Annotated in this window: 51 protein-coding genes and 3 pseudogenes (1 of these 54 only partly in view); 32 read left to right on the forward strand and 22 right to left on the reverse strand. The window is 59.6% G+C overall.

Translation table 11 applies throughout. The features are described 5' to 3' along the window. The 5 genes and pseudogenes from UIA24_RS18250 to def form a co-directional block, all read left to right on the forward strand. A pseudogene (locus UIA24_RS18250) lies at positions 1 to 1,165 on the forward strand (T6SS effector BTH_I2691 family protein); the annotation flags it as partial. Continuing rightward, the gene (locus tag UIA24_RS18255) at positions 1,162 to 1,941 is read left to right on the forward strand and encodes a hypothetical protein (RefSeq protein WP_330523495.1); all 780 of its coding nucleotides are present in this window, start codon (positions 1,162 to 1,164) and stop codon (positions 1,939 to 1,941) included. The pseudogene UIA24_RS18250 and the gene UIA24_RS18255, both read left to right, overlap by 4 nt. A gap of 27 nt (positions 1,942 to 1,968) precedes the next feature. Next, a complete protein-coding gene (locus UIA24_RS18260; RefSeq protein WP_330523497.1) occupies positions 1,969 to 2,751 on the forward strand; it encodes a hypothetical protein in 783 nt (260 codons plus the stop codon). Positions 2,752 to 3,043: 292 nt separating this feature from the next. Further along, positions 3,044 to 4,000 (forward strand): YihY/virulence factor BrkB family protein, encoded by a 957-nt coding sequence (locus tag UIA24_RS18265; RefSeq protein ID WP_065761767.1) that lies wholly within the window; start codon positions 3,044 to 3,046, stop codon positions 3,998 to 4,000. 12 nt (positions 4,001 to 4,012) lie between these two features. Beyond that, entirely contained in the window at positions 4,013 to 4,549 is a 537-nt protein-coding gene (def, locus tag UIA24_RS18270; protein ID WP_099773844.1) for a peptide deformylase, read from the forward strand. Here the strand turns inward: def and UIA24_RS18275 are convergent. Then, positions 4,537 to 4,953: a GNAT family N-acetyltransferase gene (locus UIA24_RS18275; protein ID WP_442963047.1), complete on the reverse strand. Its 417-nt coding sequence runs from the start codon at positions 4,951 to 4,953 to the stop codon at positions 4,537 to 4,539. The two genes, def and UIA24_RS18275, sit on opposite strands and share 13 nt — an antisense overlap. A gap of 282 nt (positions 4,954 to 5,235) precedes the next feature. Between UIA24_RS18275 and UIA24_RS18280 the strand changes: the two genes are divergently transcribed. Further along, positions 5,236 to 5,493, forward strand: a complete 258-nt coding sequence (locus tag UIA24_RS18280) for a DUF2790 domain-containing protein (RefSeq protein WP_065761764.1) — start codon at positions 5,236 to 5,238, stop codon at positions 5,491 to 5,493. Between the two features lie 75 nt (positions 5,494 to 5,568). Here UIA24_RS18280 and UIA24_RS18285 read toward each other — a convergent pair whose 3' ends face one another. After that, positions 5,569 to 6,933 (reverse strand): aminotransferase-like domain-containing protein, encoded by a 1,365-nt coding sequence (locus UIA24_RS18285; RefSeq protein ID WP_330523498.1) that lies wholly within the window; start codon positions 6,931 to 6,933, stop codon positions 5,569 to 5,571. An 89-nt stretch (positions 6,934 to 7,022) separates the two neighbouring features. Between UIA24_RS18285 and UIA24_RS18290 the strand changes: the two genes are divergently transcribed. The 3 genes from UIA24_RS18290 to UIA24_RS18300 all read left to right on the forward strand — a co-directional run bounded on the left by UIA24_RS18290 (position 7,023) and on the right by UIA24_RS18300 (position 9,491). Beyond that, positions 7,023 to 7,976 (forward strand): threonine dehydratase, encoded by a 954-nt coding sequence (locus UIA24_RS18290; RefSeq protein WP_330523499.1) that lies wholly within the window; start codon positions 7,023 to 7,025, stop codon positions 7,974 to 7,976. A 105-nt stretch (positions 7,977 to 8,081) separates the two neighbouring features. After that, entirely contained in the window at positions 8,082 to 8,735 is a 654-nt protein-coding gene (locus tag UIA24_RS18295) for a LysE family translocator (protein WP_330523500.1), read from the forward strand. Positions 8,736 to 8,999: 264 nt separating this feature from the next. Beyond that, positions 9,000 to 9,491, forward strand: a complete 492-nt coding sequence (locus UIA24_RS18300) for an SRPBCC family protein (protein ID WP_330523501.1) — start codon at positions 9,000 to 9,002, stop codon at positions 9,489 to 9,491. Between the two features lie 55 nt (positions 9,492 to 9,546). On the opposite strand, the gene UIA24_RS18305 is transcribed toward UIA24_RS18300, so the two are convergent. After that, positions 9,547 to 10,017, reverse strand: coding sequence for a MaoC family dehydratase (locus UIA24_RS18305; RefSeq protein WP_099773846.1), 471 nt, complete (start codon positions 10,015 to 10,017; stop codon positions 9,547 to 9,549). A 36-nt stretch (positions 10,018 to 10,053) separates the two neighbouring features. Next, complete coding sequence (locus UIA24_RS18310; protein ID WP_330523502.1) at positions 10,054 to 10,998, reverse strand: alpha/beta hydrolase; 945 nt, start codon at positions 10,996 to 10,998, stop codon at positions 10,054 to 10,056. A gap of 222 nt (positions 10,999 to 11,220) precedes the next feature. Between UIA24_RS18310 and fadD2 the strand changes: the two genes are divergently transcribed. Both fadD2 and fadD1 read left to right on the forward strand, forming a co-directional pair. Continuing rightward, a complete protein-coding gene (fadD2, locus tag UIA24_RS18315) occupies positions 11,221 to 12,909 on the forward strand; it encodes a long-chain-fatty-acid--CoA ligase FadD2 (RefSeq protein ID WP_330523503.1) in 1,689 nt (562 codons plus the stop codon). A gap of 288 nt (positions 12,910 to 13,197) precedes the next feature. After that, positions 13,198 to 14,895: a long-chain-fatty-acid--CoA ligase FadD1 gene (gene fadD1, locus UIA24_RS18320; RefSeq protein WP_330523504.1), complete on the forward strand. Its 1,698-nt coding sequence runs from the start codon at positions 13,198 to 13,200 to the stop codon at positions 14,893 to 14,895. A 47-nt stretch (positions 14,896 to 14,942) separates the two neighbouring features. On the opposite strand, the gene UIA24_RS18325 is transcribed toward fadD1, so the two are convergent. Both UIA24_RS18325 and UIA24_RS18330 read right to left on the reverse strand, forming a co-directional pair. Then, positions 14,943 to 16,250 carry an NAD(P)/FAD-dependent oxidoreductase gene (locus UIA24_RS18325; RefSeq protein ID WP_330523505.1) on the reverse strand — a complete coding sequence of 436 codons (1,308 nt, stop codon included), beginning with the start codon at positions 16,248 to 16,250 and terminating at the stop codon, positions 14,943 to 14,945. A 29-nt stretch (positions 16,251 to 16,279) separates the two neighbouring features. Then, complete coding sequence (locus UIA24_RS18330; RefSeq protein ID WP_330523506.1) at positions 16,280 to 17,644, reverse strand: glutamine synthetase family protein; 1,365 nt, start codon at positions 17,642 to 17,644, stop codon at positions 16,280 to 16,282. A 436-nt stretch (positions 17,645 to 18,080) separates the two neighbouring features. On the opposite strand from UIA24_RS18330, the gene hrpA reads away from it, so the two are divergent. From hrpA to UIA24_RS18350, 4 genes are all read left to right on the forward strand, one after another. Continuing rightward, positions 18,081 to 21,992, forward strand: coding sequence for an ATP-dependent RNA helicase HrpA (hrpA, locus tag UIA24_RS18335; protein ID WP_065760695.1), 3,912 nt, complete (start codon positions 18,081 to 18,083; stop codon positions 21,990 to 21,992). Between the two features lie 204 nt (positions 21,993 to 22,196). Further along, positions 22,197 to 23,318, forward strand: a complete 1,122-nt coding sequence (locus UIA24_RS18340; RefSeq protein ID WP_330523507.1) for a beta-ketoacyl-ACP synthase III — start codon at positions 22,197 to 22,199, stop codon at positions 23,316 to 23,318. A 155-nt stretch (positions 23,319 to 23,473) separates the two neighbouring features. Then, a complete protein-coding gene (locus tag UIA24_RS18345; RefSeq protein WP_330523508.1) occupies positions 23,474 to 24,085 on the forward strand; it encodes an RNA polymerase sigma factor in 612 nt (203 codons plus the stop codon). Beyond that, positions 24,079 to 24,318 (forward strand): anti-sigma factor family protein, encoded by a 240-nt coding sequence (locus tag UIA24_RS18350; protein WP_330523509.1) that lies wholly within the window; start codon positions 24,079 to 24,081, stop codon positions 24,316 to 24,318. Before UIA24_RS18345 ends, UIA24_RS18350 begins: the two co-directional genes overlap by 7 nt. Before the next feature lie 118 nt (positions 24,319 to 24,436). Here UIA24_RS18350 and UIA24_RS18355 read toward each other — a convergent pair whose 3' ends face one another. Further along, complete coding sequence (locus UIA24_RS18355) at positions 24,437 to 25,684, reverse strand: putative porin (protein ID WP_065760691.1); 1,248 nt, start codon at positions 25,682 to 25,684, stop codon at positions 24,437 to 24,439. A 241-nt stretch (positions 25,685 to 25,925) separates the two neighbouring features. Here UIA24_RS18355 and UIA24_RS18360 point away from each other — a divergent pair, with 241 nt between their 5' ends. Beyond that, complete coding sequence (locus UIA24_RS18360) at positions 25,926 to 27,050, forward strand: GNAT family N-acetyltransferase (RefSeq protein ID WP_330523510.1); 1,125 nt, start codon at positions 25,926 to 25,928, stop codon at positions 27,048 to 27,050. Positions 27,051 to 27,062: 12 nt separating this feature from the next. Here UIA24_RS18360 and UIA24_RS18365 read toward each other — a convergent pair whose 3' ends face one another. The 4 genes from UIA24_RS18365 to UIA24_RS18380 all read right to left on the reverse strand — a co-directional run bounded on the left by UIA24_RS18365 (position 27,063) and on the right by UIA24_RS18380 (position 31,267). Further along, positions 27,063 to 28,895: an ABC transporter ATP-binding protein gene (locus UIA24_RS18365; RefSeq protein ID WP_330523511.1), complete on the reverse strand. Its 1,833-nt coding sequence runs from the start codon at positions 28,893 to 28,895 to the stop codon at positions 27,063 to 27,065. Positions 28,896 to 28,959: 64 nt separating this feature from the next. Next, positions 28,960 to 29,520, reverse strand: coding sequence for a peptidylprolyl isomerase (locus UIA24_RS18370; RefSeq protein WP_099773849.1), 561 nt, complete (start codon positions 29,518 to 29,520; stop codon positions 28,960 to 28,962). Beyond that, on the reverse strand, positions 29,514 to 30,329 hold the full coding sequence (locus UIA24_RS18375) for an alpha/beta fold hydrolase (RefSeq protein ID WP_330523512.1): 816 nt from the start codon (positions 30,327 to 30,329) through the stop codon (positions 29,514 to 29,516). The genes UIA24_RS18370 and UIA24_RS18375 overlap by 7 nt, the downstream gene beginning before the upstream one ends. Positions 30,330 to 30,343: 14 nt before the next feature. Further along, positions 30,344 to 31,267: a LysR family transcriptional regulator gene (locus tag UIA24_RS18380; protein WP_065760686.1), complete on the reverse strand. Its 924-nt coding sequence runs from the start codon at positions 31,265 to 31,267 to the stop codon at positions 30,344 to 30,346. A gap of 49 nt (positions 31,268 to 31,316) precedes the next feature. Here UIA24_RS18380 and UIA24_RS18385 point away from each other — a divergent pair, with 49 nt between their 5' ends. From UIA24_RS18385 to UIA24_RS18395, 3 genes are all read left to right on the forward strand, one after another. Beyond that, positions 31,317 to 31,631 (forward strand): 3-phosphoglycerate kinase, encoded by a 315-nt coding sequence (locus UIA24_RS18385; RefSeq protein ID WP_065760685.1) that lies wholly within the window; start codon positions 31,317 to 31,319, stop codon positions 31,629 to 31,631. A 150-nt stretch (positions 31,632 to 31,781) separates the two neighbouring features. Then, positions 31,782 to 32,381, forward strand: a complete 600-nt coding sequence (locus UIA24_RS18390; protein WP_330523513.1) for an FMN-dependent NADH-azoreductase — start codon at positions 31,782 to 31,784, stop codon at positions 32,379 to 32,381. Positions 32,382 to 32,585: 204 nt separating this feature from the next. After that, positions 32,586 to 33,464, forward strand: coding sequence for a carboxylate/amino acid/amine transporter (locus UIA24_RS18395; RefSeq protein WP_330523514.1), 879 nt, complete (start codon positions 32,586 to 32,588; stop codon positions 33,462 to 33,464). Here UIA24_RS18395 and UIA24_RS18400 read toward each other — a convergent pair. Continuing rightward, on the reverse strand, positions 33,405 to 34,706 hold the full coding sequence (locus UIA24_RS18400; protein ID WP_330523515.1) for a mechanosensitive ion channel family protein: 1,302 nt from the start codon (positions 34,704 to 34,706) through the stop codon (positions 33,405 to 33,407). The genes UIA24_RS18395 and UIA24_RS18400 overlap by 60 nt on opposite strands. A gap of 139 nt (positions 34,707 to 34,845) precedes the next feature. Between UIA24_RS18400 and UIA24_RS18405 the strand changes: the two genes are divergently transcribed. Next, a complete protein-coding gene (locus UIA24_RS18405) occupies positions 34,846 to 36,171 on the forward strand; it encodes a DEAD/DEAH box helicase (RefSeq protein ID WP_330523516.1) in 1,326 nt (441 codons plus the stop codon). A 208-nt stretch (positions 36,172 to 36,379) separates the two neighbouring features. Further along, on the forward strand, positions 36,380 to 37,309 hold the full coding sequence (locus UIA24_RS18410) for a DMT family transporter (protein ID WP_330523517.1): 930 nt from the start codon (positions 36,380 to 36,382) through the stop codon (positions 37,307 to 37,309). On the opposite strand, the gene UIA24_RS18415 is transcribed toward UIA24_RS18410, so the two are convergent. Further along, a complete protein-coding gene (locus UIA24_RS18415) occupies positions 37,257 to 38,432 on the reverse strand; it encodes an MFS transporter (protein WP_330523518.1) in 1,176 nt (391 codons plus the stop codon). The two genes, UIA24_RS18410 and UIA24_RS18415, sit on opposite strands and share 53 nt — an antisense overlap. 104 nt (positions 38,433 to 38,536) lie before the next feature. Between UIA24_RS18415 and ptrR the strand changes: the two genes are divergently transcribed. Both ptrR and UIA24_RS18425 read left to right on the forward strand, forming a co-directional pair. Further along, positions 38,537 to 39,430, forward strand: coding sequence for a putrescine utilization regulator PtrR (gene ptrR, locus UIA24_RS18420; protein ID WP_330523519.1), 894 nt, complete (start codon positions 38,537 to 38,539; stop codon positions 39,428 to 39,430). A gap of 124 nt (positions 39,431 to 39,554) precedes the next feature. Continuing rightward, on the forward strand, positions 39,555 to 39,680 hold the full coding sequence (locus UIA24_RS18425) for a PA1414 family protein (protein WP_256587577.1): 126 nt from the start codon (positions 39,555 to 39,557) through the stop codon (positions 39,678 to 39,680). A gap of 60 nt (positions 39,681 to 39,740) precedes the next feature. Here UIA24_RS18425 and UIA24_RS18430 read toward each other — a convergent pair whose 3' ends face one another. Beyond that, on the reverse strand, positions 39,741 to 41,120 hold the full coding sequence (locus UIA24_RS18430; protein ID WP_330523520.1) for a sodium:solute symporter: 1,380 nt from the start codon (positions 41,118 to 41,120) through the stop codon (positions 39,741 to 39,743). Between the two features lie 144 nt (positions 41,121 to 41,264). Then, the gene (gene speB, locus UIA24_RS18435; protein WP_330523521.1) at positions 41,265 to 42,215 is read right to left on the reverse strand and encodes an agmatinase; all 951 of its coding nucleotides are present in this window, start codon (positions 42,213 to 42,215) and stop codon (positions 41,265 to 41,267) included. A gap of 220 nt (positions 42,216 to 42,435) precedes the next feature. On the opposite strand from speB, the gene UIA24_RS18440 reads away from it, so the two are divergent. The 4 genes and pseudogenes from UIA24_RS18440 to UIA24_RS18450 all read left to right on the forward strand — a co-directional run bounded on the left by UIA24_RS18440 (position 42,436) and on the right by UIA24_RS18450 (position 45,705). Further along, positions 42,436 to 43,329 (forward strand): LysR family transcriptional regulator, encoded by an 894-nt coding sequence (locus tag UIA24_RS18440; RefSeq protein ID WP_065760884.1) that lies wholly within the window; start codon positions 42,436 to 42,438, stop codon positions 43,327 to 43,329. 142 nt (positions 43,330 to 43,471) lie between these two features. Beyond that, a pseudogene (locus UIA24_RS23360) lies at positions 43,472 to 43,777 on the forward strand (PAS domain-containing protein); the annotation flags it as partial. 279 nt (positions 43,778 to 44,056) lie between these two features. Continuing rightward, positions 44,057 to 45,031, forward strand: a pseudogene (locus UIA24_RS23365) (methyl-accepting chemotaxis protein); the annotation flags it as partial. Between the two features lie 74 nt (positions 45,032 to 45,105). Next, entirely contained in the window at positions 45,106 to 45,705 is a 600-nt protein-coding gene (locus UIA24_RS18450; RefSeq protein WP_330523523.1) for a tRNA-uridine aminocarboxypropyltransferase, read from the forward strand. 44 nt (positions 45,706 to 45,749) lie between these two features. On the opposite strand, the gene UIA24_RS18455 is transcribed toward UIA24_RS18450, so the two are convergent. Both UIA24_RS18455 and UIA24_RS18460 read right to left on the reverse strand, forming a co-directional pair. Beyond that, the gene (locus UIA24_RS18455; RefSeq protein WP_330523524.1) at positions 45,750 to 46,112 is read right to left on the reverse strand and encodes a YbaN family protein; all 363 of its coding nucleotides are present in this window, start codon (positions 46,110 to 46,112) and stop codon (positions 45,750 to 45,752) included. 10 nt (positions 46,113 to 46,122) lie between these two features. After that, positions 46,123 to 46,710: a UPF0149 family protein gene (locus UIA24_RS18460; protein ID WP_065760888.1), complete on the reverse strand. Its 588-nt coding sequence runs from the start codon at positions 46,708 to 46,710 to the stop codon at positions 46,123 to 46,125. Between the two features lie 246 nt (positions 46,711 to 46,956). Here UIA24_RS18460 and recQ point away from each other — a divergent pair, with 246 nt between their 5' ends. From recQ to UIA24_RS18475, 3 genes are all read left to right on the forward strand, one after another. Continuing rightward, complete coding sequence (gene recQ, locus UIA24_RS18465; protein WP_330523525.1) at positions 46,957 to 49,089, forward strand: DNA helicase RecQ; 2,133 nt, start codon at positions 46,957 to 46,959, stop codon at positions 49,087 to 49,089. 120 nt (positions 49,090 to 49,209) lie between these two features. Beyond that, positions 49,210 to 49,644 (forward strand): MarR family transcriptional regulator, encoded by a 435-nt coding sequence (locus UIA24_RS18470; protein WP_065760890.1) that lies wholly within the window; start codon positions 49,210 to 49,212, stop codon positions 49,642 to 49,644. Positions 49,645 to 49,669: 25 nt separating this feature from the next. Further along, a complete protein-coding gene (locus UIA24_RS18475; RefSeq protein WP_099773862.1) occupies positions 49,670 to 49,954 on the forward strand; it encodes a SelT/SelW/SelH family protein in 285 nt (94 codons plus the stop codon). Here UIA24_RS18475 and UIA24_RS18480 read toward each other — a convergent pair whose 3' ends face one another. The 3 genes from UIA24_RS18480 to UIA24_RS18490 form a co-directional block, all read right to left on the reverse strand. Continuing rightward, positions 49,955 to 50,842: a DMT family transporter gene (locus UIA24_RS18480; protein WP_330523526.1), complete on the reverse strand. Its 888-nt coding sequence runs from the start codon at positions 50,840 to 50,842 to the stop codon at positions 49,955 to 49,957. Between the two features lie 79 nt (positions 50,843 to 50,921). Next, the gene (locus tag UIA24_RS18485; protein WP_330523527.1) at positions 50,922 to 51,686 is read right to left on the reverse strand and encodes a helix-turn-helix transcriptional regulator; all 765 of its coding nucleotides are present in this window, start codon (positions 51,684 to 51,686) and stop codon (positions 50,922 to 50,924) included. A gap of 93 nt (positions 51,687 to 51,779) precedes the next feature. After that, positions 51,780 to 52,091 carry a DUF962 domain-containing protein gene (locus tag UIA24_RS18490; RefSeq protein ID WP_330523528.1) on the reverse strand — a complete coding sequence of 104 codons (312 nt, stop codon included), beginning with the start codon at positions 52,089 to 52,091 and terminating at the stop codon, positions 51,780 to 51,782. Positions 52,092 to 52,251: 160 nt separating this feature from the next. Here UIA24_RS18490 and UIA24_RS18495 point away from each other — a divergent pair, with 160 nt between their 5' ends. After that, on the forward strand, positions 52,252 to 53,274 hold the full coding sequence (locus tag UIA24_RS18495; protein ID WP_099773865.1) for an AraC family transcriptional regulator: 1,023 nt from the start codon (positions 52,252 to 52,254) through the stop codon (positions 53,272 to 53,274). A gap of 4 nt (positions 53,275 to 53,278) precedes the next feature. On the opposite strand, the gene UIA24_RS18500 is transcribed toward UIA24_RS18495, so the two are convergent. Beyond that, complete coding sequence (locus UIA24_RS18500; RefSeq protein ID WP_330523529.1) at positions 53,279 to 54,733, reverse strand: TrkH family potassium uptake protein; 1,455 nt, start codon at positions 54,731 to 54,733, stop codon at positions 53,279 to 53,281. A 100-nt stretch (positions 54,734 to 54,833) separates the two neighbouring features. Between UIA24_RS18500 and UIA24_RS18505 the strand changes: the two genes are divergently transcribed. Beyond that, the gene (locus UIA24_RS18505; protein ID WP_065760896.1) at positions 54,834 to 55,397 is read left to right on the forward strand and encodes a nitroreductase family protein; all 564 of its coding nucleotides are present in this window, start codon (positions 54,834 to 54,836) and stop codon (positions 55,395 to 55,397) included. 31 nt (positions 55,398 to 55,428) lie between these two features. Here UIA24_RS18505 and UIA24_RS18510 read toward each other — a convergent pair whose 3' ends face one another. Continuing rightward, positions 55,429 to 56,418: the 3' portion of a sensor histidine kinase gene (locus tag UIA24_RS18510; protein ID WP_330523530.1), read on the reverse strand. The gene runs 342 nt beyond the window's last position; 990 of the gene's 1,332 nt are visible here — the last part of the coding sequence; the start codon falls outside the window, past its right edge; it ends in the stop codon at positions 55,429 to 55,431.

Raw genomic sequence — 56,418 nt, forward strand, 5'->3', positions numbered from 1 at the left:
CAACAGCGAACTGCGGATGATGACCGCCAATGCGGCCTATACCGGTAACGCAATGATGGCCGTGTGCGTGGGCCCGGCGTGGAATCGGGCGCAGGGGATGTCTGCACCTGTAAGAAGCAAAATCGCCAAACTTGCTGAAGCGGGCGTTAAAGCCTGGCTTGCAGAAAGCAACATGACATTTGCCCAATATGCCAAGCGATTGATTGCCCGTACCGCGACCTGGGCGGCGCTTGGTGCAATTGCTGCGGGTGTTGAGGCGTGGCAGGTGTCCAAGGATATTGCGGGTGCGAGTAGTGAGGATGAAGAGCGTTTACTCAAACTGAAGTGGGGTGCACTTATAGGAATGAGCGGTGTTGCAACCGTTCAGATCGTAGGTGCTGTTTTAGGTTACTGGTTCAACTTTGCCTGGATCATGTCCTCACCGGTTACCATGATTCTGGCCGCACTCGGTATGGCCTATTTACTGTTCTCGGCGCGTGCCAACCTCTACAAGCGCGAAGGCTTGCGCCTCTGGTTGTACCGCTGTAGCTGGGGCAAGGCACCGGAGGACAGCTGGGTTGGCATTGATGGCCATAGAACCCAACTGATGGCTTTGCTGGAGATCCTGCAGCGGCCCAGCGTCTGGGCCCGGGCGGTATACACCTACCCGGACCGAGGGCCACAACGTTGCCTGGGGTTCTGGGTGCAACTGCTGCTCCCCGCTACGCTGGCGGGCAGTATTGTCCAGCTGCAACCGGTGGTGATTGACAGTGAAGGCTCGCCGGTCTATCACACGCCGCAGCAGCAGAGCCCACTCTACGAGCACTTTCTGCGAGGCCATTGGGTTGATCCTGAGCTGGCCGGGCAACTGCCAGAGGCCGCCGGTGGCCAGCAATTACAGAGCGATTTTGCCTATCAGGCCAAGGATCAACATCGCGTATGGCAGGCCTGGGTGGCGACACCCAAGAGCAATACAGCGCTGGAGCTGGAAGTGCATTACCCGCCACCGCTCAATCAACGTGCAGACGCTCGTGGCTACATGTTCCGCGTGGCCTTGCGCGACGATTTGCGTGAGGCCGAGCGTCAAAATACGCTGTTCACCGACATGCTGCCTGAAGAACAGAAGTTGGAGAAACACAGCATCTATGGGTTGAACCTTCAGGTGCCAGAGGGGATGGCGAAATGAAGGTTTCAGAAGGGTTGTTTGGAGTGAGGTCCCTGCTGAGCTACTGGGCTACGCCACGAGAACTTCCGCCGCAACTGACGTGGAAGTATGCAAGTGAACCAGAGCTGCTGAGCTGGAGGATAAAAGCGCGAAACTACAATACCGCTGTCGCTAATGGGATGTTTGTTTTCATGCTTTTTTTTACCTTGGCATTGTGCTTCATTATGTATGACGTCTATGAAGGTACTGATCAGCCTTGGCGAACGCTGTCCTGCGTGTTTTTTTTCTGTCTCATGGCATTTACTGTTTCGTGCATGACCCATCAACGCATGAATTTTGCCTATCGCTTTACAGCATCTGGCGCAGAATTTTGTGAGTGGAAAAATTTTCCAGAGTGGGCGCTGAGGTTCTTGACGTGTCTCGCGATTGTTACGGCGATTCTCTTTGCCTGCATGGCAAGCCTCGACCGCGACGCTAGTTATCTGATTTATGCCGTGATCGGGCCAGCCAAAGTGATGCTGTTGCGTGCGTCAATGAATTCGAAAGTCTATCGTGGGGTGCACACGATATTTCATCTGAGAACCTTTGAGTGGTCTGAGTTTACAGAGGTGGAAGTTGATCGTAAGCAAAAATTGGTCGGCTTGAAGTTTGCTTGGTATGACAACTATCTGAACATCAGTAAAATCAGCACTGCGCCGCTGTATGCGCGGCGGCGAGAGTTTGACACTATCTTGGCGTTTCTTGAAAAGCAGGTTCCAGAACTGCCGCGTAGTCTCCAGTCAGTTGAAAGGGCGTAGCATTTTGATGCCCGAGGGGATGGCGAAATGAAGGTTTTAGAAGGTTTATCTGGCGTGAAGTCCCTGCTGGATCACTGGGGCACGCCACGAGAACTGCCGCCGCAACTGACGTGGATGTATGCACATGAACCAGAGCTGCTGGGATGGAGGATCAAGGCGCGAAACTATAATACGACCATAGCCAATGGCCTATTGGTTGTGATGTTGTCGATAGTTTTTGGGCTCGCACTTTACCAATATTTTACTTCAGTATTCGAACCTGGTTTTTCGAAGACATTGATCTATGTTCTATTTTTCTTTTTCATATCGACCCCTGCGGTATGCATGACCCATCAGCGCATGAATTTCGCCTACCGCTTTACAGCATCTGGCGCAGAATTTTGTGAATGGAAAAATTTTCCAGAGTGGACGCTGAGGTTCTTGACGTGTCTCGCGATTGTTACGGCGATTCTCTTTGCCTGCATGGCAAGCCTCGACCGCGACGCTAGTTATCTGATTTATGCCGTGATCGGGCCAGTCAAAGTGATGCTGTTGCGTGCGTCAATGAATTCGAAAGTCTATCGTGGGGTACACACGATATTTCATCTGAGAACCTTTGAGTGGTCTGAATTTACAGAGGTTGTTATTGATAAAAAGCAGGGGTTAGTGGGTTTGGAGTTTGCTTGGTATGACAATTATATGAAGGAGAATGCCCTTAGTGTCGCACCGTTGTTTGCCAAATGCTGCGAGCTTGATCATCTACTGGCCTTTTTCGAGGCGCGACTTCCACATCTTCCGCGTGTCGCCCGTCCCATAGACCGGGCTGCTTGAAGAGGGGCAAGCTGGCCGCTTCCAAGGCTTTAGGCGATTGCCAAGGATGCAGGCACCAGTGTACTCACTGGCATCTGCGCTGAAGCCATCGCAGGCAAGCCTGCGTCCCACAGAGAGCGCACGGCAAGAAAAATGGAACGTTGAGGGCGCAGTGTGGGTCAATGGGGCGATTGATCTCTTTGCAGTTGCGTTGTGCTGCCTGCCCGTTGCTCATTTAGACTAACGTGAGTTGATCACTGTTACCGCGCACATGGAACCTGCCGATGACTGTCGAGCAGTGACAGGAGACGCCATGATATTTCCCGACTTGCGCGGCTTGCCGCTTCACCGTGTGCTGGTGAGAACGGTCCGCGAGTTTCTCAATGATGAGATGTCCACCTATGCGTCGGCACTGGCTTACCAGATGCTGTTTTCGCTGTTCCCCTTCCTGCTGTTCCTGATTGCATTGATCGGGTTCCTGCACCTGCCGGACTTTTTCTCCTGGTTGCGTTTGCAGTCTGAGCTGGTGCTGCCGCCGCAGGCGCTGGAGCAGGTCAACCCGGTGATTGACCAGTTGCAGCAGTCCAAGGGTGGGTTGCTTTCGATTGGTATTGTTGTTGCGCTGTGGACGGCATCGGCGGGCGTACGGTTGATGATGAGTGCGATGAACGCGGCCTATGATGTGGTCGAGCAACGGCCTATCTGGAAGCGTTTTCCGCTGTCGATCATCTACACCGTGGGCATTGCCGGTATGTTGCTGGCTGCCGCAGCCTTCATGGTGCTCGGGCCGCAGGTGATGGCCTGGGTCGCGTCGCAGGTGGGCATGGAGGACTTCATCGTTACGCTCTGGATGGTGCTGCGCTGGCCGGCCATTGTCATTTTGTTGATGGTGGCGGTGGCATTGATCTATTACGTGATGCCAGATGTGAAGCAGAGATTCCGTCTGATCACACCGGGGTCGGTGTTGGCGGTAGTGGTATGGATCATTGCGTCTCTGGGCTTTGGTTATTACGTCAAGACCTTTGCCGATTACAACGCCATGTACGGCAGTATCGGTGCGATCATTGTGCTGTTGCTGTACTTCTATATCTCGGCGGCGGTGTTGCTGTTGGGCGCAGAGATGAACGCGGTGATCGACCATATGTGCGAGGAGATCAGCACCCTCGGCAAAAAGGCGTTTACCGATGACGATCATAGCCATGATAAAAAGCATGTTTCCGGACTTGGTCGCGATCATTCGCTCCAGCCTGAATCCGATCCCGAACGTTGAGTCGAATGCCCCATGATTCGTGAAATCCTGAAAATGGGCGATGAGCGCCTGTTGCGCATCGCACCACCGGTGCCAGCCTATCTGTATGGCAGCCTCGAGTTGGAGCAGTTGATTGCTGACATGTTCGAGACCATGCGCCATGTTGGCGGGGTCGGGCTGGCTGCACCTCAAATCGGTGTTGACCTGCAGTTGGTCATCTTTGGTTTCGAGCGCAGCGAGCGTTACCCGGATGCCGAGGCCGTGCCGCAGACCATCCTGCTCAACCCGGTGATCACACCGTTAGGCACTGAAGTCGAGGACGGTTGGGAAGGGTGCCTGTCGGTGCCGGGTCTGCGTGGTGTAGTACCGCGCTATACCCGTATTCGTTATGAAGGCGTTGACCCTCAGGGCATGCCGATTCAGCGAGTGGCTGAAGGCTTCCATGCCCGCGTGGTGCAGCATGAATGCGACCACCTGATCGGTCGGCTGTACCCTTCGCGCATTCACGACTTCGCCAAGTTCGGTTACACCGAGGTGTTGTTTCCAGGCTTGGTCGATCAGGACGATTGAGGCCGAACCATCGCCAGCAGGGCTTTGCTGCGTTGATAGCGCACCAGGCGGTCCGCCAGTGGGGCGGGCAACGTGTGGGCTGATGCAAAGCCCAGCCGAGCGTAGAACGCCTGCAGATCAGGATGACAGAACAACCAGACGCTGCCTTCCTCTTGGCGCGTTGCCGTTTCTATCAGGCCCCGGGCAATGCCCTGCGCACGCCATTCTTTGCCCACCAGTAATCCGGTCAACCAACTGCCACCGGGCACCGCCGTAAGGTTCAGCGCGGCGATGAGCTGTGGTGCGCGTGCAACCCAGTGTTGCCCGCCGGGAGCCGCACGCATCGATGAACCCTGGCTTTTGTAGAATTTATTCAGCAGTGGCTGCTCAAGGGCAGGCAGCAAGCAGTAGTGGATCTGAGGCACGATGGGTTTCCACGCAAGGCTCTATCTCGCGGTTTTACACCAGGGGTGTCGGCCCGTCGAGCCCTGTGCAAGGTGGTTATTGTTACTGAATCGGTAATAGTGAATGTACGGCTTCGGGATTTAACGACGGAAGTTGCGCTGTAAACTAAGCACATCCCAAACAGAATAGTTAATTGGGATCGGTACTTCGTGTTACATCAACCTGTGATGTAACAACTTCTCCCCGCCCATCCGGCGCATGAAGTGAATTTGTTTGTTTGATTGCTTTGCAGGCCAACTAACATGAAAAAATTACTTGCATTCGCCTTGATCGGTTTTTCTACATTTGCGCTGGCAGATGAAGTTGAAACGGCAGCCGCTCAACCTGTTGCCGAGCAGTATGATTACTCGCAAAACCTCGATATTGCCAAGGTAATCAGCCTGTCGACCCTGCCAAATGTGTGTGAAGTCGTGCCAGCAACCATGACTTATGAAGACCATCAGGGCCAGCGTCATACCATTGAATACCGCGCCATGGGTGACGGTTGCAGCAACGGTTAATAGGCATTGCCAGATGTTCTCAAGCCCCCGCAGCAGCGGGGGTTTTATTGTTAAGGGTATAAATAACTGCGTTGGTTATGTTGTGCAGGGTTCTTTAATCGGTTTTTGATTGAGCACATGTGCAATACGTTCCAGTGCCTGTTTGAGTACTGCCCGGTCGGTGGCCGCCGAAAGGCTCACCCGAATCGCGGGCAGATCCCCTTGTTTGACGGCAAAGACTTCTGCCGGCACCACATCCACGCCCTCGGCCCGACAGGCCGCCGCCATCACGGCACCAGGTCGCTGCCCGGTGAGCCAGAGATGGGGGGAGGGGGTGTTGCCATCCTGCAGTGCCGCGCCGAGGACCTTGCGCGCCAGGCGCCAACGCTGTGCGATTTCCTCGCGCTGCCAGGCCAGGCGCCGCTCGGCTGTACCGTCGGATAGCCAGCGGTTGGCAATCTGCACGCTGAGCGGCGATACAGGCCAATGGGTCGCCTGGGTATGTGGATCGATCCGTTGCAGCAGCTCAGTGTCGGCCGCAATCCAGCCCAGGCGCAGCCCCGCGCCGACGGTTTTCGACAGGCTGGTCACCAATACACCCTGTCGACCCAGCAAAGGGAAAAGCGGCGGGTTATCGGTGAGTGCGCCGTAGACATCATCTTCAATCAGCAACAACCCATGCTGCCTGACCACGGCGGCGATCTCGCGTTGCCGCTGCGGTGATGGGCAACTGCCGGTCGGGTTATGCAGGGTGGGTGTCAGCACTACTACGCGGGCACCGGTGGCGCGGGCCATGCGTTCCAGGTCATCGGGGCGGATGCCGTGCTGATCCAGCGCAACGCCGTGCAAGGGCAGGCGCAACTGACGGCAGGCGGCCTTGATGCCGGGGGCGGTGAGGGCTTCGACCAGTACCGGGTCGCCCGCCTGACACAACGACAACAGCAGACTGAACAGGCCTTGTTGGGCCCCCGCGCAGAGCAGCACCTGTTGCGGCGAAAGGCTCAGGCCACGGTTACGCAGCCAGGCGGCGCCAAGTGCGCGCCCCAGTAGCAGCTCATCGGCGGTCAGGTAGTGTTCCAGGCGCTGGGTCTGGTTGTTGTCTATCAACGTCTGTAGTGCGCGCTCGACGTCGTCGTTGTGTTGGTTGACGGCCGGTACGTTGGTCGACAGGTCGATGCGGGCCGCTTTGCCCTGTTTCAGGCAGAACAGCGTGGCCTCCTTGCTTCCCGCCAGCACGTAGGTGCCCCGGCCAACTTCGCCACTGACCAGATGGCGGGTGGCGGCCTCGCGGTACGCCTGTTGGGTGGTGCTGGGGTTGAGGCCCAGTGCCCAGGCCAGGCGCCGTTGTGGCGGCAGACGATCACCTACCTTGAGTTCACCACACTCGATAGCCTCGGCAATGGCCTCGACCAAGGCCAGGTAGCGTGGCTGGGGGGTGTTGGGCAGGAGCGGTATCCACATGTATTGTCGGCCATGCAATATAAGGTTTTACCCATACAATGCGTGATGACTAAGATCGGGTCAAACCCTGACCCGAGAAGGTGATTGCCATGTTTGATTTACCTGCGCTGCGCGATGCTGTTCGTTTGATCCGCCCCAGCATTCCTGCCACGCCTCAGTATGCCTGGCCGCGTCTGGCCGAGCGCCTGGGTTGTGAGGTGTGGGTCAAGCATGAAAACCATGCCCCTACCGGTGCATTCAAGGTTCGGGGCGGCCTGCTTTATGTTCAGGCGCTGTTGGCGACTTCACCCGGTGTTCGGGGGCTGGTCACCGCCACGCGCGGTAACCATGGGCAGAGCCTGGCGCTGGCGGCACGTAATGCCGGGTTGCCGATCATCATCGTCGTCCCCGTGGGCAACTCGCGGGAAAAGAACGCAGCAATGCGGGCCCTGGGCGCCCAGTTGATCGAGTTCGGCCAGGATTTCGATCAGGCGCGCAGTGAGGCGGCCCGGCTGGCACGGGAACTGGGCTATGAACTGGTACCGGCGTTTCATCCGGAGCTGATCCGCGGCGTCGCCACCTATGCGCTGGAGCTGTTCGAGGGCGTTGACCAGTTGGACTGTGTCTATGTGCCCATCGGTATGGGGTCGGGGATTTGTGGCCTGATTCGCACCCGTGATCTGCTGGGCTTGCGCACCGAGATCGTCGGTGTGGTGTCAACGCAGGCCGATGCCTTTGCTCAAAGCCTTGAGCAGGGTTGTATCGTCACCACCGAGAGCGCCGATACCTTTGCCGATGGCATGGCTTGCCGTATGCCGCAGCCTGAAGCGTTTGAAATTGTGCGTGCGGGGGCTGCACGGATTGTGCGGGTCAGCGACGAGGAAATCGCCGAGGCGATGCGGGTTTTTCATGAAGACACGCACAATACTGCGGAGGGCGCTGGAGCTGCAGGCCTTGCGGCGTTGGTGCAGGAGCGTGAGCGGCAGCAGGGGCGCAAGGTTGCCGTGATTCTCAGTGGGGCGAATGTCGACCGTGAACGCTATGCCCGGGTGCTGGCGGGTTGAGTTGAGGTTCTGGCGACGTCCGGGGACAGGCCATTTCTTCCAACACGCAATACATACAAAAGGGTTTAATAAGCGCTTGTTTACGAAGCCTATCACGGACGGTTCATGCCTTTTTCCAATGGATTTCTTCTGAGTTTGTCACTGTGTCTGGATATCGGTGTGGCCAACATCGCCATGATTACCCTGGCCATGCGTCGCGGTTTCTTTCAGGGCTTTTGGCTGGGCTTGGGAACCTGTATCGGCGACCTGCTTTATGCCGTGGCTGCGCTGGCGGGAATGACGGTACTGCTGCAGTACACGGCAGTACGTTGGGTGTTGTGGGTCGCGGGATCGCTACTGTTGGTGTGGTTTGCCGTTCGGATGCTGATAACTGCCCTGCGCGGTGACGCGCACTTGAACACCAGTGATGAGGTGGTCGTGGAGTCACCGTGGCGTGAGTTCATGCGCGGTGTTTTCCTGGCCATGTCCTCACCTAGCGCGATTCTCTGGTTCGCTGCGGTAGGCGGTGTACTTATCTCGCGCTCTGGTGGCGGCAGCCTGCTGGAGGCCGGTGTGTTCCTGGCCGGGTTCTTCGCTGCCGGGGTGCTCTGGAGCCTCTCGTTGTGCCTGGTCGCCAGCCACGGCGGGCGGTTGCTTGGTGACCGTTTACTGACCTGGTCGTACCTGGCCTCGGCAGGGATCTTCTGCTATTTCGCGGTGTACGTGATCGTCTCCGGTTACCGCGAGTTTATCCTGGCGGTGCCCGCAACCGCCCTGTGAGTCATCCGGCAGGCATGTGGGCAGGTTGGTCACGACACCTATGGCCTATGCTGTAATGCTGATGGTCAAAGCAGTTTCGAGTACATCGCTGGGTTGAGGTGCCGATTACGATCCGGGCAGCCATAACAATGTGGTTGAAATCTGGCTGCTACTGAAAGCCCGGTAGTCGAAGCGTTCTGGGGGCATTTTCGCTGCATGGGCTGCGTGTACTGCAGCCTGTTCAGTGCGTGAGTTTCAACCTTGATGGCTGAGGAGAACAACACGATGAGCCCTCTAACGCCTGATCCCGGCAAGGTCGCGCACGAATTGTCGCTGACACGCCTGATCGATGCGCCGCGTACCAAGGTGTTCCGTGCCTGGACGGAACCAGCATTGTTGAGTCAGTGGTGGGGGCCGCATGGCATGACTACGCCACTGTGTGAGATGCAGCTGTGGGCCGGCGGGTTGTTTCGCACAGTCATGTCTGCGCCAGACGGCACGGAGTATCCGAGCCAAGGGGTGTTCCTGGAGATCGTTGCTCCCGAGCGCATTGTCTTTACCGATGCCTTCGGGCCGGGGTGGGTGCCATCGACCAAGGCCTTCATGACGGCCGTGGTGACGTTCGAGGAATTCCACGGCAAGACGCTCTATACCGCCCGTGCCTGGCATTGGAATGCTGCAGATTGCCAGGCCCACGATGACATGGGTTTTCATCGCGGTTGGGGGGAAAGTGTCGAGCGGTTGGTGGCGCTGGTTACCGATCAGATGCCGGATTGACACCAGCCGCCAGGACGGCGCTTTTGCGTGCGCCGTCCAGGCCAGTACTCTGGGCTTAGCCGATGGTGATCGGTGGTGGGCTCACCAGGTCTACGGTCTGCTGTTTGCGTGGCGCGAGGATTTCGGCCACGCCGTCTACCACCAGTTCATCGTTCTGGTTGAACACGCGGGTGGCGATGCGCACCTTGAACTTCGGCAGTTTCTCGAGAATTTCCAGGCGAACGGTCAAGGTATCGCCGAATTTCACGGGCTTCTGGAAGGTCATTTGCTGACCCAGGTAGATCGTGCCCGGGCCAGGCAGCTCGCAGGCGACGGCGGCGCTGATCAGTGCGCCACTGAACATGCCGTGGGCGATACGCTCTTTGAACATGCTCTTGGCGGCGAACTCTGCATCCAGATGCACCGGGTTGTGGTCGCCGGACATGGCGGCGAACAGCTGGATATCACGTTCTTCGACGGTCTTGCTGAAGCTGGCGGTCTGGCCGACTTCGAGGGCTTCGTAAGGCGTGTTGGTGACCTGGGTCATTGAGGTGGAGTCCTTCAGGTTCGACGAGGCAGGGGGTTATTCACAGCGAGGGGGGCGGCCAAGGGCCAGGGCCCGCTCGAGCCAGTCAATAACTGTAGCCGTAACTTCGTCGCGGTTGGTTTCGTTGAACAGCTCATGCCGGGCTTGCGGGTACAGTTGCAGCTGCACGTGCTGGTTGCCGGCCAGACGCAATGCACCAGCCAGATCCTTGAGACGCTTGCCGGCACTGACCGGATCACATTCGCCGCCAATGATCAGGATTGGCAGGTTCGGATCGATCTGTGCGAGGTTGCTCGGCTGGCTGATCTGCTCCAGCCCCATGAGCAGATCGATCCACAGGCGATTGCTGCAGCGAAAGCCGCACAAGGGGTCGGAGAGGTACTTGTCGACCTCTACAGGGTCGCGGCTAAGCCAGTCGAACGCTGTGCGGTTAGGTTTGAAGGCTTTGTTGAAGGTACCGAATGACAACCACTCGATCAGTGCGCTGCGGCCCACGGGCCCCTGGCGCCAGGCTTCGAACCGAGCGATCAGGCAGGCCGCTCGGTACAGCGCCGGTGGCTGGAAGTTGGAACCGCTGAGAATCGCCCCTTGCAGGCTCGCACTGTGGTGCAGCAGATAGGCTTGGGCAATGTAGCTGCCCATGCTGTGGCCGAGCAGAAACACCGGTGTACCGGGGTATTGTTGGCCAATGTATTGATTGAGCAGCCCCAGGTCATTGACCACCTTGCTCCAGCCCTCATGTTGTGAGAACAGACCTCGCGTACCCAGCTCTGCCGTTCGACCGTGACCGCGTTGGTCATGGGCGTAAAGGGCGTAGCCAGCGGCACTCAGCGCTTCGCCCAGTCGCTGGTAGCGGCCTGCATGCTCGGCCATGCCATGGGCCAGCAGTACTACGGCCTTGACCGGGCCGGTTGGCAGCCACTGATAGACATAGAGGCTGCAATGATCGCTGGCCGGCAGCCAGAAGGCGTCATGGTGCATGGCGGCTCCTTTTGCGCATATCGCGTGATCTGCTCAGTGTATATCCCAGTCGGGAGGGGGACTGGCCACTGGCAACAGGATTCACATCCTTAGTTACAGAGCTTGTCAGATATGTCGTCTTTGGCGTGTTTGCCGTCCGAGGCATACCTGCTAACGTCGGCAAAGCACCGTTGTCTGGAGACGAGACGGTCCGGAACGGCTCAGGTATGAGGACAAGAATAAATGCAAGCTGATTTCTGGAATGATAAACGCCCTGCGGGGGTTCCCTCGCAGATTGACCTGAGCGCCTACAGGTCGGTCATTGAAGTGTTCGACCGCTCATGCAAGCGATTCGCCGACCGCCCGGCATTCAGCAACCTTGGGGTGACGTTGACCTACGCCGAGCTTGATCGTCACTCGGCAGCTTTTGCTGCTTACTTGCAACAGCATACCGACCTGGTCCCCGGTGATCGCATCGCGGTGCAGATGCCCAACGTACTGCAGTATCCCATTGCGGTATTCGGTGCCCTGCGTGCGGGGCTGATCGTGGTCAATACCAATCCGCTGTACACCGCCCGCGAAATGCGTCATCAGTTCAAGGACTCGGGTGCCCGAGCCTTGGTCTACCTGAACATGTTCGGCAAATTGGTTCAGGAGGTTCTGCCCGACACAGCGATCGAATACTTGATCGAAGCGAAGATGGGCGACCTCTTGCCAACGGTCAAAGGCTGGCTGGTCAACACGGTTGTCGCCACGGTCAAGAAAATGGTTCCAAGCTACCACTTGCCACAAGCGGTGCCCTTCAAGCGCGCGTTGAAGCTGGGGCAGGGGCATGCCTTGAGGCCTGTGTCGTTGGGCCTGGACGACGTCGCGGTGCTGCAATACACCGGTGGTACCACGGGCCTGGCCAAGGGCGCGATGCTGACCCATGGCAACCTGGTGGCGAACATGCTGCAGGTGCTGGCGTGTTTTTCCCAGCTTGGCCCGGACGGCCAGAAGATGATCAAGGATGGCCAGGAAGTGATGATCGCGCCGTTGCCGCTCTATCACATCTATGCGTTTACCGCGAATTGCATGTGCATGATGGTGACGGGCAACCACAACGTATTGATCACCAATCCGCGAGATATTGGCGGTTTTATCAACGAGCTGAAGAAGTGGCGTTTCACCGGTCTGCTGGGGCTTAACACGCTGTTCGTTGCACTGATGGAGCACCCGGCGTTCAAGACGCTCGATTTTTCTGCATTGAAGGTCACCAACTCCGGTGGTACGGCCCTGGTCAAGGCCACGGCGGAGCGCTGGGAGAGCCTGACGGGCTGCCGTATCGTCGAAGGCTACGGCTTGACCGAAACCTCACCGGTGGCCAGTACCAACCCGTATGGTCAGCAGGCCCGTCTGGGGACGGTGGGTATTCCGGTGCCGGGTACGGCCTTCAAGGTTATCGACGACGAGGGGCATGAAATGCCCTTGGGGGAGCGTGGCGAGCTGTGTATCAAGGGGCCGCAGGTCATGAAAGGCTATTGGCAGCGTCCAGAGGCTACTGCCGAGACGCTGGATGCCGAAGGGTGGTTGAAGACGGGTGATATCGCGGTCATTGATCCGGATGGCTTCACCCGGATTGTCGATCGCAAGAAAGACATGATCATTGTCTCGGGATTCAATGTGTACCCGAATGAAATCGAAGATGTGGTCATGGCGCACCCGAAGGTGGCCAACTGCGCAGCCATTGGTGTGCCGGACGAGCGCTCTGGCGAAGCGGTGAAGCTGTTCGTGGTGCCACGTGAACCGGGCATCAGCCTGGAAGAGCTCAAGGCCTACTGCAAGGCCAACTTCACCGGTTATAAAGTGCCCAAGCACATCGTGCTGCGCGAGTCGTTGCCCATGACGGCGGTGGGCAAGATCTTGCGCCGCGAGCTGCGTGACATCGCGTGACGTGATGCGCATCGTCGGCAATGCAGCCTCTTGCAGGAGATGCGCTGCCGGCGATGTGACGGGAACAAAACCTCACCAGTAGACTAATTACTCTAAAAGTGACTATTGATAGTCTATAAGTCATTTTTGTGACTGTTTGGGCTGCTTTAGCCCTAGGCGGGCCTTGGCAAAGCTGCTACTCTCGGCGCGCTTCTGAGCATTCGGTTTGCAATAAACCGGAACTTAATATCAATAATAATCGCATCGACTGCGGTGAAGAATTCGCTGGTGCTGGAGGAGTGGGCTTCCATGATCGAGAACTTTTGGAAGGATAAGTACCCAACCGGGATTGCCGCGCAGATCAATCCGGATGAGTACCCGAATATCCAGGCGGTATTGAAGCAGTCCTGCCAACGTTTCGCTGATAAACCGGCCTTTAGCAACCTGGGCAAAACCTTGACCTACGGCGAGTTGTACGAACTTTCCGGGGCATTTGCCGCCTGGTTGCAACAGCACACTGACTTGCAGCCCGGCGATCGTATCGCGGTGCAGTTGCCAAACGTATTGCAGTACCCCGTTGCAGTGTTCGGTGCCATGCGTGCCGGCCTGATCGTGGTCAATACCAACCCGTTGTATACCGCACGGGAAATGGAACATCAGTTCAATGATTCCGGCGCCAAGGCGCTGGTCTGTTTGGCCAACATGGCACACCTGGCGGAAAAGGTTGTGCCCAAGACCCAAGTCAAACACGTTATTGTCACCGAAGTTGCCGATCTGTTGCCACCGCTCAAGCGTTTGCTGATCAACAGCGTCATCAAGTACGTGAAAAAGATGGTGCCGGCGTACCACCTGCCCAAGGCGGTCAAGTTCAATGATGTCTTGAACAAGGGCCGTGGTCAGCCGATCAAGGAAGCCAATCCGGCCAGTTCCGATGTGGCGGTATTGCAGTACACCGGCGGCACCACCGGGGTGGCCAAAGGGGCAATGCTCACCCACCGCAACCTGGTGGCCAACATGCTGCAGTGCAGGGCGCTGATGGGCTCCAACCTCAATGAAGGCTGCGAAATCCTGATTACGCCGCTGCCGCTTTATCACATCTATGCCTTTACCTTCCATTGCATGGCGATGATGCTGATTGGCAGCCACAACATCCTGATCAGCAACCCGCGTGACTTGCCGGCCATGGTCAAGGAGCTGTCGAAGTGGAAGTTCAGCGGCTTTGTCGGCTTGAACACCCTGTTCGTGGCCCTGTGCAACAACGCCGATTTCCGCAAGCTGGACTTCTCGGCGCTGAAGATCACCCTGTCGGGAGGCATGGCGTTGCAGATGTCGGTTGCCGAGCGCTGGAGAGACGTCACAGGCTGTGCCATTTGTGAAGGCTACGGCATGACCGAAACCAGCCCGGTAGCCGCCGTCAACCCGGCCGAACGCAACCAGATCGGCACCATTGGCATTCCGGTGCCCTCGACACTCTGCAAGGTGATCGATGATGACGGGCATGAGCTGGCACTGGGCGAAGTGGGTGAGCTGTGCATCAAAGGCCCGCAAGTGATGAAGGGCTACTGGCAGCGCGAGGATGCGACGGCCGAGATCCTCGATGCCGATGGCTGGCTCAAGACCGGCGACATTGCCGTGATTCAGGCAGACGGTTACATGCGCATCGTCGACCGCAAGAAGGACATGATTCTGGTGTCCGGCTTCAACGTCTATCCGAACGAACTTGAGGATGTGCTGGCTGCGCTGCCGGGTGTATTGCAGTGCGCGGCAATCGGCGTGCCGGATGAGAAATCTGGTGAAGTGATCAAGCTCTTCATCGTTGCCCGCCCCGGCGTCACGCTGACCAAGGAGCAGGTGATGGAGCACATGCGCGCCAACGTCACAGGTTACAAGGTGCCGCGCTTCATTGAGTTTCGTGATGCACTGCCGACCACTAACGTTGGCAAGATCCTGCGCCGCGAACTGCGCGATGAAGAACTGAAGAAACTGGGTCTGAAGAAGATTGCCTGAGGCACTTGCGCCGGCTCCTGGGGAGCCGGCCTTGGCCCGCAATGGGTTTAGCGCAGTTTCTCAAGCATCTGGTAATACCACATGCCGGCCGCCAACAATGGATTGCCCAGCACATCGCCCATTGGCACCTTGATGTGCTTGCAACCGGCAAAGGTATCGAATTTTTCCAGCGTTCCGGTCATGGCCTCGGCCATGATCTCGCCCATGATATGGCTGGTGGCGATGCCATGGCCGGAGTAGCCCTGGCAGTACCAGACGTGCTCCGACAGCTTGCCCACTTGCGGGATGCGGTTGACCACGATACCCATGGCACAACTCCATTGAAACTCGATCGGTATGCCCTTGAGGGCCGGAAAAGTGCGCTCGATGCATGGGCGCAGTTCACCGGCAATGTCCCGTGAATCACGTCCGGAGTAGTTGGCGCCACCGCCGAACAGCAGGCGACCATCGGCGGTCATGCGGTAGTAGTCGAGTACGAAGCGACAGTCGTAGACCGCCAGGTCCTGTGGGTTGATCTGGTGCGCCAGCTCGCCCAGCGGTGCGGTCGTGACGATGCCGCCCATTGCGGGAAAGATCTTGCCTTTGAGCTGACGTTTTTCCAGTTTGTGGTACACGTCGCCTGCCAGCAGCACCTGACGTGCGTCGATCCGGCCATGGGCAGTGACCACGGCCGGGCGAGGGCCATGGATGATGTCCAGCACTTCGGAGTTCTCGAAGATCAGCGCGCCCAGTTGCTGGGCAGCACGGGCTTCACCCAGGCACAGGTTGAGTGGGTGCACATGCAGGTTGCGGCGGTTTTTCAGTGCCCCGATGTACAAGGGGCTGTCCAGGTGTTCGCGTACACCCTGGCGGTCCAACAACTCGACCTGATCGCCCATGCCGCGGGTTAGCGCTTCATCATAGGACGCCTGAAGCTCGTCCAGATGCGACGCTTTCATCGCCGCATGCAGGTGGCCTCGCTTGAGGTCACAGGCAATGTTGTAGCGCGCTACCCGCTGTTCGATGATCTGGTGACCGCGCCAGCGCAGGTGCCAGATGAAATCGTCGACCTCATCGCCGAGGCGCGCACGCATCTGCTTGCGCATCGCTTCATCGCCCGACAGGCTGCCGGTGACCTGGCCGCCATTGCGCCCGCTAGCCCCCCAGCCGATCCGATGGGTTTCGACGATGGCGACTTTCAGGCCGCGTTCGGCCAGCTCCACGGCGCTGGCGACACCGGTGAAGCCGCCACCGATGATCACCACATCGACGCTCACGTTGCCGTTCAGGCGTGGGTACTCGGTGAAGTCATTGAGGCTGGCGCTGTAATAGGAGGCGCTACGCGGGGCGGGGCCGTGGTTAAGTGCTGCGTTCATGGGGTAATCCTTACTAAAAGAGTGAGCGGTCAGGCTTGGGTCAGGTACCAGCGCCAGTCCTGTTCGCCGACTTCGGCCATGAACTGTCGGTATTCGGCGCGTTTGACTGCCATGTAGACACCGAGAAACGCCCCGCCGAAGGCTTCGTGCGCCCAAGACGAACCTTGCAGGGCATTGAGTGACGTCAGCCAGTCGGTTGGCAGCAGTGTCTTGGCCTGGGCATAGCCGTTACCTTCAACCGGTGCGCCCGGGTCGAGTTGCTGGCGAATGCCGTGATGCAGGCCGGCCAGAATGGCAGCTGCAGCCAGATAAGGGTTGGCGTCGGCGCCGCAAATGCGGTGCTCGATATGCCGGGTGTGGGCTGGGCCGCCTGGTACACGCAGGCTCACCGTGCGATTGTCCACGCCCCAGGTCGGCGCCAGCGGTGCATAGCTGTTGGCCTGGAAGCGCCGGTAGGAGTTGGCGTTGGGGCAGAACATCAGCAGCGAGTCGAGCAGCACATCGAGCATGCCGGCGACCGATTGGCGCAGCAGGGGTGTGCCCGCCTTGTCTTCGCTGGCATAGAGGTTGTTGCCCGCGCGGTCGGCGAGGCTGACGTGCATGTGCATGCCGGTACCGGCAAGGTGATCGAACGGTTTGGCCATGAAGCAGGCTTGCATGCCGTGCTTGTGTGCGACGCCTTTGACCAGGCGCTTGTAACGCACCGCCTGGTCCATGGCTTCGAGTGCATCGCCGTGCTCCAGGGTGATTTCCACCTGCCCGGGGGCGTACTCGGAAATCGCCGTGCGTGCGGGAATACCCTGGGCCTTGCACGCCGCATACAGGTCCGCCAGGAAGGGTTCGATCTGTTCGAGTTCACGCAGACCGTAGACCTGGGTGCCTCGCGGTCGTCCGCCATCAGCGTCACGTGCCGGTTGTGGGCGGCCCGCCGCGTCGCGTTGCTGGTCGAGCAGGTAGAACTCCAGCTCACAGGCCATGACCGGGTAGTAACCGTCGGCTTTGAGCGCCTCGATCACGTTGATCAGCACGTGCCGAGGGTCGGCGATGGCGGCCGGTTGCCCTTCAGTCGGGTGCATGCTGACCTGAACTGCGGCAGTAGGGATCTGTCGCCATGGCAGGCGCACCAGGCTGCCTTCAAGCGGGTAGGCGCGGCAGTCGATATCGCCGACGTCCCAGACCAGTCCGGAGTTTTCGACGTCTTCGCCGTTAAGGGTCAGGCCCAGAATAGTGCTGGGCAGCGGGCGACCGCTCTCATAAACCGCCAGCAGTTCCTCGCGGTGCAGCAGCTTGCCGCGCGGCACGCCGTTGGCGTCGAGGATGAACAGCTCGATCATTTCGATATCGGGGTTGGCGGCCAGGAATGCCTGAGCCTGCTCGGGGTGAGCAAAGTGCATGAGTGTCTCGCTTGCGCCCATAGGCGCACAGTGCCGACTGCAGGGCAGGTCAGCCAGTGATTGACGATGTAGGGAGTCAGATCAACGCGAGGGTGTCTGGTGGGCGAGCATGGCGGCAATGCCACAAGGCCCAAAAGGCGAGAATGATGTGAAACAGCGGATTTTCACCGGAACGCGCCCTGACCTTCGAGCACGAAGGCGGCGATACAGGGCAGGACGAGCGCACGGGTGAAGTCATGCACCGATACTCCCATGGCCGATAAGGTTCATTAAATCAGTGTTTATATACCTTCAGGTATGTATCGACTAAACAAAGCCGTGAGACCCTGTATCCGTGCCGAGCGGGGGCAAATCTGCGACAATCGCAGCCCTTACCTATGCCGATCATATGCCGATCATGCGACAGCAGGCTCACCTGCATGACTAAAAAGACTCCATGACTGACCAGAATCCCGCTATCGATCAACTGTTGAGAAACCTTGATCACGCCATGATCGCCGAGCGTCATCGACTGCGTCGGCAATTGCACGAACTGCGCAAGCACCCTGATGAAGCCAAACTCGCCCAGTGGGTCGAGAAGGTGCAGGCGTCCTTTGCCCGGGTGACGGCGCGCAAGCAAAGCGTGCCGTTGATTCGCTACGACGACAGCCTGCCGATTGCCGCCAAGCGCGATGAGATCAAGAAGGTCCTGGCCGAGCATCAGGTACTGATCATTGCCGGCGAGACGGGGTCGGGCAAGACCACCCAATTGCCGAAGATCTGCCTGGAGCTGGGCCGCGGCCAGCATGGCCTGATCGCCCACACCCAGCCACGGCGGATTGCCGCCCGCAGTGTTGCGACGCGGGTTGCCGAAGAGCTGGGTACGCCACTGGGAGCGCTGGTGGGCTACCAGGTGCGCTTCGAAGACCAGAGTGATGCCAACACCCTGGTCAAGCTGATGACGGACGGTATCCTGCTGGCCGAAACCCAGCACGACCGTTTTCTCGAACGCTATGACACGATCATTGTCGACGAAGCGCACGAGCGCAGCCTGAACATCGACTTCCTGCTCGGTTACCTCAAGACCCTGCTGCCTCGTCGCCCGGACCTGAAGCTGATCATCACTTCGGCGACCATCGACCTGGAGCGCTTCTCCAAGCACTTCAATGATGCGCCGATCATCGAAGTCTCGGGGCGTACCTACCCGGTCGAGACCTGGTATCGACCGCTGACCAGCGAGCAGGATGAAGAGGGCAATCGGGTTGAAGATGACCTGACCGTGGATCAGGCGATTCTCGCCACCCTCGACGAGATCGCCGCCCATGAGCGCAGCGAAGGCAAGCACCCGGGTGATGTGCTGGTGTTCCTGCCTGGTGAGCGGGAAATCCGCGATGCGGCTGAAATGCTGCGCAAGGCCCAGCTCAAGCACACCGAGATCCTGCCGTTGTACGCCAGGCTTTCACCGGCCGAACAGCAGCGAATCTTCCAGTCCCACCCCGGGCGGCGCGTGGTGCTGGCAACCAACGTTGCTGAAACTTCGCTGACGGTGCCGGGCATTCGCTACGTGATCGACAGTGGTACGGCGCGGATCAGCCGTTACAGTTACCGGGCCAAGGTGCAGCGGCTGCCGATCGAGGCCGTATCCCAGGCCAGCGCCAACCAGCGTAAAGGTCGCTGCGGTCGGGTCGAGCCAGGTATTTGCGTGCGTCTGTACAGTGAAGAGGATTTCAACGCCCGCCCTGCGTTTACCGATCCTGAGATCCTGCGCACCAACCTTGCCGCGGTGATCCTGCAGATGCTGCATTTGCGCCTGGGCGCGATTGACGCATTCCCGTTCATCGAGCCGCCTGATGGCAAGGCCATCAGCGACGGCTTCAACCTGCTGCAAGAGCTCTCTGCGGTGAACCGCGAGAACCAGCTGACGCCGCTGGGCCGGCAATTGGCGCGGCTTCCGGTCGACCCGCGGCTGGGCCGCATGCTGCTTGAAGGCGCGAAGCAGGGGAGCCTGCAGGAAGTGCTGATTGTTGCCAGTGCACTGTCTGTGCAGGACCCTCGCGAGCGTCCTCCGGAGCGTCAGCAGGCTGCCGATCAGGCTCATGCCCAGTGGAAGGATGTCGACTCCGATTTCGCGGCACTGGTCAATCTCTGGCGCGGTTTCGAGGAGCAGCGCCAGGCGCTGACCGCCAGCCCATTGCGCAACTGGTGCCGGAAGAACTTCCTCAATTACCTGCGCTTGCGTGAGTGGCGCGATGCGCACCGGCAGTTGGGGCTGATTTGCCGTGACCTGCAGTTGAGCATCAACAAGGAGCCCGCCGACTACCCGAAACTGCACAAGGCGGTGCTCTCCGGCCTGCTCAGCCAGATCGGGCAGAAAACCGAAGACGGCGACTACCTCGGCGCTCGCCAGCGGCGCTTCTGGGTGCATCCGTCTTCGGGCCTGGGCAAGAAGCGCCCGCAATGGCTGATGACTGCCGAACTGGTCGAAACCACCAAGCTCTATGCGCGGATGGTCGCCAAGATCGAACCAGATTGGATCGAACCGCTGGCCGGGCACCTGGTCAAGAAGAACCACTTCGAACCACACTGGGAAAAGAAGCGCGGCCAGGTGGTGGCCTATGAGCAGATCACCCTGTATGGGTTGATTATCGTCGGTCGACGCCCGGTGCATTTCGGCCCGATCGACCCTTTGATGTCACGCGAACTGTTCATCCGTGAAGCGCTGGTGGGCGGTGAGATACAGTCACGGGCCAAGTGCCTGACAGCCAACACGCGCTTGCTTGAGCAACTCGACGAGCTGGAAGCCAAGGCACGTCGACGCGACATTCTCGCCGATGAGGAAACCCTTTACGCCTTCTATGAGGCGCGGCTGCCCGCGGAGATTCATCAGACCGCAACGTTCGACAGCTGGTACCGGGTCAACAGCCAGAAAGACCCGCAGTTGTTGATCATGCGCGAGGAAGATGTGCTGGCCCGTGAGGCCAGTGAAGTGACCGCTGCCCAGTACCCCGATACCCTGCGCTTGGGTGACCTGAGCCTGGCATTGAGTTATCACTTCGAGCCTAATCACCCGCGTGATGGTGTCACCCTGCGCGTACCGGCGCCGCTGTTGCCGAACCTGCCGGGCGAGCGCCTGGAGTGGCTGGTGCCTGGGTTGCTGGAAGCCAAGTGCATTGCGCTGGTACGCAACCTGCCCAAGGCAACCCGCAAGAACTTCGTGCCCGTACCGGACTTCGTCAAGGCGGCCTTGCAGCGGATGAGTTTTGGTGTCGGCTCGTTGCCCCACGCATTGGGCGCGGAGCTGTTGCGCATGACCGGTGCGCGGGTCAGCGATGAAGCCTGGAGTGAAGCTGCCGAGCAAGTGGACAGCCACTTGAAAATGAACCTGGAGGTGGTCGATGCCCAAGGCAAGTTCCTGGGCGAAGGCCGTGACCTTGCGGAGCTGACCTCGCGCTTCGTCGCCGCAAGCCAGGCAGCACTGGCCGTACCGCAGACCGCACAGAGCCAGCAGCCGGTGGAGGCCAAGGGCTTTGCCAAGGTTGCGCAAAGTGCCCAGCAGAAGATCGCCGGCCTGTCGTTGACGGTGTACCCGGCGCTGGTGGAAGAGGGCGGGACGGTCAAGGAGGGGCGGTTCTCGACAGCTGCCGAAGCCGAATACCAGCACCGCCGCGGTTTGCAGCGCCTCTTGCTGCAACAGTTGGCCGAGCCGGCCAAGTACCTGCGTGGCAAGTTGCCGGGGCTGACCGAGTTGGGGCTGCTGTACCGCGAATTGGGACGGATTGAGGCACTGGTCGAGGACATTCTGCTGGCCAGTCTCGACAGCTGCATCCTCGAGGGTGAGGCCAGCCTGCCGCGTGACGGTGCTGCACTGGCGTCACTGGCCGAGCGCAAACGTGGCCAGTGGGCCGAGCATGCCGAGCGTCTGGCGCGTCTGACGCTGGATATCCTCAAGCTCTGGCATGGCTTGCAGAAGCGCTTCAAGGGCAAGATTGACCTGGCCCAGGCTGTGGCGTTGAACGACATCAAGCAGCAAACGGCCAACCTGGTGTACCCGGGGTTTGTTCGGGAAACACCGTCGCTCTGGCTCAAGGAGCTGCCGCGCTACCTCAAGGCGATTGAACTGCGCCTGGAAAAACTGCCCGCGCAGGTACAGAAGGATCGTGTTTGGAGCGGTGAGCTCAGCAACCTCTGGGCACAGTTCAAGGCCCGCGCCGACAAGCATGCCCAGGAAGGCAAGCGTGACGAGCAGTTGGTCTTGTACCGCTGGTGGATCGAAGAGTACCGGGTTTCACTGTTTGCCCAACAACTGGGCACCAAAGTGCCGATTTCCGATAAGCGCTTGAGCAAGCAGTGGGGGCAAGTGGAAGCCTAACGGCTTGGAAATGTGGCACACTTCGTCGACGTACGCCGCTGATGTGACCGGCCCTCGGTGACATCAGCGGCGCCAGATTGCATGACCACGCAGTGCTCCCACCAACCGGGGGTATTGCGCGTATTAATTGGTACCTTAGTGCCAGGAAAAACCGACTAACAGGCCGTTGCCCTGCCGGCACCGGCCCCGAACAGAGGAACGACCGTGCATAACGTCGTGATCAGCGGCACCGGCCTGTATACCCCGGCCAACAGCATTTCCAACGAGGAACTGGTGGCGGCGTTCAACGCCTACGTCAGCCAGTTCAATGCCGATAATGCTCAGGCCATCGAGCGTGGCGAGGTTCAGGCCCTGGCTGAATCCAGCGCTGCGTTCATCGAGAAGGCGTCGGGTATCAAGAGCCGCTTTGTCATGGACAAGGATGGCATCCTCGATCCTCAGCGCATGGCGCCGCGTTTGCCTGAGCGCAGCAACGATGAACCGTCGATTCTCTGCCAGATGGCCGTAGCCGCCGCTGAACAGGCGCTTGCACGTGCAGGTCGCACAGCGGCCGATGTCGATGCGGTGATCGTCGCCTGCTCCAACCTGCAGCGACCTTATCCGGCCATTGCCATCGAAGTGCAGCAAGCCTTGGGCATCAACGGTTTTGGCTTCGACATGAACGTGGCCTGTTCGTCGGCCACCTTTGGTATCCAGACGGCCTGCAACAGCGTTCAGGTCGGCCAGGCACGTGCCGTGTTGGTGATCAGCCCTGAGGTGTGTACCGGCCATTTGAACTTCCGTGACCGTGATAGCCATTTCATTTTTGGCGATGCGGCCACGGCGGTGTTGGTCGAGCGTGCCGATCTCGCCACCTCGGCCCATCAGTTCGATATCGTCAGCACTAAACTGCTGACGCAGTTCTCCAACAACATCCGTAACAACTTTGGTTTCCTCAACCGTGCGGCGGAAGAGGGCATTGGCGCGCCGGACAAACTGTTCGTGCAAGAGGGGCGCAAGGTTTTCCGTGAAGTGTGCCCGATGGTCGCCGAACTGATCGGCCAGCATTTGGCAGAAAACGACATCAATGTCAGCGACATCAAGCGTTTCTGGTTGCACCAGGCCAACCTGAGCATGAACCACCTGATCGTCAAGAAACTGCTGGGCCGTGATGCCACTGTCGATGAAGCGCCGGTGATTCTGGATCGCTATGCCAATACCAGCTCGGCAGGCTCGGTGATTGCCTTGCATACGCACCAGGATGATTTGCCCAAGGGCGCACTGGGTGTGCTCAGTTCCTTTGGCGCGGGCTACTCCATCGGCAGTGTGATTCTGCGCAAACGCTAAGCGCCTCGGGGTGTATCTGGGGGCTGTCTTGGTTGAGAGGGCAGCCCGCCCTGCAAACCGAATGCATGCCTTGGGGCTTCAGGTTGTGTTGTGCGTTGTTGCTGTAACAAATTCCCGCTATCGAAGTCCATACCCGACTTCCAGGGAAAACCACCATGACCGGCACGAATGAAACCGAGTTGCTGGAGCGTTTGCTTGCCGGTGAGCAGCAGGCGTTCAAGGAACTGGTCGACACTTATCAAAGCGCCATGCGAGCGGTCGCCTACGCAATTGTGGGTAACCGCCAGGCCGACGAGGCCGTGCAGGATGCCTGGCTGGCGGTTGTCCGCAGCCTGCCCGGATTTCAGCGCCGCTCCAGCCTCAAGACCTGGTTACTGACCATCACCGCCAACGCAGCCAAAAATCGCTACAGGCAAAATCGTCGTGAGGTGCTGCTCGACGATCTGCCGTCGCCGCATGGCAGCATTGGCGATGATCGCTTCGCGGCCGATGGGCATTGGCGCGTTGCGCCGTTCGCCTGGCATGAAGACACCCCCGAGGCGCTGCTCAGCCAGGATGAGTTGCGCCAGTGCCTGGAGCACACACTGTTGAGCCTGCCGCAGTTGCAGAGCAGCGTGTTGATACTTCGCGAGCGCCAAGGCCTGGCATTGGAAGAGATCTGTAATTTGCTCGAGATATCCCTCTCCAATGTGCGTGTGCTGTTGCACCGGGCGCGGCTCAAGGTATTCGCGACCCTGGAGCATTTCGAGGAGACAGGACAATGTTGACCTGCAAGGAAATGGTGGCGCGTAGCAGCGACTACCTGGAGGGTGAGCTCACGTTGGGGGAGCGTTTGCTGGTACGTCAGCACCTGCTGTTTTGCCGTAACTGCAGGCGTTTCATCAAACAGATGCGCCTGGCGCAGGCAACGGTACGTGCACTGCCGGAGGCCCCGGTGGCGGATGCCGATGTGCTCGCCAGGCAACTGGCAGCCCAGCGCAGGGCTCAAGATAAACCCTGAGTGGTGTGAATCGACTTTGCCAGCCTGAGCTTGTCAGCAGTTCTGCGCTGAAATGAAAAAGGCGGAAAATGCTGGATGGGGTCAGCATTTTCCGCCTTTGAAACTCAGTGCAAGGCGATTAGAACTTGGCTTCCAGGTCTACTTGCAGGGTGTCTACGTCAGCATCGCTGTTCGGCAGTTGGGACAGGTCGGTCTTGGCCATCAGGTAGGTTGTGCCCACCGAGAAGTTCTTGTCGATCTCATAGCCGACTTTGAACTTGTGGCCGCGCGAACCGGTGAAGCCGGCACCGAAGTCGGAGTCGGTGAACAAGCTGACCACAGCGTTACGCTGTATATCACGGTAGTTGTAGTCGAGGCTCCATGCGCCCAGTTTGGTTTTCACACCAGCCAGCCAGGCCTTGTCTTCGCCGTCGGTGCTTTCGGTGTTCTTGACGAACTGACCGTAGGTCGACAGTGGGATGGCGAAGCCTGTGAAGTCGATTTGGCCGAAACCTTCCACGAGGTTGAACTCGTTGGTGGTGTTGCCAAAGGACTGCAGTACACTGGACGCCTTGTCGTTGTCATAGCCATAGATGCTGCCGCCCACGGTGACCTTGACGGTGTCCGCAGCAGCAAAGCGTGTCCCCAATTGACCGTGGTACAACTGTGCGTCGTGCTTGAACTGCACGCCATCACCGTCGACGTTGTCCTTGAGCGTGTAATGACCCGCGCTGCCGAACAGCTCAGCGCCACCCAAATTGGTTTTGTAGGTAACGGCCAGGCCTTCTGGATTGATGTCGCTATCCCAGATGATGTCGCCCATGCTCACCCATGGCTGGTTCATCTTGCCGCCGATCAGGTGCAGGTTCGGAACAGCGGTTGGGTGCCAGTCGAGGTAGGCCTGGTCGACCCACAGCGATTTTTTCTCGAAATATTTGTCCAGGCTCTGGTTGGTGGAGCGGGCATCGGCGCTGCTGCCGGTAGCCACGCGCACGCCGGCGTCGACTTGCGGATTGATCTCACTGTAGAAGCCGACGCGGGCACGGACACGCTCGCGGTCCTGGTTGCCGCTGCTTGCGTTGGGGTTGTCGACGTTGACGTCTTCGTAACGCAGGCGCACATCGCCCTTGATCTGGGTCTTGGCGGCCCATGCCACTTTTTGTTCAAAGGAACTCATGCGTTCGGACTGAGCCTTCTGGGCGGCTTTTTCCTTGGTCTCGGTGGCCAGGTCCGATTGCAGTTCGTTGTACTGCGCTTGGTTGATCGAGCCGTTAGCCTTGAGCATTTCGAGCAGCTTGGCGTCGACTGCAGCACTGGCCGGAGCACTCAGAGCCAGCATCATGCCTGTGCAAAGGCTCGCTCCGGTTAGTGTAGAAACAAGACGCATAAGGTTCTCCCTATTTGAAAAAAATGGGGAGGCAGCTGCCCACCCCGTATTGGCATGTCCTCGGAAAGCGCCTGGCTAGACAGCGTCTTGGGTTCCGAAAAACAGGCGCAAGTATTGCGAGCGCCAATTACAGAATGATGTCTCTTTGATTTCGCTCATGTGACGTGATGGCCTGGAGCTGGATGTGCAGGCGTGCAGTTTTCTGGAACACTAGGGTTTCATTTGCCCTGAGTCGTTTGTCATGACCTTCCAGATCATTGCCGGCCTGCGAGACATTGCATCGGATGCATGGGATGCGCTGGTACCCGAAGGTCAGCCCTTTCTGAGGCATGCGTTCCTGAGTGCGCTGGAAGACAGCGGCAGCGTGGGGCCTGGTACGGGCTGGTCCAGCGAACACCTCGTTTTGATGCAGGATGGGCAGTGCCGTGCGGCGTTGCCGGCCTACCGCAAGTGGCACTCCTTTGGGGAGTACGTTTTCGATCACGGTTGGGCGGATGCCTGTCAGCGCGCCGGTATCGATTACTACCCCAAGCTGTTGGCCGCGGTACCGTTCAGCCCGGTGGCCGGGACGCGCTTGTTGGCTGCCTCTGAAGCTGATGGCCTGACGTTGCTGCAGGCCATTCCCGGCTACCTGTCCAGTGAAGTGCTGTCAGGTGCGCATGTGAACTTCACCGATCCGGCTCTGGATAGGCACATGGGTACGCTGCCTGGCTGGCTGGAACGCCTGGGCTGCCAGTTTCACTGGCATAACCGTGGCTACCGTGACTTCCAGGATTTCCTCGATACGCTGAGTTCACGCAAGCGCAAGCAGATGCGCAAGGAGCGGGAGCAGGTCGCCGGGCAGGGCATCGATTTTCACTGGTTTGGCGGCGAACAGCTGAGCGAGGCACAGTGGGATTTTGTCTATGCCTGCTATGCCAATACCTACCTTGTACGCCGACGTTCGCCGTATTTGACCCGCGAATTTTTCAGCCTGTTGGCCGAGCGCATGCCTTCGGCGATCCGTGTGGTCATGGCGCGCCAGTCCGGGCGCGATGTGGCAATGGCCTTTAGCCTGGTCGGTGGCGATAGCCTCTACGGTCGCTACTGGGGATGCCTGGCTGAGTTTGATCGATTGCACTTCGAAACCTGTTTCTACCAGGGCATGGACTTCGCTATTGCCCAGGGGCTGCAACGGTTTGATGCGGGGGCGCAGGGCGAACACAAACTGATTCGCGGGTTTGAGCCGGTGCTGACCCGCTCCTGGCATTACTTGCTGCACCCAGGGTTGCGGGCAGCGGTCAGCGAGTTTCTTGAGCAGGAGCGTGCAGGCGTGCGTGCTTATGCCGAGGAGGCCAAAACGGCCTTGCCGTATCGTCAGGTGTAAGCGGGTCGCGTTTTAATCGATCCCGACAAAGCCACCGGTCTGGTGCTGCCATAACCTTGCATACAGGCCTTGGTGCGCAAGCAGCTCGGCATGGCTGCCCATTTCGGCGATACGACCTTTTTCCAGCACCACCAGGCGATCCATCCGGGCAATGGTCGACAGGCGATGGGCAATGGCGATGACGGTCTTGCCCCGCATCAGGGTTTCCAGGCTGTCCTGAATGGCGGCTTCGACCTCCGAGTCCAGCGCAGATGTTGCTTCATCCATGATCAGGATCGGCGCGTTTTTCAGCAGTACGCGGGCAATGGCGATGCGCTGGCGCTGGCCACCGGACAGTTTTACGCCGCGCTCACCGACATGGGCGTCGAAGCCGGTGCGGCCCTGGGCATCGGAAAGTTGCGGGATAAATTCATCGGCCCGGGCGCGGCGTACCGCCTCCCATAGCTCGTCGTCGGTAGCGTCTGGCTTGCCATACAGCAGGTTGTCGCGGATCGAGCGGTGCAGCAATGAGGTGTCCTGGGTAATCATGCCGATCTGTGCGCGCAGGCTTTCCTGGGTGATCGTGGCAATGTTCTGGCCATCGATCAGGATGCGTCCGCCTTCCAGGTCATAGAGCCGCAGCAGCAGGTTCACCAAGGTCGATTTGCCTGCTCCGGACGGGCCGATCAGGCCGATTTTCTCACCCGGACGTATGTCCAGGTTCAGGTCTTCGATGATTCGGCTGCCCTTGCCATAGTGGAAATCGACATGCTCGAAACGCACCGCGCCGTGGCTCACGTTCAATGCCGGTGCGTTAGGCTGGTCGGTGACGCTCACCGGCTGGGCGATGGTTTGCAGGCCATCCTGCACCATGCCGATGTTTTCGAAGATGCCATTGACCACCCACATGATCCAGCCCGACATGTTGACGATACGGATCACCAGGCCAGTGGCCAGGGCAATGGCCCCGACACTGATCAGCGACTGCGTCCATAACCACAAGGCCAGCGCCGTGGTGGTGACAATCAGCAGGCCGTTCAGGCTGGTGATGACCACATCCATGCTGGTAATGACGCGGCTGGCCAGTTGGGTTTTCTCGGTCTGCTCGCGAATGGCTTCCCGGGCATATTGCTGTTCAAAGTCGGTGTGGGCAAAGAGCTTCAAGGTTGCGATGTTGGTGTAGCCGTCGACAATCCTGCCCATGAGCTTGGAGCGGGCATCGGAGGAAATCACGGCTCGGGCCTTTACCCGGGGCACGAAGTAGAAGAGCGCACCGACGTAGCAGGTAATCCAGGTAATCAACGGCAGCATCAAGCGCCAATCCGCCTCGGCGAACAGCACCAGGGAGCTGAGGGCGTAGATCAGTACATGCCACAACGCATCGACGGCTTGCACGGCGGAATCGCGCAGCGAGTTGCCAGTTTGCATGATGCGTTGGGCAATGCGTCCGGCGAAATCGTTCTGGAAGAAATTCAGGCTCTGCTTGAGCACGTAGGCGTGGTTTTGCCAGCGGATCATGCTGGTCATGCCGGGGCTGATGGTCTGGTGCACCAGCAGGTCGTGCAGGCCGACGAAGATCGGTCGCAAAATCAAGGCTACCACCAGCATCCAGATCAGCTCGCTGGCGTGTTCACTGAAGAAGTTTACATTGGGTGTGCCCTGAGCCAGATCGATGATCCGGCTCAGGTAGCTGAACAGTGCCACTTCGATCAGCGCACCGATCAGCCCCACCACCAACAGTACGGCGAAACTCGGCCAGACCTGACGCAGGTAGTAGAGGTAAAACGGCAGGACCTTGCCAGGCGGTGCCGCCGTCGGCGCATCACGGAAGATATCGATCAACTGCTCGAAACGGCGGTACAGCATGAAAGGGGCAACTCCTGTTGTTTAGGCCCGGCTGAGCGTAGGTCACGTCCTTGTGAACCCGATTTCAGTCGAGGCGTTTAGCCTTGATGATCATCACCGGATCTGCCGGGACATCGCCCATGCCTGCTTTGGTGGTGGTTTTCACATTGGCGATCTGGTCGACCACATCCATGCCCTTGACCACTTTGCCGAACACCGCATAGCCGAAATCACGGCCGCCATGGTCAAGGAAGTTGTTGTCCTTGTGGTTGATGAAGAACTGGCTGGTGGCCGAGTTCACCGCAGCCGTACGGGCCATGGCCAGGGTGCCACGCGTGTTACGCAGGCCGTTGTCCGCTTCGTTCTTGATCGGCTCCTTGGTCTCTTTCAGCCCCATGTCCTTGGTGAAGCCACCGCCTTGAACCATGAAGCCCGGGATCACCCGGTGGAAAATGGTGTTGTTGTAGAAACCGCTGTCGACATAACCCAGAAAGTTCTGGGTGCTGATCGGCGCCTTTTCTGCGTCCAGTTCAACTTCGATATCGCCGAAGCTGGTGGTCAGCAGCACGTGGGGTTGTTTGTCGGCAGCCATCAGGCTGGTGGCGAACACGGTAGCGCAGGCGGCCAGGAGGATTTTTTTCAGCATGGACTCAATGATCCTTGAGCGGTAGTTGAAGCAGCAGCGAGAAACTGCAGCAGGGTCTGGTTGAACAGATGTGGTTGATCCAGTGGTGTAGCGTGCCGTGAATCGGCGATGACCGCCAGTCGTGCCTGAGGGATCAGCTCAACGTAGCGTTCTTTCAATGCGACTGGGTTGTAGTCCTGGTCGGCACTGATCACCAGCGTAGGACAGCGTATTTGCCCCAGGCGTTCCTGCACGCCCCAGCCGACGATGGCGTCAAAGCTGCTCAGGTAGGCGCGCTTGTCGTTGCGTGCCCAGCGCAGCGCCATCGTGCGCCGCAGGTGGGCGTGTTCCGGCTTTGGAAACAGTTTGGCCGCAAGGCCTTTACCGACGGCCTCCGTGCTGAGCAGGCGGGCCAGGCTCCAACGCTTGAACCACCATAGCCAGTCTGCTCGACTGCGCACTTTGACCTCGGGTGCACTGTTGACGATGCACAGGCTGCGCAGCCATTGCGGGTGATCGACAGCGAACTGGAAGCCGATCATGCCGCCCATCGACAACCCGACCAGGTGCACCGGGCCGGGTTGCAGGTGTTCGAGCAATGCCAGCAGGTCGGCACTGAACCCGGCGATGCTGTAGCGTTCACGCGGTTTGTCCGAGCGACCATGGCCGCGGATGTCCATCAGGATAACCCGGTAGTGACGGGCCAGTTCAGGCACTTGAAACTCCCAGTCTTCGCAGCTGGAACCCAAGCCGTGCAACAACACCAAGGGTTCGCCCTGGCCATAGACCTCGTAGTGCAGTGAGCAACCTTCATGTTCGAAGTAGGCCATGGGTGTGATTCCTGTCAGGCTTGGGCGGGGGCGGCGAAGGGCACGTCCAGCGGTGCGGTGTCGAAGTTGCGCAACAGCTCGATGAGGATCTGTGTGGCTGGGCCCAGTGGTTTGTCCTTGTTCGAGTAAAGGTAGAACAGCGGGTGGCGACTGCCACCCTGGTCCAGAGGTAACGGCTTGAGCAGGCCTTCGCGCAATTCGCGTTCGATCAGGTGCCGCGGTAGCCAGGCAAAGCCCAGGCCACTGCAGACGAAGCTTGAAGCGGTGGCCAGGCTGCCGACGGTCCAGCGTTGTTCTGCGCCCAGCCAGCCGACATCGCGCGGTTGCGAGCGCCCTGAATCGCGAATCACCACTTGCAGTTGGCTTTCCAGGTCCTGGAAGCTCAGTGCGCGCTGCAGGCGATGCAGAGCATGCTCGGGATGGGCTACGGCAATGAACTCTACGGCGCTCAATTCGGTGCCCAGGTAACCGGGGATGTTGAAGCCGCTGATGGCAAGGTCGGCGATACCTTCGTGCAGGACTTCCTCGACCCCGGACAACACCTCTTCACGCAGCCGTACCCGGCAGCCGCGGCTCTGCGGCATGAAGGCGCTCAATGCCCGAACCAGGCGTGCGTTGGGGTAGGCGGCATCCACTACCAGCCGTACCTCGGCTTCCCAGCCCTGTTCCATATGGTGGGCGAGGTCTTCCAGTTGACTGGCCTGTTTGACCAGTTGTCGCGAGCGCCTCAGCAGCACGCCGCCGGCTTCGGTCAGCACCGCCTTGCGCCCATCGATTCTCAGGAGTGGTACGCCCAACTGTTCCTGCATGCGCGCCACGGTGTAACTGACCGAAGATTGTGAGCGGTGCAGGGCATCGGCGGCCTGGGCGAAGCCGCCGTGGTCGACGACGGCCTGCAGGGTTCGCCACTGATCCAGGGTAACGCGCGGCGCTTTCATCAAGGGCTCCTGTTGTCCTAAGCTGGCGCACTGTCATGGAGAGCGCCGAATGAAAAAATGTTGTGCTGCATTGCTGGCCCTGCTGCCGCTCACGGCCCTGGCCTATCCCATCGATGTGGAAAAGGAGCTGGAGGGCGTGAAGCTTGACTACACCACCTACGACACGGACTACGACATGGGCGCGATCACCCTGAACAACTACGGTGAGGTAGCGGCCCAGTGCAAGGTGACCTTCCGCAATGGCCCGGAAGCCCCCCGTGTACGCCGTGTGCAGGTACCTGCCAAGCAAAGCGTGGACGTCAACGCCAAGTTCAACCGCAAGATCATCAAGTTGCGCATAGCCCTTAGCTGCAAGCCTCAGTAAAACCAGATGCTTTACCTGTCAGGGTAGAGCATTGGTCAAATAAAACAAATTAATCGATGAGTTGCACCCGATTTTTGCGCTTTTTAATCGATACGCTGCTGTTTAATCTTGCCTCCATCGACTTAGCGACCTTGCCGATTGGAGGCAACCATGTCCCGTGTACTGATCATCGAAAGCAGCGCCCGCCAAAACGATTCGATCTCGCGTCAATTGACCCGCGACTTCATCGCGCAGTGGCAGTCAGCCCATCCGACTGACACGATCACCGTACGCGATCTGGCTGCCAACCCGGTGCCGCATCTGGACGAAACCCTGCTCGGTGGCTGGATGAAGCCTCAAGAGCAGCGCACTGCCGAAGAGCTGAAGGCACTGCAACGATCAAACGAATTGACCGATGAACTGCTGGCCGCCGATGTGCTGGTGATGGCTGCGCCGATGTACAACTTCACTATCCCCAGCACGCTGAAGGCCTGGCTGGACCATGTACTGCGTGCAGGGATTACCTTCAAGTACACCGAAACTGGCCCGCAGGGGTTGCTGACAGGCAAGCGTGCCTATGTGCTGACCGCTCGCGGTGGTATCCATGCCGGCGGCGCCAGCGACCACCAGGAACCCTACCTGCGTCAGGTGATGGCCTTCATCGGTATCCACGATGTGACCTTCATCCACGCCGAGGGCTTGAACATGGGCGGTGATTTCCACGACAAGGGCCTGAATCAGGCCAAGGCAAAACTGGCTGCGGTGGCCTGAGCTTCAATCGACTTTCCCGCCTGACACCTGTTGCTCCTTTGGGTGTACCTGCCCGATCAATGCCCTGTGCTTGATCGGGTTTTTTGTGGGCGACTCGTTCAGGCTGGCGACTATCCCTGGCGACAAGGCCCCACGCGTGCCTGAGCGTATTGATCGCTTGGCGGCGAACCGCTAAGGTCGCGGGCTGCACTGCACGGGGTAAACATGGGCTATCTATTAATTGTCGCGCTGATCCAGGCGTTTTCCTTCAGCTTGATCGGCGAGTACCTCGCCGGGCATGTCGACAGCTATTTCGCCGTATTGGCGCGGGTGTTACTGGCGTTGCTGGTGTTTTTGCCGTTGACCCGCTGGCGTCAGGTCGAGCCGCGCTTCATGGGCGCAATGCTCGGCATCGGCGCGCTGCAGTTTGGCATTACCTATGTGTGCCTTTACCTGAGCTTTCGGGTGCTGACGGTACCGGAAGTGTTGCTGTTCACCATCCTCACCCCCCTGCATGTGACGCTGATTGAGGATGCCCTGAACCGGCGTTTCAACCCGTGGGCGCTGCTGGCGGCATTGGTGGCAGTTGGCGGCGCGGCGGTGATTCGTTTTGATCGGATCAACCCGGACTTCTTCATGGGTTTCCTGCTGCTGCAAGTGGCCAACTTTACTTATGCCGCCGGGCAAGTCCTGTACAAGCACCTTGTGGCGCGTTACCCCAGCGATATGCCGCACTACCGGCGCTTCGGCTATTTCTATCTCGGCGCCTTGATCGTGGTGTTGCCTGCGTTCTTGCTGTTCGGCAACGCGCAGCACCTGCCGAGCACCGAGGTGCAATGGCTGGTGCTGCTGTTTCTCGGGGTGTGCCCGACTGCGCTGGGCCTGTACTGGTGGAACAAGGGCGCCTGCCTGGTTTCCGGCGGTACCCTGGCGGTGATGAACAACCTGCATGTACCCGTGGGGCTCTTGCTCAACCTGTTGATCTGGAACCAGCATGAGCCACTGGGGCGATTGTTCCTGGGGGGTGCGGTGATACTTGCCTCGCTATGGCTTAGTCGCATCGGCGTTCAACGACCGTTGCTCGCCAGCCAGGGACGAGGGTAACAACCCGGCCCGCAGGTCGTTGCCGCTTGGCTGCTGGTACAGGCTCAGGCCAAACTCCGGCAGCACCGCCAGCAGGTAGTCGAAGATATCGCCCTGGATGCGCTCGTAGTCGGCCCACGCCGTGGTGCGGGTGAAACAATAGATTTCCAGTGGCACGCCCTGCGCAGTGGTCTGCATCTGCCGGACCATGCAGGTCATGTTCGGTTGAATGTCCGGGTGGCTCTTCAGGTAAGCCAGGGCAAATGCACGAAAGGTACCGATGTTGGTCAGGCGCCTGCGGTTGGCCGACAGTTCGGCAACCGGGCCTTGTGCCTCATTCCAGCTGTGCAGTTCATGACGCTTGTGTGCGATGTAGTCGGAGAGCAGGCGAATATCGGCCAGGCGCTGTTCTTCATAGGGCTGCAGGAAGCGCACGCCCCCGGCGTCGATGAACAGGCTGCGTTTGATCCGCCGCCCCCCGGCCTGCTGCATGCCGCGCCAGTTCTTGAAGGATTCGGACATCAGGCGCCAGGTCGGGATCGAGACAATGGTCTTGTCGAAGTTCTGAACTTTTACCGTGTGTAGCGTGATATCGACCACGTCACCATCGGCGCCCACTTGCGGCATTTCGATCCAGTCACCGACCCGCAACATGTCGTTGCTGGTTAGCTGCACGCTGGCGACGAACGACAGCAGGGTGTCCTTGTAGACCAACAGGATCACCGCCGACATCGCACCCAGGCCGGACAGCAGCAACAGCGGTGAGCGGTCGATCAGGGTGGCGACGATAATGATCGCGCCGAATACGAACAGTACCATCTTGGCCAACTGTATGTAGCCTTTGATCGAGCGGGTACGGGCGTGCTCAGTGCGCGCGTAGATAGCCAGCAGGGCGTCGAGCAGGGCACTGACGGCGAGGGTAACGAACAGGATGGTGAAGGCCAGCGCCAGGTTGCCGAGGAAATGCTGGGTGGTGGCGCTCAGTTCCGGCACCAGCTTGAGGCCGAACTGCACCAGCAGTGACGGGGTGGTTTGGGCCAGGCGTTGGAATACCTTGTTTCGCAGCAGGTCGTTGAGCCAGTGCAAGGCCGGTTGGCGGCCCAGCAGCTTGACCGCGTGCAGGATCAGAAAACGCGCCACCCTGCCGAGGGCCAGTGCAAGGGCCAGCAGCACGCTCAGGCCAAGGCCGGCATGCAGCAGCGGGTGTTGATCCAGCGTGCCCCAGAGGTCCAGGGCGTTTTGCCACAATGTGGAGATATCCATACCGTTTGAAAGGTTCTGTAAATGAAAGACGGGCCATTAGAGCCCGTATTTCTCGTTCAGTGCCAAAAGAAATTCGGCTCCAGCCGTGGAAAACGTTACCCTATGCAACTGAATTTCTGCACTTGCCCGAGGTACACCCGTGTTTTCCCAATTCGCCCTGCACGAACGCCTGCTTAAAGCTGTGGCCGAGCTGAACTTTGTCGAGCCGACGCCGGTGCAGGCAGCGGCCATTCCCCTGGCGCTGCAAGGGCGTGACCTGCGGGTGACGGCACAAACCGGCAGCGGCAAGACAGCAGCCTTTGTTCTGCCTGTGCTCAACCGCCTGGTCGATCTGAAACAGAAGCGTGTCGAGATCCGTGCCCTGATCCTGTTGCCAACCCGTGAGCTGGCCCAGCAAACCCTCAAGGAAATCGAGCGTTTCGCTCAGTTCACCTTCATCAAGGCCGGCATGATCACCGGTGGTGAGGACTTCAAGGAGCAGGCCGCTATGCTGCGCAAGGTGCCTGATATTCTGGTTGGCACCCCAGGGCGCATGCTCGAACAGCTCAATGCCGGCAACCTGAAGCTGGAGCACGTGCAGGTTGTTGTGCTTGATGAAGCCGACCGCATGCTCGACATGGGCTTTTCCGAAGACGTCGAGCGGCTGTGCAACGAGTGCCCTAACCGTGAACAGACCCTGCTGTTCTCCGCCACCACCGGCGGCGCGGGCCTGCGTGAAATGATCGGCAAAGTGCTGAAGACCCCTGAACACCTGATGCTCAACAACGTCAGCCAGCTCAGCGAAGGTACTCGTCAGCAGATCATTACGGCCGACCACAACCAGCACAAGGAAGAGATCGTTCAGTGGCTGCTGGCCAACGAGACCTACCAGAAGGCCATCATCTTCACCAACACCCGGGTCATGGCCGACCGTATCTACGGGCACCTGGTCGCCAAGGACTTCAAAGCCTTCGTGCTGCACGGCGACAAGGACCAGAAAGACCGCAAACTGGCCATCGAACGCCTCAAGCAGGGCGGGGCCAAGGTGCTGGTTGCCACTGACGTCGCGGCCCGTGGCCTGGACGTTGATGGCCTGGACCTGGTGATCAACTTCGACATGCCGCGCAGTGGTGACGAGTACGTTCACCGCATCGGCCGTACCGGTCGTGCCGGCAATGAAGGCCTGGCCATCTCGCTGATCTGCCATGGCGACTGGAACCTGATGTCCAGCATCGAGCGCTACCTGAAGCAGAGCTTCGAGCGCCGGGTCATCAAGGAGGTCAAGGGCACCTACAGCGGTCCGAAGAAGGTCAAGGCATCGGGCAAGGCGGTAGGGGTCAAGAAGAAAAAGACTGACAAGAAAGGTGACAAGAAAGCCGTCGCCAAGAAAAAGCCTGCCAACCGGCAAAAAGCCAGCGCGCCGCTGGTAAGCCAGGATGGCCTGGCCCCCCTGAAGCGTCGCAAGCCAGCCCCAGCTGCCGAGTAATTCGGCACCTTGTCACCGGCAAGGCCTGCTTCTGAAAACACATTGTGTTGAAGCAGGGCTTGCCCGTGATCCCCTCATAGGCAAGCCCCTGCACCGTTCAAATGTGGAGCGGTAGCTGGTAATGCACCTCACTACCCGTTGATAATCGGCGCTGAATTCATTGTTGCCGAGAGTTTCCCATGCTGTTTTTGCTGACGGGGTGCCTGTCATGAGCACCACCCGCCGCGCGACCGACGCGTTTGCCCTGCAAATCATGCTGGGGTTGTGCCTGATCTGGGGCATGCAGCAGGTCATGATCAAATGGGCTGCGGCCGACATCGTGCCGGTGATGCAGGCCGCCGGTCGTTCCGGTATTGCTGCGGTGCTGGTCGGGTTGCTGATCTGCTGGCGTGGTGGTTGGGAGCATGTCAGCACTACCTGGCGCGGCGGTCTGCTGGCCGGCGGGTTGTTTGGCCTGGAGTTTCTGTTTATTGCCGAAGGCCTGCAACTGACTTCGGCAGCGCATATGTCAGTGTTTCTCTATACCGCGCCGGTGTTTACCGCGCTGGGCTTGCATTGGCTGCTGCCCAGCGAGCGCCTGCGGCCATTGCAATGGCTGGGTATTGCGCTGGCCTTTGGCGGTATTGCGGTGGCATTTGCCGGTGGCGTATCGCTGGAGCATCTGGACGGGCGCATGCTGCTCGGGGATGCCTTTGGTGTGCTGGCCGGCATGGCGTGGGGCGCAACGACCGTCGTGGTGCGCGGCTCGCGGTTGTCCGAGGCCCCGGCGACACTGACGCTGTTCTACCAGTTGTTGGTGGGGTTTGTCGGGCTGCTGATGATCGCCGCGGTCAGTGGCCAGATCGGCCAGGTTACATTTACCCCGATATCGGTTGGCAGCCTGTTGTTCCAAGGCCTGGTGGTGTCGTTCTTCAGTTACTTGACCTGGTTCTGGTTGTTGCGCCGTTACCTGGCATCGAACCTGGCAGTGTTTTCCTTCATCACCCCGTTGTTCGGGGTGACGTTTGGGGTACTGCTGCTGGGCGAGCCGCTCAGTCTGAACTTCATACTTGGGGCCGTCTGCGTGCTGCTCGGGGTCACGATGGTCAGCGCAGAGCAGTGGGTACGTCGACGTTTGCGCAGCCTGCTCGGCCAGTAACGGGGGACAACAGCAGGGTGCCCGCCAGCAACAGGCCGGCGCCTGCGACTATCAACGCGGGCTCAAGGCTGGCGGCAAACTGGGTACTCAGGGCGGCCAGCAAAGGACCGCTCAGTTGACCAAGGGCAAAACAAGCGGTCAGCAGCCCCGCATTGCGTTGGGTGGCGTGTGGTGCCAGTTCCCGAGAGCGCTGCATCACCAACTGCATACAGGCCAGGAACGGCGTACCGCATAGCACCACGCCCAGCGCCAGGCCGGGGCCGTTCCCCAGCAGGCAAGCAAATACCCCGGCGGCCTGCAGCCATAGCGTTACCATCAACCAGCGTGACGTGCTGCCTTGTCCGGGGCGACGCCGACTGACCATCACCACACCCAGCGTTGCCGCCAGGCCAAAGCCGGGCCAGAAAAGGTCGGCCAGCCACTGGCCGTGGAAGTGTGTATTGGCCATTTGCGACATGAAGGTCGCCGGAATGATGTAGCCGGTGCCGTACAGCGCATAGATAACGCTCAGACGGGCAATTCCCGGTGTGCTGCCGCCCAGGCTGATCGCTGCATTTGTAGCGGTTGCGGGTTGCGGCAGCAGCGGCAGAATGGCCAGTAGCATCAGCAGGGCGGTGGCGGCATAGATCAACCACAGCGGTGCGGAACCGAGCCCCTGTAGGTTGGAATACAGGGCGAGCAAACCGGTCAGGCAGATGCCCATGCCTGGGCCTGCAAAGACCAAGGCGCCCAACTGCGGGCGATTGCTTTGCGCGGCCAACTGCTGGCTTAAGCTGGTGATCATCACCAGCACCCAGGCACTGGCCACACCGGTACCAAAGCGCAGCAGCATATGCGCCCAGAAGCCGTTCGCCCAGAACGACGCCAGGGTCAGCAGTACACACAGCCACAGTCCGGCCAGCAAGCGCAGCCGGACCTGCCCGGGCCGGCGCGCAAACATGCCGTCCAGCGCGCCCACGAAGTAACCCAGGTAGTTGGCTGCCGCCACCACCCCGGCAGCACTGAGGCCCAACTGACCTTCGCTGATCAGGTGTGGCAGTTGTGGGGTCAGGGCAAAACGGCCAATTCCCATCGCCATCATCAAGGCGACGAAGCTGGCGAGCAGGCGCAGAGTCGGGGACATGACGGGTCTCCAATGCAAGGTTCGATGACCGTCAGGCTAGTGCGCATTGACTTTCAATAAAATTGAATAATTATGATGAACCTGTTCTTTTTTAGAGAATGACCATGGAGCTCAGTCAGCTGAGAATCTTTCAGGCGGTTGCCGAGACGGGTTCGGTTACCCGGGCTGCCGAGCAGTTGCATCGGGTGCCGTCCAACCTGTCGACGCGCCTGCGCCAACTTGAGGAGCAATTGGGCGTAGAGCTGTTTCGTCGCGAGCGACAGCGTCTGCAGTTGTCACCGGCAGGAAAGGTGTTGCTGGATTACGCCGGACGCCTGCTGGCCTTGCACGATGAGGCCTTTGCCGCAGTGCAGGGCGGCCAACCGGCAGGGAGTTTTGTGCTTGGCACCATGTACAGCACGGCTGCCATCCATTTACCGGCCTTGCTGGCGCGTTATCATCGGGCCTACCCCGCGGTCAATTTGCAGGTGCAGGCGGCGCCCAGTGGTGAACTGCTTGAAGGCTTGCTCAGTGGGCGCCTGGATGCTGCACTGGTCGATGGTCCGTTGAGCCTGGCGGGCCTGGATGGTGTGCCGCTGTGCGATGAAACCCTGGTGTTGATCACCGAGGCCGATCATCCCCCGGTGCGCAGTGCCCGCGACGTGGCAGGGCGTGCGGTATTCACCTTTCGTCAGGGCTGTTCGTACCGGATGCGTCTTGAAGCCTGGTATGCCCACGACCATGCGGCCATGGGCCGGGTGATGGAAATTGAGTCCTACCCCAGCATGTTGGCTTGCGTTATTGGCGGCGCCGGTGTCGCACTGATGTCGCAATCCATGCTGGAGAGCTTGCCGGGGCGTGAAAGCGTGGCGGTTCACCGTTTGCAGTCACCGTTCGACGAGGCCACCACCTGGTTGATGTGGCGCAAGGGCATGCTGGGGGCGAACCTCAGTGCCTGGGTGGCGTTGCAGCAGGAAGACCGGCTTGAGCCCGTGCAATGCCGTATGGTCAGCGCTTGATCGAGGTCAAGCCGTGTTTTCTTTGTCAGATTCAGCGGTGCGCGGAGAAGGACATCGGGCTATGATCTCTATGAAGCGCCGCAGGACTTCTTTGCCGCGCCAGATAGCCCGTAAGGGGGATGTCATGAAAAATGCGCTGTATAACTGGCTACATGACCTGGCTGTTGCGCTTGGCCTGATTCCGCCACCGCTGCAACCGGTTCCGATTCCCAGTGATGAGGAGCAACGCAAACGCCAGCCGCGCAAGTAAACTAGCGCAGTATCGGCCTGAAAACCGTCGCATCATGGCGAATGCGACGGTATGTTCAGGTCAGGCCAGTTCTGCTGCTTTCACGGGCTGGCGTGACATCAGGCTGACCGCGATGAAGCTGATCAGGCCAATTGCCAGGCTGTAGTAGATGGGCGTATTGGCTTCCAGGCCATCCTTGAACATGAATACCAGTGCGGTGCCGAAACCCAGCACCATGCTGGTGATTGCGCCTGCAGTGGTCGCGCGCTTCCAGTAGATCGCGCCGATCAGCGGAATCAGCATGCCACCGACCAGCAGGTTGTAAGCCAGGGTCAGCGCGCTGATCACGTCGTTCACCACCAGTGCAATGCCCAGCACAACGATACCGGTCAGGCAGGTAAACAGACGGTTCACTCCCAGGCTCGACTGCTTGCCGCCGCGCAGCCGTGGCAGCAGGTCTTCGGTCAGCGTGGTGGAGGCTGCCAGCAGGCCAGCACTGGCGGTGGACATCATGGCAGCCAGGGCGGCAGCCATCAGCAGCCCCCGGATACCATCGGGCAGGGTGCCCTTGATCACTGCGGCGAAGGCGTTGTTGGGGTTGCTCAGGTCAGGCATCAGCACATGTGCTGCCATACCGATCAGAGCGCAGGCCAGACCATAGATCACACAGTAGATGCCAGCGGTCGTACCGGCATATTGAGCCACCTTTTCGTCGCGCGCGGTGAACACCCGTTGCCAGATGTCCTGACCGATCAGGATGCCGAAGAAGTAGATCAGGAAGTAGGTGATGATGGTGTCCCAGCCGATGGTTGTGAAACTGAGACTGGCTTCTGGCAGTTTGTTCACCAACTCATCCCAACCCCCGACCTTGTACAGGCAAACCGGTAGCAGGATGAACATCAGGCCGACGGTCTTGATCACGAACTGGACGATGTCTGTCAGGGTCAGTGACCACATGCCACCGATGGTTGAGTAGGTCACGACCACGCCACCGCCGAGCACAATGGCCAGCCAGAACGGCAGGTCGAGCAGCACTTCCAGAACGGTGCCGATGGCCAGGACAGAGGTCACCCCAATCATCAGTGCATAAGCCAGCATGATCGCGGCACTGGCTTGACGTGCCATGGGGTTATAGCGGCGCTCAAGTACCTGGGTGACAGTGAAGATACGCAGGCGCAACAGCGGTTTGGCCAGGAACAGGTTCAGGGCGATGATGCCCATGCCCAAGGCGGCGCAAAGCCAGAAACCCGAGATACCATGGACATAGCCAAGGCGTACAGAGCCAACGGTAGACGCGCCGCCCAGTACGGTGGTGGCCATGGTGCCCATGTACAGGGTCGGGCCGAGGTTGCGGCCAGCGACAAGGTAGTCTTCATGGGTCTTGGCTCGGCGCATTCCATACCAGCCGAGCGTGAGCATGCCGGCGGCATAAATCAGTACAACGAAAATATCCAGGGCCATGGGGTGTCTCCGATTGTCTTTATTATGGTGAGATCGACCTCGCGGGCGGTCATGGCCGCCCGGGGCATTCTTCAGTACAGCGGGCCGGTCAGCGGCCGCGCTGTCATGGCTTCCTGCCGTGGCGGTTGTCCTGGAGGTGTTGCTTTAGCGGCGTGCCACGCCCGGCAATACGCACAGCATTTCGTAGAGCAGGTTGGCGCCGAGCAACGAGGTATTGCCGGTCGTGTCATAAGGCGGGGACACTTCCACCAGGTCGCAACCGATCAGGTCCAGGCCCTGGCAGCCACGAATGATCTCCATGGCCTGTATGGTGGTCAGGCCACCGATTTCTGGCGTGCCGGTACCAGGCGCCCAGGCCGGGTCGATACCGTCGATGTCAAAGCTAAGGTAGACCGGGCCGCCACCGACTTTCTCGCGCACTTCAGCCATCAGTGGCTCTAGCGACTGGTGCCAGCACTCCTCGGCTTGAACCACCCTGAAGCCCTGCTTGCGGCTCCAGTTGAAGTCTTCTGCGGTGTAGCCTTGGGCGCGCAAGCCAATCTGGACCACCCGGTCGCAGTCCAGCAGGCCTTCCTCGACTGCGCGGCGGAAGGTGGTGCCGTGGGCGATTTTTTCGCCGAACATGTGGTCATTGACGTCGGCGTGGGCATCGATATGCACCAGCCCGACCTTGCCGTGCTTTTTATGGAGGGCACGCAGGATCGGCAGGGTCACAGTGTGGTCGCCGCCCATGGTCAGTGGAATCACATCGTGTGCCAGGATCTGATCGTAGGCCTCTTCAATGATCCGCACCGCGTCGAGCAGATTGAACGTGTTGATTGCCACATCACCGATGTCGGCCACCGACAGTGAGTCGAAGGGGGCGGCACCGGTTGCCATGTTGTAAGGGCGGATCATCACCGACTCGGCACGTATCTCCCGTGGGCCGAAGCGAGTACCTGAGCGTAGCGAGGTGCCGATGTCCAGCGGAATACCGACAAACGCGGCATCCAGGCCGGCTGCGCTTTGCAGGTGGGGGAGACGGAGCATGGTGGCGATACCGCCGAAGCGTGGCATTTCGTTGCCGCCCAGCGGTTGATGAAGAATCTTGTCCACGGTCTGGCCTCATCGATTCGATAGTTTTAGTGGTTGAAACCTGTCGGGCTGAAGCGGGAAGGCAACTGAAATACCGCGCACAGGCCGGGTTGTGGCGGAGTCTGCAAAACGTAGTGGTTGAAAAGAATCGCTACAGCTAAATACTTACTTCAGATTTTTATGAACTATGCGCCCGGTGCTGGTTAGACTTTGCAGACCACCCCTCACGGATCAACCGAATATGGCCAACGCATTGCCTGACCTGAAACTGCTGCGCATCTTCGTCAGCGTCGTGCGTCATCAAGGGTTCGCCAATGCCCAGCAAGAGTTGAACCTGTCGACCTCGGCCATCAGCACCTACATGAGCCAGTTGGAATCTGCGTTAGGGATCGTGCTGTGCCATCGGGGGCGTGGTGGCTTCAGCCTGACCAGCAAGGGTGAACTGTTTCATCAGGAAACGTTGCGCTTGCTGGCGGAAATGGAAGGTTTCGAGCAGTACGCTGCAGCGCTCAAAGGCGAGTTGCGTGGCACGCTTAACCTGGGTGTGATCGATTCCACGGTAGGTGACCGGGCCTTGCCGCTGGCCGAGGCCATTGGTGCATACAGTCAGGAGCACCCGGCGGTGCATTTGCACTTGTCGGTGTCCAGCCCTTACGAGTTGCAGTTGGGCGTGCAGGACAACCGCCTGGACCTGGCGATTGGCGCGTTTTCCACGCGCATGAGTGGCTTGCTGTATCAGCCGCTGTACCGCGAGCAACACTGGTTGTACTGCAGCAATCGCCATCCGCTCTACCTGCAACGGCGTATTCCCGAGCAAGTGATTACCCAGCAGCGCATGGTCGGGCGCGGTTACTGGAGCCAGGCGGAACTTGCTCGGCATGGTTTCAAGCACAGCGCGGCAACGGTGGAGAGCATGGAGGCACAACTGATCCTGGTGTTGTCCGGTGCCTACATTGGTTATTTGCCCGAGCACTATGCACAGGCCTGGGTGGACAAGGGCGATTTGCGGGTACTGTCCCCGGCGACTTTCGGCTACCAAGCGCCATTTTCCATGATCATCCGCCGCGGGCGCAGCCGCGAACCGTTGATCCAGACCTTTCGTGATTTGCTCAAGGCACAGCTCATGCCAGCCTGAACGGTATGTCTGGAAAATATTTTTCGAAAATCGGGAAATTTCTGGGTTTTTTCGCCATCACGCCCGTAAAGGCTCTGCTAAACCTTCCTTTGCTTGATGATTTTCTATCATTTTCCTCCAAGCAGGGAACGCCCAGATGCGCATGAATTTGCCCGTAACTGAGCATGAAAGAACCTTTCCCAATGAACAGCGGCTAATCTCCACCACCGACCTGAACAGCCGCATTACCTACTGCAACGATGCCTTTATCTCGATCAGTGGTTTTACCAATGAGGAACTGGTAGGCCAGACGCACAACCTGGTACGTCATCCGGACATGCCGCCTGCGGTGTTTGCTCATATGTGGGAGACCATCAAACAGGGAAAGCCCTGGATGGGCGTGGTCAAGAACAGGGCCAAGAACGGCGATTTTTACTGGGTAAGTGCCTACGTTACAGCGATTTATGAAAATGGCCGGATCAGCGGTTATGAGTCGGTACGTTCAGTGCCGAGCCGTGAGCAGATTCGCCGCGCCTCTGCATTGTATGCGCGCTTGCGCCAAGGGCGTTCGGCGCTACCGGTCGCTGCACGGCTGGGCACCCAGTTGGCTCATGGCTGGCCATTGCTGGTTGCAGGAGGCGTGTCGGCAGCAGGGTACCTGTGGTTGCCGCAATTCGCGGCGCTGGGTGTGTTGGCGGCAAGCCTGCTTGCTGCCTGGTACCTGACCGAGTCGCGACAGAACCGCGCCATCAAGCGCACTTTGGCTGAGCACCCCAAAGCCTTCACCAGCCCACTGGTTGCGCTGACCTACAGTGACAATGCGGGGTTGCTGGGGCAGTTGGAGCTGGCCATTATCAGTGAGGAGGCCCGGCTGCAGACTGCACTGACCCGGTTGGTTGACGCGGGTGTAGGGGTCAAGGCGCGGGCGGCGCAATCTTCCGATTTGTCGGGCTCCCAGGCGCAGATGCTCGATCGTCAACGCAATGAGACCGACCAGTCCGCCACGGCCATCGCGCAAATGGCTGCGACGATTCAGGAGGTGACCCACAATGTGCAGAACACGGCCATTGCCGCTTCCGATGCTGACAAGCTGACTCAGCAGGGCAGTGATCTGGCTCAGCAGAGTTTGCAAGCGATGAGCAGTATGAGCGAAGCGGTCAACAACATTGGCGTGGCAGTGCATGCCTTGGCTGACCAGACCCAGTCGATTGGCAGCGTCGTGGATGTGATCACCTCGATTGCCGAGCAGACCAACCTGCTGGCGCTGAACGCGGCCATTGAGGCCGCCAGGGCGGGGGAGCAGGGGCGGGGCTTTGCGGTCGTGGCCGATGAGGTTCGCTCGCTGGCCCAGCGTACCCGTACGTCCACCGAGGAAATCCACCAGATCATTGCCTCGCTGCGTTCCGGTGCCGAGCGCGCCGTGAGCACCGCGACCAAGGGCGAGCAGATTTCCCGTGACAGTGTGCAGCGTGTTGAGGCCGTGCAATCAGCATTGGTCGGTATTAGCCAGGCCGTGAGCCGCATTACGGGCATGAGCCAACAAATGGCCACGGCTTCCGAGCAACAAAGCCATGTGGCCGAGGACATCAATCAGCAGATTACCCGTATCGCCCAGCTCTGCGACCACAGCGCCGATCAGGCCAAGCAGGGAGCAGAGATCAGTCAGGACCTCGAACACATGGCTGATTACCTGTACAGCCTGGCAGAACGCTTCAACCGCTAGCCCCGGCTACCCACAGGGATGTGGGTAAGCTTTTCGAGCCTGTTGTGGCACACTTGTGCACTCAGGAGAAATCGATGTCCAGAATCAACTGCGAGCGCTGCCTGCGACCGCAAAACCACTGCCTTTGCCCCTTGATCCCCAGCCTTGAGAGCCGTACACGCGTCGTGCTTTTGCAGCACCCGAGTGAAGTCCGCCATGCTCTGAACACTGCTCGCCTGGCTGGCTTGGGCCTGCGCAATGCCGAGTTGCGGGTGGGCGAGGTGTTTGATGACCTGCACGATCTGATCGCGACCCCCGGTTACCGGGTTGCCGTGCTGTTCCCTGGCGATGAAGCGCAAGCGCTTGGCCCCTACAGTAACGACCAGGACTCGCGTCCCTGGTTGCTGGTAGTGCCTGACGGAACCTGGCGCAAGGCACGCAAGTTGTTGCACCTGAACCCGTTGCTGGCGGGCCTGCCGAGGGTCAGCTTGGCAACCGTTCAGCCGTCGCGTTACCGGTTGCGCAAGGCGCCGGAACCAGGCGCGTTATCGACGCTGGAGGCGGTGGTGCAGGCATTGAACGTGCTCGAGGCGCCGGACGTGTTTGACGGGTTGCTAAAGCCATTCGACGCACTGATCGAAGGGCAGATTGCGGCAATGGGCAGTGAGACCTACGCGCGTAACCATGTGCGCTGAGTACCTGCACAGAGCGCTGCGGTTCCCGCCAATGGCATAGGCTGTCAACGTTTAACCAGGGTTTTCTGGCGCAGGATGTAGATGCTGACCAACACCGCACTGGTCAGCATGAAACCACGCGCCCAAGGCAAGGGTACGAAGTAGCAGGACAGGCTGATGCTTGCCCACATCAGGCCGATGGCGTAGACCTTGCCTTTCAGGGGAATGCCTTCGCCGTTGAGGTAGTCACGAATCCACGGGCCCAGTTGGGCGTGGTTGATCAGCCAGTCGTGAAAACGGGGCGAGCTGCGCGCAAAGCAGGCTGCTGCCAGCAGCAGAAACGGGGTGGTCGGCAGTACCGGCAGGAAGATGCCGATCACCCCCAGCGCAACGCTGAGCCAGCCGATGGCCAGCAGCAGGTAACGCATCGGTAAAAACTCAGTGGTGGCGGGGTTTGAGCAGCGCTGGCTTCTCGTCTGGCGCATGGCAGAGCAGATACAGCGCAGTCAGCGCCTCGGGGATCTGCACGATCATGTCGTCCATCAGGTTGGCATCGCTGGCGATGTCGGCAAATTCAGGCTGCTCGTCGAACAGGCCGGAACCGACCATGATCGGCAGCAGCATTTCGCTGACTTCTTCTTCCGCGGTCTCGAACCAGGCTTCTTCACGCAGGAATACGCCTTCCATGAAACCGATGCACCAGCCGCGCAACTCGGAGTCGTCCGGCTCGTCGCCAAGGTCCAGGTCGCATGGCAGCTCGAACTCCTCGTCGCTGGCCAGTTGGCGCGCGATGTGTTCCTTGAGCTTGATCAGCGTCGTTTCGATCTCGGTGCGCTGGGCGTCGTCCTTGTAATGCGGCTCTTCGGAGAACAGGGCGTCGATCCATTCACGCTCGGGCACGGCTTCGGCGCAGATCGACAGCGCGGTCAGGTAGCCGTGAGCGGCAACGTAGTCCAGCGCTTCCTCATGCAACTCGTCGGCGTCGAGGAAGGCTTGCAGGCGGTTCAATTGCTCAGCGAAGGACATTACAGGGCTACCTTGGGAATAAACGATAATGAATTCTAGCACCTTGCGGTGCAAACGATGCAAAGGAAGACGCTCTATCGTAGAGGCACCTGCGCGGGCAGGTGCTCGGGTATAATGCTCGGCTTTTGTGTCGGGAGCCCTGCGTGGCGGTCCCGGGGTAAAAGCCGCTTACGCATTTTCGGATGAGGCGGATCGGTTTTTCATCCAGCCTGTGGCGAGGATGGTTCTGCGATTTTTGGAGTTTCTATGCTCGAACAGGCTCAGCGCGTCCTCAAGGATATCTTCGGCTACGACAGTTTCCGTGGTCGCCAGGGTGCGATCATCGAATGTGTGGCCAAGGGCGGGGACGCCTTGGTGCTGATGCCTACCGGCGGTGGCAAGTCGCTCTGCTATCAGGTGCCAGGGTTGCTGCGCAATGGTCTGGCGGTGATTGTCTCGCCCCTGATTGCCCTGATGGAAGACCAGGTTGCAACCCTCGATGAGCTGGGGGTGGCGGCTGCCTCGCTGAACTCGACCCTGAGTGCCGAGCAGCAGCGCGAGCTGGCCGGGAAGATCCGGCGCGGCGAAATCAAGATGCTCTACCTGGCGCCTGAGCGTCTGGTTCAGCCGCGTATGCTGGATTTCCTGCGCGACCTGGAGATTGCGCTGTTCGCGATTGACGAGGCGCACTGCGTATCGCAATGGGGCCACGATTTCCGTCCGGAGTACCTGCAACTGGGGCAGTTGGCCGAACTGTTTCCGCACGTGCCGCGTATTGCCCTGACGGCCACGGCCGACATGCGTACCCGCGAGGAAATCGTTACCCGTCTGCATTTGCAGAATGCCGAACGCTTTCTGTCGAGTTTCGATCGGCCGAACATTTTCTATCGCATTGTGCCCAAGGAACAGCCACGCAAGCAGTTGATGGCGTTCCTCGGCGAGCGCCGTGGCAACGCCGGTATTGTCTACTGCCTGTCGCGAAAGAAAGTCGACGATGTTGCAGCCTTTCTCTGTGATCAGGGCTTCCCGGCCTTGCCCTACCATGCCGGTCTTCCCGCTGAAACCCGTGCCAGCAACCAGCGGCGCTTCCTCAACGAGGAGGGCCTGATCATGGTCGCGACCATTGCGTTCGGCATGGGTATCGACAAGCCCAACGTGCGTTTTGTCGCTCACCTCGACTTGCCCAAGTCACTGGAGGCCTACTATCAGGAAACCGGTCGCGCCGGCCGTGACGGGCTGCCCGCCGATGCCTGGATGGCCTACGGCCTGCAGGACATGGTGATGCTCAAGCAGATGCTGCAAAACTCCGAGGGTGATGAGCGCCACAAGCGCATCGAGCAGCACAAGCTCGACGCCATGCTGGCCTTGTGCGAGGAAACCCGCTGTCGGCGTCAGATATTGCTGAACTACTTCGACGAAGAACTTCAGCAGCCATGTGGTCATTGTGACAACTGCGTTGACAGCGTACAGACCTGGGACGCGACTGAGCCGGCACGCCAGGCCCTTTCGGCCATCTACCGTACGGGGCAGCGCTATGGTGTTGGCCATTTGATCGACGTATTGCTCGGTCGTGATAACGAAAAAGTGCGTAGTTTTGGCCATCAACAGTTGTCGGTGTTTGGCGTCGGCAAGGCGCGCCAGGAAGGGGAGTGGCGCTCGCTGTTCCGTCAACTGGTTGCCCGAGGCCTGGCTGATATCGACCTTGAAGGGTATGGCGGCCTGCGCCTTTCCGACAGTTGCCGCCCGTTACTGCGTGGCGAGGTCAACCTGGAGTTGCGTCGAGATCTCAAACCGCAGACCAGCAAAGGCACTGGCAGCTCCGGCAGCCCGGCGAGCCAGTTGGTGCGTGGTGAAGAGCGCGAGCAATGGGAGGCCCTGCGTGCGCTGCGGCGCAAGTTGGCCGAGGAGCATGGCGTGCCGCCTTACGTGATCTTCCCCGACTCGACGTTGCTCGAAATGCTGCGCAGCCAACCGAGCAGCCTGAGCGAAATGGCCCGGGTCAGTGGTGTCGGTGCGCGTAAGCTGGAGCGCTACGGTCAGGCCTTCCTTGAGGTGCTTGGTGGCGAGGCTGAAACGCCCAGGGTTGTGGTCGATCTGCGTCACGAGTTGGTAACCCTGGCCCGTGCCGGCATGACACCGATCCAGATCGCCGGCCAACTGCAATGCAGTGAAAAAAACGTCTACAGCCTGCTGGCCGAAGCCATTGGTCGTCAGGAACTGTCACTGGAGCAGGCGCTGGACTTGCCGGAAGACCTGTTGCTTGAGCTTCAGGACGCGTTCCTTGATGGCGAGGGGGAGTTGCCGCCAGTTTCGGCGATTGCCGGGCAGTTCGGGGCACGAGTACCAGAAGGGGTGTTGTACTGCGTTCGGGCTGCCCTGGCCGCTGAATTTGAGATGTAAAACACCGCTAATGTCATCATTTATAACGATTGTTGGACAAAATGCCTGGTGTCAGAGCCTTGCCTAAGGGGCTCGGTCATGGTTAGCTGACTAATAATTGTTTTTGATGATGAGTGTGTTATGCCGTTGACCGATCACCACCGCTTTGGGATGCAGCTGGCGCAGATGTCCCGTGGCTGGCGCGCCGAACTGGATCGCCGCTTGGCCGGATTGAACCTTTCGCAAGCGCGTTGGCTGGTGCTGCTGCACCTGGCCCGTTTCGAAGAGGCACCAACTCAACGCGAACTTGCGCAGAGTGTTGGCGTCGAGGGACCGACCCTGGCCCGTTTGCTCGATAGCCTGGAAGCCCAGGGCCTGGTGCGTCGTCAGGCAGTCCTGGAGGATCGCCGGGCGAAGAAAATTTTGCTCTGCCCTCCCGCCAAACCTCTGATCGAACAGATCGAAACCATCGCCAATGCCTTGCGTGCCGAGCTGTTCACGGGGGTCGATGAAGAGGAGTTGAGCATCTGCATGCGTGTGCATGCACGCATTCTGGCAAACCTGGAGAAGTCCTAGTCACCGGTCAGGAGACAGTACCCGCATGACCCTGCACAAGCCTGAAATCGTCATCACCTATTGCACTCAGTGCCAGTGGCTGCTTCGTGCTGCCTGGCTGGCTCAGGAACTGCTCAGTACCTTTAGCGATGACCTGTCGCGGGTGGCGCTTGAGCCGGCCACGGGAGGCGCCTTTCGCATCACCTGCGACGGTGTGCAGATCTGGGAGCGCAAGGCCGATGGCGGTTTCCCTGAGGCCAAAGTGCTCAAGCAGCGTGTACGCGACCAGATCGATCCGCAGCGCGACCTGGGTCACAACGACCGGCCTTGATCAGGCGCTCTCGGCGGCCTTGAGCTTCTTGCCTTGGCGGCCTGTGGCCATGCGACTGGATACGACAATAGCGAGAATGATCAGCACACCGCCCATGAGCATGCGCGGTGTGGGCGTCTCTGCGAAAATCATCCAGGCCATGGCAATGCCGTAGACCGGCTCCATGGCAAAGACCACCGCCGCAGTGCGAGCCTTGATGACCGCGAGGCTGGCGACGAACAGGCTGTGGGCAACGCCTGTGCAGAACACCCCAAGCAGGCCAATCCACAGCCAGTCCAGTGCAGGTACCGCGCTGATCTCCGGCGCCGCCATGGGCAGCAGGCACAGGGCGACCACGGCGTTTTGGCATAGGGCAGCCTGGACTGCCGGGACGCGTCCGGAATTGGCGCGGTTGATCAGCGACAGCAATGAAAACAGCAGCCCGGAAAGTAACGCCCACAGCAGGCCGCCGGTGGCTTCGCTGGCGAGGTTGAAGTCGGGGGTGACCAGAATCAGGCCAAGGCTGACCAGCGCTACCAAAAGTACCTCGTTGCCACGGATGCGTTCGCGAAACAGCAGGCCTTCAAGGATGATGGTAAAGGCCGGAAAGCTGGCAAAGCCCAAGGTGGCGATCGCGACGCCCGCGACCTTTACGGCAATGAAGAAGCTGACCCAGTGCCCCGCCAGCAGTACTCCGCCGAGCGTGAGGCGTTGCCAGTCCTGATTCCGCAAGCGCATCCAGCCTTGCCCGGCGAGGGCTGCGAACGCAGCCAGTGCCGCTACCGCGAACACCGCTCGGCCAAAGACGATGATCGACGGTGCGGCGCTGGCAAGCTTGCCAAATACGCCAGTCAGGCCGAAAAACAGCGCGCCAATATGCAAGGCGCCCAAGGCGGTGCGGTGATTCATGGAGGTCCTTGTTGTTTGAGTGAGGCAGCCTGCTCAGTGTAAAAGTCGGTTGTGCTGTCTGTCTGTCGCGATTCTCGCGTCAGTTGTCGCAGAGCTCTCGGCGCAATGCGCCAGGCGTGCAACCAAACACCTTGAGTACGGCGGCAGCGAATGCGCTTTGCGAGCTGTAACCAACGCGACAGGCAATCTCACCGATAGGCAGTGCTGTGCTTCTCAGTAGATAGCGAGCCTTTATCAGGCGGCGCTGGCGAATATAGTCCATCGGGGTCATGGCGCACTCGGCCATGAACCGTGCGTGCAGTCGCGCACTGGACAACCCGGCGAGCCTTGCCAAGTCGGCTACCTGCAGCGGGTAGGCAGCATACTGCTCAATGTGGGCATCGAAGGCTGCGTAGGGCAGCAGGCGCTCAGGCACATGCGTTGTTGCGGCGTCACTGAGGCTGGCCAATAGCAAGACAGCACCCTGCTGGGCAATCACCGGGTCGTTCACCGGGCTTGCTGCCAGCCAGTCGACCAGTTGCTGCTGGCGGCTGTTCAGGTTGATTGCGCCGGGGTGATCCAGCAGGCGTTGACTGGCTTCGGCGTGCTCGCCAAGGCGTTTCCCCAACCATTGACCCACCGGTACATCCAGTACAAGGCAGTGACTGCCCTGGGGGCTGCCACAGGTGTGATGTGCGCCAGAGGGCACCACCATTAACCCCTGACGCTCGATTTGCCCTGCGCGTCCCTCGACTTCGAAGTCCAGGCGGCCGCGCAGACCGAACACCAGTTGTGGGTGCTCATGGCTGTGGGCAATCAGGTCATGATTGTAGTGACGCAGCGTAAATATCGAGCCGGCGCTCATCGATGCTTCCTCGAAGTGCAGCAGCGCAGTTTACATCTCTTGGTGGCTGGTACGCTTTTCAGCAGCACAATCGAGTCTGCCGGGAACACCGGGCTAGAAGGTGATCTTGCCACGCAGCATGTCGCGGTACATCGCGAAATCGCCAATCAAGCTGTAGAGCGGGTGTCTGAACGTGGCCGGACGGTTTTTTTCAAAAAAGAAATGCCCGACCCAGGCGAATCCGTAGCCTGCAACGGGCAGCGTGAGCAACAGCGCCCAGTTGCCAGTGGCCACCGTGTAGGCTGCCAGTGCGATGACCAGGCTGGTGCCGACAAAGTGCAGGCGGCGACAGACAGTGTTGCTATGCTCCCCCAGATAGTAGGGGTAGAACTCGGCAAAACTGCTGAAATGCTGAGGGCTGTTCACGATAACGCTTCCTTGGTTTATCGGATATGGCCACGGTACACGACGTGGAGCCTGAATTGAGTCTAGAGTCATTAGCTACATCAGCCAGTGACAATAGGCGCCGTTTTAGTATCCTTCTGGTTCACCGCATCGCGGTATGTGAACTTAAAAGAAGCCAGCCATGAGCGTAAGAACCACTTCAGCAAGCTGGGCAACGGGAATCGTCAAGGCACTTGAGTTGGAAGGGCTCGATTGTCGTGCCATGTTTGCCCAGCTTGGTCTGGACTTTGCGGCATTGGATGACCCCGATGCGCGCTTTCCACAGGACTCCATGACCCGCCTTTGGCAGTTGGCAGTGGAGCTGTCCGGCAATCAGGCGATTGGCCTGAACCTGGCCCGTGTGGTGCGCCCGGCTTCCTTTCACGTCGTCGGCTACGCGTTGATGTCCAGTCGAACCCTGGCGGAAGGATTCGAGCGTCTGGTGCGTTATCAACGAATCATTGCTGAAAGCTCCGATCTGGCGTTTCGCCTGGAGCCTGAGGGTTATGCATTGGTGCTGACGGTGCATGGCGATCACCTGCCGCCGACCCGGCATAGCGCCGAAGCCTCGTTGGCATGTGCCTTGTCGCTGTCCAGTTGGCTCAGCGGTCGTCCTATCCAGTTGCGGCGGGTGTTGATCCATGGGCCGGAGCCTGTCGATCAGGAGCCCTATCGCCAGGCCTTCCAGGCCCCGCTGGTGTTTGGTGCCGAGCACAATGCGTTGATTTTCGAGCGCAAAGACATGGAAGCGCCATTGCCCACCGCCAACGAGGCCATGGCTGCCTTGCATGATCGTTTCGCGGGTGAGTACCTGGCGCGGTTTTCCGAGAGCCGCGTAACGCATCGGGCCCGTCAGGTGCTATGCCGGATGTTGCCTCAGGGCGAGCCGAAACGGGAGATGGTTGCCCAGGCGCTTCACCTGTCCCAGCGCACCTTACAGCGACGATTGCAGGAAGAAGGCACCAGCTTCCAGGCCCTGCTCGATGACACCCGCCGTGAGTTGGCTGAGCAGTACCTCGCCCAGCCGGGCATGACGTTGCTAGAGGCGGCCTATCTGCTGGGGTTTGCTGACCCGAGCAACTTTTTTCGGGCTTTCCGCCGCTGGTTTGATGAGACGCCCGGAGAGTACCGGGCCCGCTTGAGTGGGTGTGTGCCGAGCGCTTAGCGGGTCAATGACGCCAGAACGCTGGCATGCACAGCACCAGCACCGTGATGATTTCCAGACGGCCGAGCAGCATGCCGCCCGCCAGAATCCATTTCGCAGCATCCGGAAGGCTGGAGAAATTGCCGGAAGGGCCGATGGTCTCGCCCAGTCCCGGCCCAACGCCTGAAACGGTGGCTGCTGCACCGGTCAGAGCGGTCATCCACTCTACGCCCAGCAACGACAAGGCCAAGGCAATGACACAGATCGTGGTGGCGAAGAAGAACGAAAAGGTCAGAATCGAGCGCACGATCTCTTCGTCGAGACGATGCCCGTTGTACTTCTGTTTGATCACCGCGCGGGGGTGGATCAGTTGATTCAGGTTGGCCTTGAGCAGGGTATAGGCGACCTGAAAGCGGAAGATCTTGATCCCGCCAGCGGTCGAGCCTGAGCAGCCGCCGATAAAACCGAGGTAGAAAAACAGCATCAGCGAGAAGTTGCCCCAGAGGCTGTAGTCGCCCAAGGCAAAACCGGTGGTGGTCACCACGGATGTCACGTTCAGCGCTACATGGCGCAGGGCGTCGAGCCAGTGGAGACTGGTCGTGGCCCAGTACCAGATGCCCAGTACCGCCCAGGTGACCAGCAACAAGCCGAGCAACCCGCGAACCTGATGATCTCTGAACAGTGCCTTGCGGTTACCGCGCAGCGTTGCGACATACAGGGTGAAGGGCAGGCTGCCGAGTATCATCACCACCACCGCAACCCAATGCACGGCGGGCATGTCCCACTTGGCAAGAGACTGGTCGGAGGTGGAGAAACCCCCGGTGGAAATGGCCGACATGGCGTGGTTGATGGCGTCGAACGGGTTCATGCCGGCGAGCCAGAACGCCAGGGCGCCGAGTGTGGTGAAACCGACGTAAACCATGACAATCGACTTGGCGACCATGTGTGAGCGCGGCATGACCTTTTCCGAGCGGTCCGACGACTCGGTCTGGAACAGGCGCATACCACCGATACGCAGCAACGGGAGAATCGCCACAGCCATTGCGATGAAGCCGATACCGCCAAGCCAGTGCAGCAGCGAGCGCCAGATCAAAATGCCTGGCGACATGGTGTCTAGGCCGCTGAGTACGGTGGCACCGGTGGCAGTGATGCCTGACATGCTTTCGAAAAAAGCGTCGGTGTAGCTGATGTGCTGGGTCAGCAGGAAGGGCAATGCAGCAAAGATACACACCACCAGCCAACTGCTGACGGTAAGCAGGTACATGTCCCGTGGGCGCAGGTGCACGTGCTCCGGGCGTCCGGGAACGACCAGTGCCAGGCCGGCCAGAAAGGTGATCAGGCTGGACCAGAGGAATGAGGTCAGGTCGCCGGTGCGGTCGAAAACCACCAGGGTGGCCATGGGCACGACCATGCTGATTGCCAGGGTAATCAGGAAGATGCCGATAATGAAACCAATGATCCTTAAGGTCGGCAACGCCATGTGATCTGCTCTGACTCGATGCGGAAAGGCGCCATTCTACCTATGGACCTTTTTATGTAAACGCTAGAATAGCCTCACATTTAATTACAGGGGGTAGCCGATGGAGGCTCTCGACGCATTGCTCAACCGTGTTTCCGTTCCACGCCTGGTGGAGCCGGCACCGAATGCTGCACAGCGTGAGGCGCTGTTTCAGGCAGCCTTGCGTGCCCCCGATCACGGTCAACTGCGGCCATGGCGATTTCTCACCGTCGAAGGCGCGGCTCGCGAACAACTGGGGCAGCTGTTGGTCGAGGCGACCGAGCTCAAGGGTGATGCGACCCAGGCGACGCTGGACAAAGCCCGTGCCATGCCGTTGCGGGCGCCACTGCTGATCGTGGTCATTGCCCGTTTGCAGGACCACTTCAAGGTGCCCAAGTCGGAGCAGCGTCTGGCCGCAGGATGCGCGGCGCACGGTATTCTGTTGGCGGCTTATGCCCAGGGGATCGGTGCGGTGTGGCGTACCGGTGATCTGTCCTACAGTGCCCATGTGGCCAAGGGGCTGGGTTTGGCCGAGGGCGAGGAGGTTATCGGCTTTCTGTACCTGGGCACGCCTCAGAACGAACCCCGTACAGCGCCGATACTGGCCACCGAGGACTTTGTCAGCGCCTGGTCGATGCCGAGCTAAGTCGTTCTGTGCTGCCAGTAACCCGATGAGGTTACTGTGCAGCACCTTGCGACGGTAACGTCAGGGTTGCTACAAAGCCGCCTTGCGGATGATTGCCCAGTGTGAGGCTGCCGCCATGACGCTCCACTGCTCGCCGTGCAATGGCCAGCCCCAGGCCATGACCTGCTGCGCTTTGCCCGGGGGCTCGGAAGAATGGTTTACCCAGTTGCTCCAGGTGTTCGCCGGCTACACCGGGGCCATGGTCACGCACGCTGATGACGATCCGTTCACTGTCACCAGTGGCCTTGAGCTCAATGGGCTGCCCTGGCGGGTTGAAGCGTTGGGCATTGCGCAACAGATTGTCCAGCGCACGCTCCAGCAGTGTCGGCCAGCCTTGAAGGGTCAGCCCGGGCTCACTGTCCAGGTGTATGTCCTGCTCTGGTGCATTGAGCAGTGCATCCTTCTGTACGTTCAGCAGCAGCGCCGAGAGGTCAATCGGCTCGGCTTTGGCCTGTTCGGCATCGACACGGGCCAATGCCAGTATTTCACTGATCAGGGCTTCCAGTCGGTCGCATTCACGGGTCAGTCGCGGCCATAGCGCTTCGCGTTGTTCCGGCCCGGCGCGCTCTGCAAGGGCCAGAGCGATGCGCAGGCGTGCCAGTGGCGAGCGCAGTTCGTGCGACACATCACGCAGTAGTTGGCGCTGGCTGCCTATCAGGCTTTGCAGACGTGCGCCCATACGGTTGAAGTCGTTGGCCAGTACGCCAAACTCGTCACGTCGGCTGGCCAGTCGAGCCAGGCTGTTCTGTTGGTAGGTGGTTTGCCCCAGGTCATGTACTGCGCCGCGCAGCCTGCCCAGTGGGCGAGTGATCGACAGGGTCACCAGCAGGCTGAACAGGGTCAGCACGACCAGTGCAATGCCCAATGCGCTCAATGGCCAGAGCAGGCTTTCGCGGTGCCAGGCGTCGAGCTCAGGGTGGGGGATTCGGTAGATCAGCAGGTAGGTGTCGCCCGTGTCGGGGCTGGTGTACTCCTCTGTGAG

The organism is Pseudomonas sp. AL 58 (assembly GCF_036348395.1).
Classification (GTDB): Bacteria; Pseudomonadota; Gammaproteobacteria; order Pseudomonadales; family Pseudomonadaceae; genus Aquipseudomonas; species Aquipseudomonas defluvii.

Bases quoted from the DNA above. Each gene is read 5' to 3' on its own strand.
- UIA24_RS18255 (WP_330523495.1), top strand. From the start codon at position 1,162: ATGAAGGTTTCAGAAGGGTTGTTTGGAGTGAGGTCCCTGCTGAGCTAC.
- UIA24_RS18260 (WP_330523497.1), top strand. From the start codon at position 1,969: ATGAAGGTTTTAGAAGGTTTATCTGGCGTGAAGTCCCTGCTGGATCAC.
- UIA24_RS18265 (WP_065761767.1), top strand. From the start codon at position 3,044: ATGATATTTCCCGACTTGCGCGGCTTGCCGCTTCACCGTGTGCTGGTG.
- def (WP_099773844.1), top strand. From the start codon at position 4,013: ATGATTCGTGAAATCCTGAAAATGGGCGATGAGCGCCTGTTGCGCATC.
- UIA24_RS18280 (WP_065761764.1), top strand. From the start codon at position 5,236: ATGAAAAAATTACTTGCATTCGCCTTGATCGGTTTTTCTACATTTGCG.
- UIA24_RS18285 (WP_330523498.1), bottom strand. From the start codon at position 6,933: ATGTGGATACCGCTCCTGCCCAACACCCCCCAGCCACGCTACCTGGCC.
- UIA24_RS18290 (WP_330523499.1), top strand. From the start codon at position 7,023: ATGTTTGATTTACCTGCGCTGCGCGATGCTGTTCGTTTGATCCGCCCC.
- UIA24_RS18295 (WP_330523500.1), top strand. From the start codon at position 8,082: ATGCCTTTTTCCAATGGATTTCTTCTGAGTTTGTCACTGTGTCTGGAT.
- UIA24_RS18300 (WP_330523501.1), top strand. From the start codon at position 9,000: ATGAGCCCTCTAACGCCTGATCCCGGCAAGGTCGCGCACGAATTGTCG.
- UIA24_RS18305 (WP_099773846.1), bottom strand. From the start codon at position 10,017: ATGACCCAGGTCACCAACACGCCTTACGAAGCCCTCGAAGTCGGCCAG.
- UIA24_RS18310 (WP_330523502.1), bottom strand. From the start codon at position 10,998: ATGCACCATGACGCCTTCTGGCTGCCGGCCAGCGATCATTGCAGCCTC.
- fadD2 (WP_330523503.1), top strand. From the start codon at position 11,221: ATGCAAGCTGATTTCTGGAATGATAAACGCCCTGCGGGGGTTCCCTCG.
- fadD1 (WP_330523504.1), top strand. From the start codon at position 13,198: ATGATCGAGAACTTTTGGAAGGATAAGTACCCAACCGGGATTGCCGCG.
- UIA24_RS18325 (WP_330523505.1), bottom strand. From the start codon at position 16,250: ATGAACGCAGCACTTAACCACGGCCCCGCCCCGCGTAGCGCCTCCTAT.
- UIA24_RS18330 (WP_330523506.1), bottom strand. From the start codon at position 17,644: ATGCACTTTGCTCACCCCGAGCAGGCTCAGGCATTCCTGGCCGCCAAC.
- hrpA (WP_065760695.1), top strand. From the start codon at position 18,081: ATGACTGACCAGAATCCCGCTATCGATCAACTGTTGAGAAACCTTGAT.
- UIA24_RS18345 (WP_330523508.1), top strand. From the start codon at position 23,474: ATGACCGGCACGAATGAAACCGAGTTGCTGGAGCGTTTGCTTGCCGGT.
- UIA24_RS18350 (WP_330523509.1), top strand. From the start codon at position 24,079: ATGTTGACCTGCAAGGAAATGGTGGCGCGTAGCAGCGACTACCTGGAG.
- UIA24_RS18355 (WP_065760691.1), bottom strand. From the start codon at position 25,684: ATGCGTCTTGTTTCTACACTAACCGGAGCGAGCCTTTGCACAGGCATG.
- UIA24_RS18360 (WP_330523510.1), top strand. From the start codon at position 25,926: ATGACCTTCCAGATCATTGCCGGCCTGCGAGACATTGCATCGGATGCA.
- UIA24_RS18365 (WP_330523511.1), bottom strand. From the start codon at position 28,895: ATGCTGTACCGCCGTTTCGAGCAGTTGATCGATATCTTCCGTGATGCG.
- UIA24_RS18370 (WP_099773849.1), bottom strand. From the start codon at position 29,520: ATGCTGAAAAAAATCCTCCTGGCCGCCTGCGCTACCGTGTTCGCCACC.
- UIA24_RS18375 (WP_330523512.1), bottom strand. From the start codon at position 30,329: ATGGCCTACTTCGAACATGAAGGTTGCTCACTGCACTACGAGGTCTAT.
- UIA24_RS18380 (WP_065760686.1), bottom strand. From the start codon at position 31,267: ATGAAAGCGCCGCGCGTTACCCTGGATCAGTGGCGAACCCTGCAGGCC.
- UIA24_RS18385 (WP_065760685.1), top strand. From the start codon at position 31,317: ATGAAAAAATGTTGTGCTGCATTGCTGGCCCTGCTGCCGCTCACGGCC.
- UIA24_RS18390 (WP_330523513.1), top strand. From the start codon at position 31,782: ATGTCCCGTGTACTGATCATCGAAAGCAGCGCCCGCCAAAACGATTCG.
- UIA24_RS18395 (WP_330523514.1), top strand. From the start codon at position 32,586: ATGGGCTATCTATTAATTGTCGCGCTGATCCAGGCGTTTTCCTTCAGC.
- UIA24_RS18400 (WP_330523515.1), bottom strand. From the start codon at position 34,706: ATGGATATCTCCACATTGTGGCAAAACGCCCTGGACCTCTGGGGCACG.
- UIA24_RS18410 (WP_330523517.1), top strand. From the start codon at position 36,380: ATGAGCACCACCCGCCGCGCGACCGACGCGTTTGCCCTGCAAATCATG.
- UIA24_RS18415 (WP_330523518.1), bottom strand. From the start codon at position 38,432: ATGTCCCCGACTCTGCGCCTGCTCGCCAGCTTCGTCGCCTTGATGATG.
- ptrR (WP_330523519.1), top strand. From the start codon at position 38,537: ATGGAGCTCAGTCAGCTGAGAATCTTTCAGGCGGTTGCCGAGACGGGT.
- UIA24_RS18425 (WP_256587577.1), top strand. From the start codon at position 39,555: ATGAAAAATGCGCTGTATAACTGGCTACATGACCTGGCTGTTGCGCTT.
- UIA24_RS18430 (WP_330523520.1), bottom strand. From the start codon at position 41,120: ATGGCCCTGGATATTTTCGTTGTACTGATTTATGCCGCCGGCATGCTC.
- UIA24_RS18440 (WP_065760884.1), top strand. From the start codon at position 42,436: ATGGCCAACGCATTGCCTGACCTGAAACTGCTGCGCATCTTCGTCAGC.
- UIA24_RS18450 (WP_330523523.1), top strand. From the start codon at position 45,106: ATGTCCAGAATCAACTGCGAGCGCTGCCTGCGACCGCAAAACCACTGC.
- UIA24_RS18455 (WP_330523524.1), bottom strand. From the start codon at position 46,112: ATGCGTTACCTGCTGCTGGCCATCGGCTGGCTCAGCGTTGCGCTGGGG.
- UIA24_RS18460 (WP_065760888.1), bottom strand. From the start codon at position 46,710: ATGTCCTTCGCTGAGCAATTGAACCGCCTGCAAGCCTTCCTCGACGCC.
- recQ (WP_330523525.1), top strand. From the start codon at position 46,957: ATGCTCGAACAGGCTCAGCGCGTCCTCAAGGATATCTTCGGCTACGAC.
- UIA24_RS18470 (WP_065760890.1), top strand. From the start codon at position 49,210: ATGCCGTTGACCGATCACCACCGCTTTGGGATGCAGCTGGCGCAGATG.
- UIA24_RS18475 (WP_099773862.1), top strand. From the start codon at position 49,670: ATGACCCTGCACAAGCCTGAAATCGTCATCACCTATTGCACTCAGTGC.
- UIA24_RS18480 (WP_330523526.1), bottom strand. From the start codon at position 50,842: ATGAATCACCGCACCGCCTTGGGCGCCTTGCATATTGGCGCGCTGTTT.
- UIA24_RS18485 (WP_330523527.1), bottom strand. From the start codon at position 51,686: ATGAGCGCCGGCTCGATATTTACGCTGCGTCACTACAATCATGACCTG.
- UIA24_RS18495 (WP_099773865.1), top strand. From the start codon at position 52,252: ATGAGCGTAAGAACCACTTCAGCAAGCTGGGCAACGGGAATCGTCAAG.
- UIA24_RS18500 (WP_330523529.1), bottom strand. From the start codon at position 54,733: ATGGCGTTGCCGACCTTAAGGATCATTGGTTTCATTATCGGCATCTTC.
- UIA24_RS18505 (WP_065760896.1), top strand. From the start codon at position 54,834: ATGGAGGCTCTCGACGCATTGCTCAACCGTGTTTCCGTTCCACGCCTG.